General features: G+C 63.2%; 49 protein-coding genes (1 of these 49 running past the window's edge). 32 read left to right on the top strand and 17 right to left on the bottom strand.

Annotation, left to right across the window (positions count from 1 at the left end; all coding sequences use genetic code 11):
- Together gcvA and ACF8R4_RS24380 are read left to right on the top strand one after the other, a co-directional pair.
- Nucleotides 1–395, top strand: the 3' portion of a protein-coding gene (gcvA, locus tag ACF8R4_RS24385; protein ID WP_164524836.1) for a transcriptional regulator GcvA. The gene continues 502 nt to the left of window position 1, outside the view; 395 of the gene's 897 nt are visible here — the last part of the coding sequence; its start codon lies beyond the left edge, outside the window; its stop codon occupies nucleotides 393–395.
- Between the two features lie 151 nt (nucleotides 396–546).
- On the top strand, nucleotides 547–1797 hold the full coding sequence (locus ACF8R4_RS24380) for an aspartate aminotransferase family protein (RefSeq protein ID WP_060497806.1): 1251 nt from the start codon (nucleotides 547–549) through the stop codon (nucleotides 1795–1797).
- Nucleotides 1798–1800: 3 nt separating this feature from the next.
- Here the strand turns inward: ACF8R4_RS24380 and ACF8R4_RS24375 are convergent, their stop codons facing one another.
- Nucleotides 1801–2103: a hypothetical protein gene (locus ACF8R4_RS24375; protein WP_060497807.1), complete on the bottom strand. Its 303-nt coding sequence runs from the start codon at nucleotides 2101–2103 to the stop codon at nucleotides 1801–1803.
- Nucleotides 2104–2243: 140 nt separating this feature from the next.
- Here ACF8R4_RS24375 and ACF8R4_RS24370 point away from each other — a divergent pair, with 140 nt between their 5' ends.
- Together ACF8R4_RS24370 and fusA are read left to right on the top strand one after the other, a co-directional pair.
- A complete protein-coding gene (locus tag ACF8R4_RS24370; RefSeq protein WP_060497808.1) occupies nucleotides 2244–2669 on the top strand; it encodes a hypothetical protein in 426 nt (141 codons plus the stop codon).
- Nucleotides 2670–2742: 73 nt separating this feature from the next.
- Complete coding sequence (gene fusA / locus ACF8R4_RS24365) at nucleotides 2743–4854, top strand: elongation factor G (RefSeq protein WP_060497809.1); 2112 nt, start codon at nucleotides 2743–2745, stop codon at nucleotides 4852–4854.
- Nucleotides 4855–4903: 49 nt separating this feature from the next.
- Here the strand turns inward: fusA and ACF8R4_RS24360 are convergent, their stop codons facing one another.
- Entirely contained in the window at nucleotides 4904–6346 is a 1443-nt protein-coding gene (locus ACF8R4_RS24360; protein WP_060497810.1) for a SulP family inorganic anion transporter, read from the bottom strand.
- A 318-nt stretch (nucleotides 6347–6664) separates the two neighbouring features.
- Here ACF8R4_RS24360 and ACF8R4_RS24355 point away from each other — a divergent pair, with 318 nt between their 5' ends.
- The 16 genes from ACF8R4_RS24355 to nuoN all read left to right on the top strand — a co-directional run bounded on the left by ACF8R4_RS24355 (nucleotide 6665) and on the right by nuoN (nucleotide 25089).
- Nucleotides 6665–7399, top strand: coding sequence for a secretin N-terminal domain-containing protein (locus ACF8R4_RS24355; protein ID WP_060497832.1), 735 nt, complete (start codon nucleotides 6665–6667; stop codon nucleotides 7397–7399).
- 493 nt (nucleotides 7400–7892) lie between these two features.
- On the top strand, nucleotides 7893–9218 hold the full coding sequence (aceA, locus tag ACF8R4_RS24350) for an isocitrate lyase (protein ID WP_016711593.1): 1326 nt from the start codon (nucleotides 7893–7895) through the stop codon (nucleotides 9216–9218).
- Between the two features lie 224 nt (nucleotides 9219–9442).
- Nucleotides 9443–9748 (top strand): hypothetical protein, encoded by a 306-nt coding sequence (locus ACF8R4_RS24345; protein ID WP_200928648.1) that lies wholly within the window; start codon nucleotides 9443–9445, stop codon nucleotides 9746–9748.
- Between the two features lie 381 nt (nucleotides 9749–10129).
- Nucleotides 10130–10543: an NADH-quinone oxidoreductase subunit A gene (locus tag ACF8R4_RS24340; protein WP_003251427.1), complete on the top strand. Its 414-nt coding sequence runs from the start codon at nucleotides 10130–10132 to the stop codon at nucleotides 10541–10543.
- A 10-nt stretch (nucleotides 10544–10553) separates the two neighbouring features.
- A complete protein-coding gene (locus ACF8R4_RS24335; RefSeq protein WP_003251429.1) occupies nucleotides 10554–11231 on the top strand; it encodes an NADH-quinone oxidoreductase subunit B family protein in 678 nt (225 codons plus the stop codon).
- A gap of 79 nt (nucleotides 11232–11310) precedes the next feature.
- Entirely contained in the window at nucleotides 11311–13092 is a 1782-nt protein-coding gene (nuoC, locus tag ACF8R4_RS24330; protein ID WP_019098402.1) for an NADH-quinone oxidoreductase subunit C/D, read from the top strand.
- A gap of 2 nt (nucleotides 13093–13094) precedes the next feature.
- Nucleotides 13095–13592: an NADH-quinone oxidoreductase subunit NuoE gene (nuoE, locus tag ACF8R4_RS24325; RefSeq protein ID WP_012273294.1), complete on the top strand. Its 498-nt coding sequence runs from the start codon at nucleotides 13095–13097 to the stop codon at nucleotides 13590–13592.
- Nucleotides 13589–14953, top strand: coding sequence for an NADH-quinone oxidoreductase subunit NuoF (gene nuoF / locus ACF8R4_RS24320; protein WP_060497812.1), 1365 nt, complete (start codon nucleotides 13589–13591; stop codon nucleotides 14951–14953). The genes nuoE and nuoF overlap by 4 nt, the downstream gene beginning before the upstream one ends.
- Nucleotides 14954–15087: 134 nt before the next feature.
- On the top strand, nucleotides 15088–17802 hold the full coding sequence (gene nuoG / locus ACF8R4_RS24315) for an NADH-quinone oxidoreductase subunit NuoG (protein WP_060497813.1): 2715 nt from the start codon (nucleotides 15088–15090) through the stop codon (nucleotides 17800–17802).
- Entirely contained in the window at nucleotides 17799–18806 is a 1008-nt protein-coding gene (nuoH, locus tag ACF8R4_RS24310) for an NADH-quinone oxidoreductase subunit NuoH (RefSeq protein WP_003251440.1), read from the top strand. The genes nuoG and nuoH overlap by 4 nt, the downstream gene beginning before the upstream one ends.
- A gap of 11 nt (nucleotides 18807–18817) precedes the next feature.
- Entirely contained in the window at nucleotides 18818–19366 is a 549-nt protein-coding gene (gene nuoI, locus ACF8R4_RS24305) for an NADH-quinone oxidoreductase subunit NuoI (protein ID WP_016488223.1), read from the top strand.
- Between the two features lie 10 nt (nucleotides 19367–19376).
- Nucleotides 19377–19877 (top strand): NADH-quinone oxidoreductase subunit J, encoded by a 501-nt coding sequence (gene nuoJ / locus ACF8R4_RS24300; RefSeq protein WP_060497814.1) that lies wholly within the window; start codon nucleotides 19377–19379, stop codon nucleotides 19875–19877.
- Between the two features lie 3 nt (nucleotides 19878–19880).
- The gene (gene nuoK, locus ACF8R4_RS24295) at nucleotides 19881–20189 is read left to right on the top strand and encodes an NADH-quinone oxidoreductase subunit NuoK (protein ID WP_003251446.1); all 309 of its coding nucleotides are present in this window, start codon (nucleotides 19881–19883) and stop codon (nucleotides 20187–20189) included.
- Nucleotides 20186–22039 carry an NADH-quinone oxidoreductase subunit L gene (gene nuoL, locus ACF8R4_RS24290; protein WP_060497815.1) on the top strand — a complete coding sequence of 618 codons (1854 nt, stop codon included), beginning with the start codon at nucleotides 20186–20188 and terminating at the stop codon, nucleotides 22037–22039. The genes nuoK and nuoL overlap by 4 nt, the downstream gene beginning before the upstream one ends.
- Nucleotides 22040–22079: 40 nt before the next feature.
- Nucleotides 22080–23612: an NADH-quinone oxidoreductase subunit M gene (gene nuoM, locus ACF8R4_RS24285; RefSeq protein WP_286110702.1), complete on the top strand. Its 1533-nt coding sequence runs from the start codon at nucleotides 22080–22082 to the stop codon at nucleotides 23610–23612.
- A gap of 7 nt (nucleotides 23613–23619) precedes the next feature.
- Nucleotides 23620–25089 carry an NADH-quinone oxidoreductase subunit NuoN gene (gene nuoN / locus ACF8R4_RS24280; RefSeq protein WP_012273301.1) on the top strand — a complete coding sequence of 490 codons (1470 nt, stop codon included), beginning with the start codon at nucleotides 23620–23622 and terminating at the stop codon, nucleotides 25087–25089.
- 90 nt (nucleotides 25090–25179) lie between these two features.
- On the opposite strand, the gene ACF8R4_RS24275 is transcribed toward nuoN, so the two are convergent.
- Entirely contained in the window at nucleotides 25180–25443 is a 264-nt protein-coding gene (locus ACF8R4_RS24275) for an ogr/Delta-like zinc finger family protein (RefSeq protein WP_082426343.1), read from the bottom strand.
- Between the two features lie 179 nt (nucleotides 25444–25622).
- Here ACF8R4_RS24275 and ACF8R4_RS24270 point away from each other — a divergent pair, with 179 nt between their 5' ends.
- Nucleotides 25623–26015, top strand: coding sequence for a helix-turn-helix domain-containing protein (locus tag ACF8R4_RS24270; RefSeq protein ID WP_060497817.1), 393 nt, complete (start codon nucleotides 25623–25625; stop codon nucleotides 26013–26015).
- Here the strand turns inward: ACF8R4_RS24270 and ACF8R4_RS24265 are convergent.
- The 3 genes from ACF8R4_RS24265 to ACF8R4_RS24255 are packed head-to-tail and all read right to left on the bottom strand — an operon-like array spanning nucleotide 26012 to nucleotide 26975.
- Complete coding sequence (locus tag ACF8R4_RS24265; protein ID WP_392493627.1) at nucleotides 26012–26374, bottom strand: hypothetical protein; 363 nt, start codon at nucleotides 26372–26374, stop codon at nucleotides 26012–26014. The genes ACF8R4_RS24270 and ACF8R4_RS24265 overlap by 4 nt on opposite strands.
- The gene (locus tag ACF8R4_RS24260; protein WP_392493625.1) at nucleotides 26367–26714 is read right to left on the bottom strand and encodes a head completion/stabilization protein; all 348 of its coding nucleotides are present in this window, start codon (nucleotides 26712–26714) and stop codon (nucleotides 26367–26369) included. The genes ACF8R4_RS24265 and ACF8R4_RS24260 overlap by 8 nt, the downstream gene beginning before the upstream one ends.
- A 12-nt stretch (nucleotides 26715–26726) precedes the next feature.
- Nucleotides 26727–26975, bottom strand: a complete 249-nt coding sequence (locus tag ACF8R4_RS24255) for a helix-turn-helix domain-containing protein (protein WP_060497820.1) — start codon at nucleotides 26973–26975, stop codon at nucleotides 26727–26729.
- Between the two features lie 220 nt (nucleotides 26976–27195).
- Here ACF8R4_RS24255 and ACF8R4_RS24250 point away from each other — a divergent pair, with 220 nt between their 5' ends.
- The gene (locus ACF8R4_RS24250; protein ID WP_392493624.1) at nucleotides 27196–29262 is read left to right on the top strand and encodes a TonB-dependent receptor family protein; all 2067 of its coding nucleotides are present in this window, start codon (nucleotides 27196–27198) and stop codon (nucleotides 29260–29262) included.
- 53 nt (nucleotides 29263–29315) lie between these two features.
- Here the strand turns inward: ACF8R4_RS24250 and chrR are convergent, their stop codons facing one another.
- The gene (chrR, locus tag ACF8R4_RS24245) at nucleotides 29316–29876 is read right to left on the bottom strand and encodes a class I chromate reductase ChrR (RefSeq protein ID WP_104834297.1); all 561 of its coding nucleotides are present in this window, start codon (nucleotides 29874–29876) and stop codon (nucleotides 29316–29318) included.
- Nucleotides 29877–30033: 157 nt separating this feature from the next.
- Between chrR and ACF8R4_RS24240 the strand changes: the two genes are divergently transcribed.
- A complete protein-coding gene (locus ACF8R4_RS24240) occupies nucleotides 30034–30252 on the top strand; it encodes a hypothetical protein (protein ID WP_016488235.1) in 219 nt (72 codons plus the stop codon).
- Here ACF8R4_RS24240 and ACF8R4_RS24235 read toward each other — a convergent pair.
- The 4 genes from ACF8R4_RS24235 to ACF8R4_RS24220 all read right to left on the bottom strand — a co-directional run bounded on the left by ACF8R4_RS24235 (nucleotide 30236) and on the right by ACF8R4_RS24220 (nucleotide 34702).
- The gene (locus ACF8R4_RS24235; RefSeq protein ID WP_104835430.1) at nucleotides 30236–32485 is read right to left on the bottom strand and encodes an Orn/Lys/Arg decarboxylase N-terminal domain-containing protein; all 2250 of its coding nucleotides are present in this window, start codon (nucleotides 32483–32485) and stop codon (nucleotides 30236–30238) included. The two genes, ACF8R4_RS24240 and ACF8R4_RS24235, sit on opposite strands and share 17 nt — an antisense overlap.
- Nucleotides 32486–32658: 173 nt before the next feature.
- The gene (gene dnaQ, locus ACF8R4_RS24230; protein WP_060497823.1) at nucleotides 32659–33417 is read right to left on the bottom strand and encodes a DNA polymerase III subunit epsilon; all 759 of its coding nucleotides are present in this window, start codon (nucleotides 33415–33417) and stop codon (nucleotides 32659–32661) included.
- Nucleotides 33418–33468: 51 nt separating this feature from the next.
- Nucleotides 33469–33915 (bottom strand): ribonuclease HI, encoded by a 447-nt coding sequence (gene rnhA / locus ACF8R4_RS24225; RefSeq protein WP_060497824.1) that lies wholly within the window; start codon nucleotides 33913–33915, stop codon nucleotides 33469–33471.
- A gap of 13 nt (nucleotides 33916–33928) precedes the next feature.
- A complete protein-coding gene (locus tag ACF8R4_RS24220; protein WP_016711610.1) occupies nucleotides 33929–34702 on the bottom strand; it encodes a class I SAM-dependent methyltransferase in 774 nt (257 codons plus the stop codon).
- An 85-nt stretch (nucleotides 34703–34787) separates the two neighbouring features.
- Here ACF8R4_RS24220 and gloB point away from each other — a divergent pair, with 85 nt between their 5' ends.
- The 9 genes from gloB (at nucleotide 34788) to ACF8R4_RS24175 (ending at nucleotide 49223) form a co-directional block, all read left to right on the top strand.
- Nucleotides 34788–35567: a hydroxyacylglutathione hydrolase gene (gene gloB, locus ACF8R4_RS24215; protein ID WP_060497825.1), complete on the top strand. Its 780-nt coding sequence runs from the start codon at nucleotides 34788–34790 to the stop codon at nucleotides 35565–35567.
- A 100-nt stretch (nucleotides 35568–35667) separates the two neighbouring features.
- Nucleotides 35668–37098: a lytic transglycosylase domain-containing protein gene (locus tag ACF8R4_RS24210; protein ID WP_060497826.1), complete on the top strand. Its 1431-nt coding sequence runs from the start codon at nucleotides 35668–35670 to the stop codon at nucleotides 37096–37098.
- 165 nt (nucleotides 37099–37263) lie between these two features.
- Nucleotides 37264–39093 carry an extracellular solute-binding protein gene (locus ACF8R4_RS24205; protein ID WP_200928651.1) on the top strand — a complete coding sequence of 610 codons (1830 nt, stop codon included), beginning with the start codon at nucleotides 37264–37266 and terminating at the stop codon, nucleotides 39091–39093.
- A complete protein-coding gene (locus tag ACF8R4_RS24200) occupies nucleotides 39090–40925 on the top strand; it encodes an extracellular solute-binding protein (protein WP_392493622.1) in 1836 nt (611 codons plus the stop codon). The genes ACF8R4_RS24205 and ACF8R4_RS24200 overlap by 4 nt, the downstream gene beginning before the upstream one ends.
- A gap of 1 nt (nucleotide 40926) precedes the next feature.
- On the top strand, nucleotides 40927–42000 hold the full coding sequence (locus ACF8R4_RS24195) for a microcin C ABC transporter permease YejB (protein ID WP_027608722.1): 1074 nt from the start codon (nucleotides 40927–40929) through the stop codon (nucleotides 41998–42000).
- 1 nt (nucleotide 42001) lies between these two features.
- Nucleotides 42002–43021 (top strand): ABC transporter permease, encoded by a 1020-nt coding sequence (locus ACF8R4_RS24190; RefSeq protein WP_016711616.1) that lies wholly within the window; start codon nucleotides 42002–42004, stop codon nucleotides 43019–43021.
- A gap of 1 nt (nucleotide 43022) precedes the next feature.
- Nucleotides 43023–44636: an ABC transporter ATP-binding protein gene (locus tag ACF8R4_RS24185; RefSeq protein ID WP_060497829.1), complete on the top strand. Its 1614-nt coding sequence runs from the start codon at nucleotides 43023–43025 to the stop codon at nucleotides 44634–44636.
- A 375-nt stretch (nucleotides 44637–45011) separates the two neighbouring features.
- Nucleotides 45012–47942, top strand: coding sequence for an aminotransferase (locus ACF8R4_RS24180; protein WP_104834294.1), 2931 nt, complete (start codon nucleotides 45012–45014; stop codon nucleotides 47940–47942).
- A 375-nt stretch (nucleotides 47943–48317) separates the two neighbouring features.
- Complete coding sequence (locus ACF8R4_RS24175; protein WP_104834293.1) at nucleotides 48318–49223, top strand: LysR family transcriptional regulator; 906 nt, start codon at nucleotides 48318–48320, stop codon at nucleotides 49221–49223.
- Nucleotides 49224–49314: 91 nt separating this feature from the next.
- Here the strand turns inward: ACF8R4_RS24175 and ACF8R4_RS24170 are convergent, their stop codons facing one another.
- The 6 genes from ACF8R4_RS24170 to kdpF form a co-directional block, all read right to left on the bottom strand.
- Nucleotides 49315–50010: a response regulator gene (locus ACF8R4_RS24170; RefSeq protein ID WP_104834292.1), complete on the bottom strand. Its 696-nt coding sequence runs from the start codon at nucleotides 50008–50010 to the stop codon at nucleotides 49315–49317.
- Entirely contained in the window at nucleotides 50007–52661 is a 2655-nt protein-coding gene (locus tag ACF8R4_RS24165) for a DUF4118 domain-containing protein (RefSeq protein WP_392493619.1), read from the bottom strand. The genes ACF8R4_RS24170 and ACF8R4_RS24165 overlap by 4 nt, the downstream gene beginning before the upstream one ends.
- Nucleotides 52662–52818: 157 nt before the next feature.
- Complete coding sequence (gene kdpC, locus ACF8R4_RS24160) at nucleotides 52819–53370, bottom strand: potassium-transporting ATPase subunit KdpC (protein WP_060500882.1); 552 nt, start codon at nucleotides 53368–53370, stop codon at nucleotides 52819–52821.
- A gap of 10 nt (nucleotides 53371–53380) precedes the next feature.
- Nucleotides 53381–55435, bottom strand: coding sequence for a potassium-transporting ATPase subunit KdpB (gene kdpB, locus ACF8R4_RS24155; RefSeq protein ID WP_016711623.1), 2055 nt, complete (start codon nucleotides 55433–55435; stop codon nucleotides 53381–53383).
- Between the two features lie 9 nt (nucleotides 55436–55444).
- Nucleotides 55445–57139, bottom strand: a complete 1695-nt coding sequence (gene kdpA / locus ACF8R4_RS24150; protein WP_104834289.1) for a potassium-transporting ATPase subunit KdpA — start codon at nucleotides 57137–57139, stop codon at nucleotides 55445–55447.
- A gap of 9 nt (nucleotides 57140–57148) precedes the next feature.
- The gene (gene kdpF, locus ACF8R4_RS24145; RefSeq protein WP_003251485.1) at nucleotides 57149–57238 is read right to left on the bottom strand and encodes a K(+)-transporting ATPase subunit F; all 90 of its coding nucleotides are present in this window, start codon (nucleotides 57236–57238) and stop codon (nucleotides 57149–57151) included.
- Between the last annotated feature and the right edge of the window lie 433 nt (nucleotides 57239–57671).

Genomic DNA, 57671 nt, shown 5'->3' with positions numbered 1-57671 from the left:
TGCCGGTGTGCAGCCCGCAGCTGCTGGCCAATCACCGCTTCGACAGTGCCCAGGCGTTGACCGAGCACCGGCTGCTGCAATGCGTGTCGCGACCGGAGGCCTGGCACGAATGGTTTCTGGGGCTGGGGCTGCATAGCCAGAACAGCTACCACGGGCCGCGTTTCGACACGTTCTACCTGTGCATTCGCGCAGCAATTTCAGGCTGCGGTATCGCCCTGATTCCGCGCTACCTGGTGGCAGAGGAACTGAGCGAGGGCAAGCTGGTTGTGGCCTGGGACCACCCGGTGGCGAGCAATGGCCGGCACTTCATCGCCCATGCCGAGCACGCGGCCGAAGTGCCCAAGATCCGGGCCTTTGTGCAGTGGATTCGGGAGCGGGTGGCTGAGGGGGATTGATGACTCTTGCCGGCGATAGGGCCGGAATGGCAGATGCAAAAACCAGCCAGATCACGAATCCACGGAATGACCGCAATCGAATAATTCGTTTGCGGTATAACCCGCCAACACGCTTGGATAATAAGAAACTCGAACAAGGTCCCGCGTGCCCATGAACCAGGAAAGTATCAGCCAATCCATTGCCATCGTTCACCCGATCACACTTTCCCATGGCCGTAATGCCGAAGTCTGGGACACCGACGGCAAACGTTACATCGACTTCGTCGGTGGTATCGGTGTGCTCAACCTGGGCCACTGCAACCCCGCCGTGGTCGAGGCGATCCAGACCCAGGCCACCCGCCTGACCCACTACGCCTTCAACGCCGCCCCACACGGCCCATACCTGGCACTGATGGACCAACTGAGCGAGTTCGTGCCCGTCAGCTACCCATTGGCCGGCATGCTCACCAACAGCGGTGCGGAAGCGGCCGAAAACGCCCTGAAAGTTGCCCGCGGCGCCACCGGCAAGCGGGCCATCATCGCCTTCGACGGCGGCTTCCACGGCCGCACCCTGGCCACCCTGAACCTCAACGGCAAGGTCGCCCCGTACAAACAGCGGGTCGGTGAACTGCCTGGGCCGGTGTACCACCTGCCCTACCCCAGCGCCGACACCGGCGTAACCTGCGAGCAGGCGCTCAAGGCCATGGACCGCCTGTTCAGCGTCGAACTGGCTGTGGAAGACGTGGCAGCGTTCATTTTCGAGCCGGTGCAGGGTGAAGGCGGCTTCCTCGCCCTTGACCCCGCCTTCGCCCAGGCCCTGCGCCGCTTCTGCGACGAGCGCGGCATCCTGATCATCATCGACGAAATCCAGTCGGGCTTCGGCCGCACCGGCCAACGCTTCGCCTTCCCACGCCTTGGCATCGAGCCCGACCTGTTGCTGCTGGCCAAGAGCATTGCCGGCGGCATGCCACTGGGTGCGGTGGTCGGGCGCAAGGAATTGATGGCAGCCCTGCCCAAGGGCGGCCTGGGCGGCACCTATTCGGGCAACCCGGTTGCCTGTGCGGCGGCGCTGGCCAGCCTGGCGCAGATGACCGACGAGAACATCGCCACCTGGGGTGAGCGCCAGGAGCAGGCCATCGTCAGCCGCCACCAGCGCTGGCAGGCCTCGGGCCTGTGCCCGTTCATCGGCCGCCTGACCGGCGTGGGCGCCATGCGTGGCATCGAGTTCGTCAATGCCGATGGCAGCCCGGCGCCGGCACAACTGGCCAAGGTGATGGACGCCGCGCGGGCCAAGGGCTTGTTACTGATGCCCAGCGGCAAGGCACGGCACATCATCCGCCTGTTGGCACCACTGACCATCGAGGCCGAGGTGCTCGAAGAAGGCCTGGATATCCTCGAGCAGTGCCTGGCCGAGCTGAACTGAGGCTTACAGCCCCAGTTCTTGCGGGGTGAGCATGTCGGACTCGAAGGCAATCCAGCCGCCTTCGAGTTCGGCATGGCCGTTGACGATCGGGCCGTAGTAGGTCAGGCCGTTCTCCAGGGTCACGCAAATGTGCGTGGCCGATTTCTCGGGGGCTGCGAGCGTACCGACGAAATGCACTTTCTTCAGGGTTTCGGTCACCGCTTCCAGGCCAACGCGCATGTTGGGGTTTTCCGAGGCCTCGGCATCGCCGCCACGGTCTTCGGCGCTGATGGTCACGGTGGCGATGTACGGGTACTTGGTGCTCAAGCGGGGTTACCTCAGTGGGTGTTTAGGCGTATGGGCGCGTAGAGTACGGCAGGCGGTCCCGGTTGTCTCTACAGGTGATCTGAATGCCCCGATCTGTTAGGGTGCCCGCCGATGCACGCCACACCACACGAGGATCCCGAGTGAGCGCCGAAGAACCCCTGATCGCCGACCTGTTCGATGTCGACAAACGCCTGTCCCTCAAGCCCGTCGTGGACTTCAACAGCTACCTGCGCAATGCCTTCGGCGAAGGCCCGTGCCGCTGCCACCGTTGCGCCGAAGGTGGCGACGAGAGCACCTACAGTCACACCCACAGCTTCACCTTCGACGGCCGCCAATGGCACCGCCGCTTCGCCAGCACCTCGGGTAGCGATGTTGCCCAAGCGCTGAAAAAGGCCTGGCTGTCGTACACAAAAGCCGACCTCAACCTGGTCGGCGCGCTGGACCTGACCACCCTCAAAACCTTCACCGAGGCCGCCCTGCACCCGCGCCTGCTGGCCCTGCTGCCAGCCAGCGGCCTGGCCCGTGAAGTGGATGGCCAGTGGATGCTGCAAGCCCAAGCCGACTGACGGCCCGGCGGCAGGGCAGGATTCCACCGGTCTGCTAACGTGGTGGAATCCGCCCATCCGCAGGTAGTCCGCCATGGCCCGCACAACGCCCATCGAGCTGTACCGCAATATTGGCATCGTCGCACACGTCGACGCCGGCAAAACCACCACTACCGAGCGGATCCTGTTCTACACCGGGGTCAACCACAAGATGGGCGAGGTGCACGATGGCGCCGCAACCATGGACTGGATGGCCCAGGAGCAGGAGCGCGGCATCACCATCACCTCGGCGGCGACCACGGCGTTCTGGCAAGGCTCGACCAAACAGTTCGCGCACAAGTACCGCTTCAACATCATCGACACCCCCGGCCACGTCGACTTCACCATCGAGGTGGAGCGTTCGTTGCGCGTGCTCGATGGCGCGGTGGTGGTGTTCAGCGGCGCTGACGGGGTGGAGCCACAGTCCGAGACGGTCTGGCGCCAGGCCAACAAATACCATGTGCCACGCCTGGCCTACATCAACAAGATGGACCGCCAGGGCGCCGACTTCCTGCGCGTGGTCAAACAGATCGACCAGCGCCTGGGGCACCATCCGGTACCCATCCAGCTGGCCATCGGCAGCGAAGAAAACTTCGTCGGCCAAATCGACCTCGTGAAAATGAAGGCCATCTACTGGAACGATGCCGACCAGGGCACCAGCTACCGCGAAGAACCCATTCCCGCAGAACTGCAGGCGCTGGCCGACGAATGGCGTGCGCATATGATCGAGGCTGCAGCCGAGGCCAGCGATGAGCTGACCATGAAGTTTCTCGAAGGCGAGGAATTGAGTGTCGACGAGATCAAGGCTGCGCTGCGCCAACGTACCATCGCCAACGAAATTGTACCGACCATCCTCGGCTCCTCGTTCAAGAACAAAGGCGTGCCGCTGATGCTCGACGCGGTGATCGACTACCTGCCGGCCCCGTCGGAAATCCCGGCGATCAGGGGCACCGACCCCGACGACGAAGAGAAGCACCTGGAGCGCCACGCCGACGACAAAGAACCGTTCTCGGCCCTGGCCTTCAAGATCGCCACCGACCCCTTCGTCGGCACCCTCACCTTTGCCCGGGTGTATTCCGGCGTGCTCAGCTCGGGCAACGCGGTACTCAACTCGGTCAAGGGCAAGAAGGAACGCATCGGCCGCATGGTGCAGATGCACGCCAACCAGCGCGCAGAGATCAAAGACGTGTGCGCCGGCGACATCGCCGCGCTGATCGGCATGAAGGACGTGACCACCGGCGACACCCTGTGCGACATGGACAAGCCAATCATCCTTGAGCGCATGGACTTCCCCGACCCGGTGATTTCCGTGGCCGTCGAGCCGAAGACCAAGGCCGACCAGGAAAAAATGGGCATCGCCCTGGGCAAGTTGGCCCAGGAAGACCCGTCATTCCGCGTACGCACCGACGAAGAAACCGGCCAGACCATCATCTCTGGCATGGGCGAGTTGCACCTGGACATCATCGTCGACCGCATGCGCCGCGAGTTCAATGTCGAGGCCAACATCGGCAAGCCGCAGGTGGCCTACCGCGAAAAAATCCGCAATACCTGCGAGATCGAGGGTCGTTTCGTCCGCCAGTCCGGCGGCCGTGGCCAGTATGGTCACTGCTGGATCCGCTTCGCCCCCGGCGACGAAGGCAAGGAAGGCCTGGAGTTCATCAACGAGATCGTCGGTGGCGTGGTACCACGCGAGTACATTCCGGCGATCCAGAAAGGCATCGAGGAACAAATGAAGAACGGCGTGCTTGCCGGTTACCCGCTGATCAACCTCAAAGCCGCGGTGTTCGACGGCTCTTACCACGACGTCGACTCCAACGAAATGGCCTACAAGATCGCTGCGTCGATGGCCACCAAACAGCTCTCGCAGAAAGGTGGCGCGGTGCTGCTGGAGCCGGTGATGAAGGTGGAGGTGGTGACGCCGGAGGAGTACCAGGGCGACATTCTGGGTGACCTGAGCCGGCGCCGCGGGATGATTCAGGACGGTGACGAAACGCCGGCAGGCAAGGTGATCCGTGCCGAGGTGCCGCTGGGCGAAATGTTCGGCTATGCCACCTCGATGCGCTCGATGACCCAGGGCCGGGCGAGCTTTTCGATGGAGTTCACCCGGTATGCCGAGGCACCGGCAAGCATTGCCGATGCCATTGTGAAGAAGAACCGCGGGGAGTGATTGGTTTGCCTGTGCCCGCGAAGAGGCCAGCACAGGCACCCACTCACCTTCAGTGCTGCTCCCCCGCCCGCCTCAACAGCTTCTTGCAGCGCTCCGACAAGTGCACCACGCGCAACTGCTTGCCCGCCTTGGCATACCGCTCACGCAGGGTCTTCAATGCCGCAATCGCCGAGTAATCGACAAAGCTCAGATGCTGGCAATCCAGCGTAACCTGAGCAGGGTCGCTGGCCGTATCGAACTGATTGAGGAACGAGGTGGTAGAGGCAAAGAACAGCGTGCCATGTACCTGATAATGCTTGCCGCCCTGCGCATCCTCATGGCAGTCCGCATACAACTCCCGCGCATGCTGCCAGGCAAAATTAAGGGCCGCAATGATGATGCCGAACAGCACCGCCATGGCCAGGTCGGTAAACACTGTCACGACAGTGACCGCAATGATCGCCAGCACATCGTTCACCGGTACTTTGTTAAGCACCCGCAGCGACGCCCAGGCAAAGGTCTGCTGGGCCACCACGAACATCACCCCCACCAGTGCCGCCAGCGGAATGCGCTCGATCAGCGGTGACAGGAACAACACGAACAGCAAGATCATTACCCCGGCCACCACCCCCGACAGCCGGCCGCGGCCATTGGAGCTGAGGTTGATCACCGTCTGCCCGATCATCGCGCAGCCACCCATGCCGCCGCACAGGCCCGAGATCATGTTAGCCGCGCCCAACGCCACGCACTCGCGGTCCGGGAAACCTCGGCTCTCGGTGATTTCATCGGTCAGGTTGAGGGTTAGCAGGGTTTCCAGCAGGCCGACCATGGCCATCAGCACCGCGTAGGGGGCGATGATCTTCAGGGTTTCCAGGTTCCAGAGCACATCCGGCAGCGCCAGCCCTGGCAGGCCACCCGCGATGTGCGCCATGTCACCCAGGGTGCGGGTGGGCAGCCCTAGCAGGTACACCAGCAGGCCAACACCCAGGATCGCCACCAGCGCTGGCGGAACTGCGCGGGTCAGCTTCGGCAGCACATAAACCACCGCCATGGTCAGCGCTACCAGGCCGATCATCAGGTACAGCGGCGCACCACTGAGCCAGTGCTCACCGTCCTTGAAATGCTCAAGCTGAGCCATGGCGATGACGATGGCCAAACCGTTCACAAAGCCAAGCATCACCGGGTACGGCACCAGGCGCACCAGTTTGCCCAAGCGCAGCAGACCAAACAGGATCATCACCACACCGCCCAGCAACACCGTTGCCAGCAGGTACTGCACGCCGTGCTGCACCACCAGCGCGACGATCACCACGGCCATTGAGCCAGCGGCGCCGGAGATCATCCCGGGCCGACCGCCGAACAGCGCAGTCAGGGTACAGATGATGAATGCGCCATACAGGCCCATCAAGGGGTTGAGGTGAGCCACCAGGGCAAAGGCGATGCACTCGGGCACCAGGGCGAACGAGGTGGTGAGGCCGGCGAGCAGGTCGGCGCGTAGTCGGGCGGGTTTCATGAGATTCCTGTGGATGGCGAGCACTTGTCTGGAGCACTCCCACAGAGCCACAGGAGCGCCCGAGGCAGCTGGACGGCCTTTAGAACGGGCAAAAAATTGTAGCGGGAATGTTACGTAATTTGTCCGACAGCAGCCACAGCGTGATGTGCGCGGGCTGACCAACCAAGCCTGCATCGTGGAATTATCTGCAATTATCTGGCTGACTATAATTTATAGTTGCCTGGATAAAGCCAGTATAAAAGGCAGGTTTTAATGGGCACCCGGCACAAGCAGGATGCCTTGGCCATTCTGGCGATTCCCCCTGCGGAGATCATGGACATGCCGCTACGCCCCCTTTTCACCACCCTGCTGCTGGTTACCAGCCTCGTCGCCCAGGCCGCCACCGAGGTGGTGCCGCTGCAGCACCGCGCCAGCGCCGAACTGCTGCCTGCGGCGCAGGCATTCATCGGCAAGGACGGCACAGTCAGCGCCTTCGAGAACAAGCTGATCGTCAACGCCAGCCCCAAGCGCATCGACGACCTGCGTGCCCTGCTGCAACAACTCGACACCGCCCCCAAACGCCTGCTGATTAGCGTCGACAACAACGACAGCAACTTCCAGGACAACCGGGGCAATGCCCGTGTTATCCACTACGGCACCAGCAACCGTGACGGCGGCATGCAACAGATCCAGGCCAGCGAAGGCCAGCCGGCGCTGATCCAGGTTGGCCAGAGCATCCCGATCACCAGCACCAGTACCGACGGCTACGGGCGCCTGCAGAGCAACACCGAATACCGCAACGTGACCCAGGGTTTCTACGTTACGCCAAGCCTGAGCGGCGATACGGTTCGTCTGCAAATAAGCACCAATAATGACCGCATCAGCCATGAACGTGCAGATGTAGTGAAAGTGCAAAGTACCGACACGACCGTCACTGGCAAGCTCGGCGAATGGATCACCCTGGCAGGCTACAACCAGCAGAGCCAAGCCGACCGCAGCACGTCAAGCCGCAGTTACAGCACCCAGCGGGGTGAAAACATGACTTTGCGTGTCAAAGTCGACCTTCTCGACTGATCCCAGGCAATTCAAGGCCTCGACCAAAGGCCTTGAAACTGACTGCCAAGTCGCATTAGACCAAAGATGTAGTAAGTGAAATATTCCACTACAAAACATTTGACATGCCCTTTTTCCCAAGGGCATGATGGCCTCGCTCCCGCTAATCAGGGGCCCTGGCAAGGGCCTTCGAGGCGTACTCCTCCCACCCCTGGAGGCGCCTCGTGTCTATACGGCCCACAAGGCGGTTCGACGGGATTGCGACTGCAACGAAGAAGTTGTCCCGAGGGACGGAAGCGCATCACCGCAGTACTGGCAATCGCGTAGCACCGCAGCAAGGCAACCACGAGCCGACCTGCCGGAGCACACCTTCGCCTGGCCTGCCCACCCTTCCCCCTTCGAGCCTTCGCGTTCGCCGCCGCACTCTCTAGAACAGGACAGCCGCCAGGCACCCTGATCTGCACCCGGGCATCAGCACAATTAACCCAAGATCGATGCGACGAGGTTTATTTCCATGGCACTGACACGCGAACAGCAAATTGCAGCCCTCGAGAAAGACTGGGCCGAAAACCCGCGCTGGAAAGGCGTGACCCGTACCTACTCCGCCGCCGATGTCGTTCGCCTGCGTGGCTCCATCCAGCCGGAGCACACCTTTGCTCGCCAAGGCGCGGAAAAACTTTGGAAGCTGGTCACCGAAGGTGCCCACCCGTCCTTCCGCCCAGAAAAAGATTTCGTGAACTGCATGGGCGCCCTCACCGGCGGCCAGGCAGTGCAACAGGTAAAAGCCGGCATCCAGGCCATCTACCTGTCCGGCTGGCAAGTAGCCGCCGACAACAACTCGGCCGAGTCCATGTATCCTGACCAGTCGCTGTACCCGGTCGATTCGGTACCGACCGTGGTCAAGCGCATCAACAACGCCTTCCGCCGCGCCGATCAGATCCAGTGGAAAGCCGGCAAGAACCCGGGCGACGATGGCTACATCGACTACTTCGCGCCCATCGTGGCTGACGCCGAAGCCGGTTTCGGTGGCGTACTGAACGCCTACGAACTGATGAAGAACATGATCGAAGCAGGCGCCGCTGGCGTGCACTTCGAAGACCAGCTGGCCTCGGTCAAAAAATGTGGCCACATGGGTGGCAAGGTACTGGTACCGACCCAGGAAGCCGTACAGAAGCTGGTGGCCGCGCGCCTGGCAGCCGACGTGTCGGGCGTTCCGACCATCATCCTGGCCCGCACCGACGCCAACGCCGCCGACCTGCTGACCAGTGACTGCGACCCGTACGACCAGCCGTTCGTGATCGGCGAGCGTACCCGTGAAGGCTTCTACAAGGTACGCGCCGGCCTCGACCAGGCCATCGCCCGCGGCCTGGCCTATGCGCCGTACGCCGACCTGATCTGGTGCGAAACCGCCAAGCCAGACCTGGACGAAGCCCGCCGCTTCGCCGAAGCGATCAAGAAGGAGTACCCGGACCAGATCCTGTCGTACAACTGCTCGCCGTCCTTCAACTGGAAGAAAAACCTCGACGACGCCACCATTGCCAAGTTCCAGCGCGAGCTGTCGGCCATGGGCTACAAGCACCAGTTCATCACCCTGGCCGGCATTCACAACATGTGGCACGGCATGTTCAACCTGGCGCACGACTACGCCCGCAACGACATGACCGCGTACGTGAAGCTGCAGGAGCAGGAATTCGCGGACGCCAGCAAAGGCTACACCTTCGTGGCGCACCAGCAGGAAGTGGGCACTGGCTACTTCGACGACATGACCACCGTTATTCAGGGTGGCGCATCGTCGGTGACTGCACTGACCGGTTCGACCGAGGAAGAGCAGTTCCACTGATAGTGGGTGGCTGACAGAGGCCCGGGGCTTGCGAAAGCCCCGGGCCTTTCTTTTTCCTGTCCCGCCCCTTTCGCGGGCAAGCCCGCTCCCGCAGGATTACTGCAGCCCTCAAACTGTGCACAGGACCTGTGGGAGCGGGCTTGCCCGCGAAGGGGCCGGAACAGGCTGAAGCAGAACCCAGAATCAGGGCTATGCTTGTGGCAGCACAGCAGCAAGGACCGCCCATGCCTCATCCAAGCCACCTGATGATTCTCGCCCTGGCCGCCGCTGCTCTCTGTATATATGCATTGGCCAGCGGCAACACCGTACTTGCCCTGCTGGCCAAGCCCATCCCGGTGCTGACCCTGATCGCCTGGTTGTGCAGCGCCCCCGCTTCAGCCTATCGCACGTGGATCTCGATCGCTGCCGCGCCCTACCTGATCATCCTTACCTACTGGCTCGGCCAGTGGGCGGGCGCGTCATCTGTCGGTCATCGCTCAATCGATAAAGTATTGACCCAGAGCGGTGCGCGCAGCGCCGGAAGCTGCTAGAACAAGAGCCTTTCGCATTTGCAAGTAGGGGGAATCGCCAGATGAACTTTACAAGGCGCAGAACAGCCAAATTAGAAGGCATCAAGATAAATGATATTAATTATCATTCCGAAAATTGCAATTCGTTACCAGTCGCAAGAAACATAATTAACAAAACAGCACGCAATGCCCGAATCTCAAGGCTTTCAGCCAGTTACGAGCGTGTTTTGTTCTTAATCCTACGAATAAATTTGCGACAGAAATTTTACTTGCACCGGGTTTACCCATAAAATCAGCGCGATTGATTCAGCTGCGACATTTGGTCACTGCACCTGCGACACCACGTCGCCGCTTTACTTATTTCAGACTGCAGAGCTGGGTCTCTGTATAAGGATCTCTAGCATGTCCGATTCGGCAGGACTCATCGCCCACAACTGGGGCTTTGCCATCTTCCTCCTGGGTGTCGTCGGCCTGTGTGCCTTCATGCTCGGCCTGTCCAGCCTGCTCGGTAGCAAGGCCTGGGGCCGCGCCAAGAACGAACCCTTCGAATCCGGCATGCTGCCCGTCGGCAGCGCCCGCCTGCGCCTGTCCGCCAAATTCTATCTGGTCGCGATGCTGTTCGTGATCTTCGATATCGAAGCCCTTTTTCTCTTTGCATGGTCTGTGTCCGTCCGCGAAAGCGGCTGGACCGGGTTCGTCGAAGCTCTCGTTTTCATAGCAATTCTGTTGGCAGGTCTTGTCTACCTATGGCGCGTCGGTGCTCTTGATTGGGCTCCCGAAGGTCGCCGCAAGCGGCAAGCGAAGCTGAAACAATGAGGCTTTGGCAATGCAATACAATCTCACCAGAATCGATCCGGATGCGCCTAACGAGCAGTACCCGGTAGGTGAACGGGAAACCGTCACCGACCAGCTGCTAGAGGACCAGGTCCACAAGAACATCTTCATGGGCAAGCTTGAAGATGTGCTGCGTGGCGCGGTCAACTGGGGTCGCAAGAACTCCCTCTGGCCGTACAACTTCGGCCTGTCCTGCTGCTACGTGGAAATGACCACGGCCTTCACGGCACCCCACGACATCGCCCGCTTCGGCGCCGAAGTCATCCGGGCCTCGCCGCGTCAGGCCGACTTCATGGTCATCGCCGGTACCTGCTTCGTCAAAATGGCGCCGATCATCCAGCGCCTGTACGAGCAGATGCTCGAGCCCAAGTGGGTCATCTCCATGGGGTCGTGCGCCAACTCCGGTGGCATGTACGACATTTACTCGGTCGTTCAGGGGGTCGACAAGTTCCTCCCCGTGGACGTCTATGTGCCTGGCTGCCCGCCACGCCCTGAGGCTTTCCTGCAAGGCTTGATGCTGTTGCAGGAGTCGATCGGCCAAGAACGACGCCCGCTTTCCTGGGTTGTTGGTGATCAAGGTATTTACCGTGCCGAGATGCCAGCCCAGAAAGACCTTCGTCGTGAGCAGCGCATTGCAGTAACCAACCTGCGCAGCCCCGACGAAGTCTGATCCAGCGACCTGCCGCCCGCTCCCGAAGGAGCCGGCGGCCTGGCTTCATTCTTAACGTTGACCCAAAGCGACCGAGACCATGACAGCGGACAACGCTATTTTCATTCCGCCTTACAAGGCTGACGACCAGGATGTGGTCGTCGAACTGAACAACCGTTTTGGCGCCGAAGCATTTGTCGCCCAGGAAACCCGCACCGGCATGCCCGTGCTGTGGGTCAAGCGCGCCCAGCTCAAAGAGGTGCTCAGCTTCCTGCGTGGCGTGGCCAAGCCGTACAGCATGCTGTACGACCTGCACGGCGTCGACGAACGCCTGCGCACCCAGCGCCGTGGCCTGCCAGCCGCCGACTTCAGCGTGTTCTACCACCTGCTATCGGTCGAGCGTAACAGCGACGTGATGATCAAGGTATCGCTGAGCGAAGGCGACCTGAACCTGCCGACCGTGACCGGTATCTGGCCAAACGCCAACTGGTACGAGCGTGAAGTCTGGGACATGTTCGGCATCGACTTTGCCGGCCACCCGCACCTGAGCCGCATCATGATGCCGCCCACCTGGGAAGGCCACCCGCTGCGCAAGGACTACCCGGCCCGTGCCACCGAGTTCGACCCCTACAGCCTGACCCTCGCCAAGCAGCAGCTTGAAGAGGAATCGGCGCGCTTCAACCCGGAAGCCTGGGGCATGAAGCGTCAGGGCGCCAACGAGGACTACATGTTCCTCAACCTCGGCCCCAACCACCCTTCGGCGCACGGTGCCTTCCGTATCGTCCTGCAGCTGGACGGTGAAGAGATCGTCGACTGCGTTCCGGACATCGGCTACCACCACCGTGGTGCCGAAAAAATGGCCGAGCGCCAGTCCTGGCACAGCTTCATCCCCTACACCGACCGTATCGACTACCTCGGCGGGGTGATGAACAACCTGCCGTACGTGCTCGCCGTAGAGAAGCTGGCCGGTATCAAGGTGCCGCAGAAAGTCGACGTGATTCGCATCATGCTCGCCGAGTTCTTCCGCATCACCAGCCACCTGCTGTTCCTGGGCACCTACATCCAGGACGTGGGCGCCATGACCCCGGTGTTCTTCACCTTCACCGACCGCCAGCGCGCCTACACCGTGATCGAAGCGATCACCGGTTTCCGCCTGCACCCGGCCTGGTACCGCATCGGTGGCGTCGCCCACGACCTGCCGCGCGGCTGGGACAAGCTGGTCAAGGACTTCGTCGAATGGCTGCCCAAGCGCCTCGACGAGTACGAAAAGGCTGCCCTGCAGAACAGCATCCTCAAGGGCCGTACCATTGGCGTTGCCGCGTACAACACCAAGGAAGCCCTGGCCTGGGGTACTACTGGTGCCGGCCTGCGTGCCACCGGTTGCGACTTCGACCTGCGTAAAGCCCGCCCTTACTCCGGCTACGAGAACTTCGAGTTCGAAGTACCGCTGGCCCACAACGGCGATGCCTACGATCGCTGCATGGTCCGTGTCGAGGAGATGCGCCAGAGTATCCGCATCATCGACCAGTGCCTGCGCAACATGCCGGAAGGCCCGTACAAGGCGGATCACCCGCTGACCACGCCGCCGCCGAAAGAGCGCACCCTGCAGCACATCGAAACCCTCATCACGCACTTCCTGCAAGTCTCGTGGGGCCCGGTCATGCCGGCCAACGAGTCGTTCCAGATGATCGAGGCGACCAAGGGCATCAACAGTTACTACCTGACGAGCGATGGCGGCACCATGAGCTACCGCACCCGGATCCGTACCCCGAGCTACCCGCACCTGCAGCAGATCCCTTCGGTGATCAAGGGCAGCATGGTCGCCGACCTCATTGCGTACCTGGGCAGTATCGACTTCGTTATGGCTGACGTGGACCGCTAAGCATGAACAGCACGCTTATCCAGACAGACCGTTTCGCCCTGAGCGAAACCGAGCGCTCGGCCATCGAGCACGAAATGCATCACTACGAGGACCCGCGCGCGGCGTCCATCGAAGCCCTGAAAATCGTCCAGAAGGAACGTGGCTGGGTGCCGGACGGCGCCATTCACGCCATCGGCGAAGTGCTGGGCATCCCGGCCAGCGATGTCGAGGGTGTCGCCACCTTCTACAGCCAGATCTTCCGTCAGCCGGTCGGCCGCCACATCATCCGCGTGTGCGACAGCATGGTCTGCTACATCGGCGGCCATGAGTCCGTGGTCAGCCAGATCCAGAGCGAGCTGGGCATCGGCCTTGGCCAGACCACCGCCGACGGCCGCTTCACCCTGCTACCGGTGTGCTGCCTGGGCAACTGCGACAAGGCCCCGGCGCTGATGATCGACGACGACACCTTCGGCGACGTACAGCCGGCTGGCGTTACCAAACTGCTGGAGGGTTACGTATGACCATTACTTCCTTCGGCCCGGCCAACCGCATTGCGCGTACCGCCGAAACCCACCCGCTGACCTGGCGCCTGCGTGACGACGGCGAGCCGGTCTGGCTGGCCGAGTACGAGTCCAAGAACGGCTATGCCGCCGCGCGCAAGGCGCTGGCGCAAATGTCGGCCGACGACATCGTGCAAAGCGTCAAGGACTCCGGCCTCAAGGGCCGTGGTGGTGCAGGCTTTCCCACTGGCGTGAAGTGGGGCCTGATGCCCAAAGACGAATCCATGAACATCCGCTACCTGCTGTGCAACGCGGACGAAATGGAGCCGAACACCTGGAAGGACCGCATGCTGATGGAGCAACAGCCCCATCTGCTGGTCGAGGGCATGCTGATCAGCGCCCGCGCCCTGAAGGCCTACCGTGGCTACATCTTCCTGCGTGGCGAATACACCACCGCAGCGAAAAACCTCAACCGCGCCATTGATGAAGCCAAGGCCGCAGGCCTGCTGGGCAAGAACATCCTGGGTTCCGGTTTTGACTTCGAGCTGTTCGTGCACACCGGTGCCGGCCGCTACATCTGCGGTGAAGAAACAGCACTGATCAACTCGCTGGAAGGCCGCCGCGCCAACCCGCGCTCCAAGCCGCCCTTCCCTGCCGCCGTGGGCGTGTGGGGCAAGCCGACGTGCGTGAACAACGTCGAAACCCTGTGCAACGTGCCGGCCATCGTCGCCAACGGCAACGACTGGTACAAGTCGCTGGCCCGTGAAGGCAGCGAAGACCACGGCACCAAGCTGATGGGCTTCTCCGGCAAGGTGAAAAACCCGGGCCTGTGGGAACTGCCGTTCGGCGTCACCGCCCGCGAGCTGTTCGAAGACTACGCCGGTGGCATGCGCGACGGCTTCAAGCTCAAGTGCTGGCAGCCAGGCGGCGCCGGTACCGGCTTCCTGCTGCCCGAGCACCTCGACGCCCAGATGTACGCCGGTGGCATCGCCAAGGTCGGCACCCGTATGGGTACCGGTCTGGCCATGGCGGTGGACGACAGCATCAACATGGTGTCGCTGCTGCGCAACATGGAAGAGTTCTTCGCCCGCGAGTCGTGCGGCTGGTGCACCCCCTGCCGTGACGGCCTGCCGTGGAGCGTGAAGATGCTGCGCGCGCTGGAGAAAGGCCAGGGCCGTGCCGAAGACATCGAGACGCTGCTGGGGCTGGTCAACTTCCTCGGCCCAGGCCGCACCTTCTGTGCTCACGCACCCGGTGCCGTCGAGCCGCTGGGCAGTGCCATCAAATACTTCAGGTCCGAGTTCGAGGCCGGTGTCGCCCCAGCGTCCGCTGGTGACACCCTGCGCCCTAACCTGGCCAAGCCGATCGTGGTCGGCGCATAACAAGACGATTAAGGCGGGTGGTCCGTGCCACTCGCCAGCTTGCCGACAGGCCCGAGTCCATCGAGGCGTGCCGCAAGCTCACCGATTTCCATTAGCCACGCCCGCTCACGCGGGCCAACGAAGAACTTTGAACAATGGCCACTATCCACGTAGACGGCAAAGCGCTCGAAGTCAACGGTGCAGACAACCTGTTACAGGCGTGTCTGTCACTCGGCCTCGACATCCCTTATTTCTGCTGGCACCCGGCGCTTGGTAGCGTTGGCGCCTGCCGGCAGTGCGCGGTCAAGCAGTACACCGACGAGAACGACACCCGTGGTCGTATCGTCATGTCCTGCATGACCCCTGCCTCCGACGGCACCTGGATCTCCATCGACGATGACGAGTCCAAGGCGTTTCGCGCCAGCGTCGTCGAATGGCTGATGACCAACCACCCGCACGACTGCCCGGTGTGCGAGGAAGGCGGTCACTGCCACCTGCAGGACATGACGGTAATGACCGGCCACAACGAGCGCCGCTACCGTTTCACCAAGCGTACCCACCAGAACCAGGACCTCGGCCCGTTCATCGCCCATGAGATGAACCGCTGCATCGCCTGCTACCGCTGCGTGCGCTACTACAAGGACTACGCCGGTGGTACCGACCTGGGCGTCTACGGCGCCCACGACAACGTGTACTTCGGCCGCGTCGAAGACGGCGTGCTGGAAAGCGAGTTCTCCGGCAACCTGACCGAGGTCTGCCCGACCGGCGTGTTCACCGACAAGACCCACTCCGAGCGCTACAACCGCAAGTGGGACATGCAGTTCGCCCCGAGCATCTGCCACGGCTGCTCCAGCGGCTGCAACATCAGCCCGGGTGAGCGTTACGGCGAACTGCGCCGTATCGAGAACCGCTTCAACGGTTCGGTCAACCAGTACTTCCTGTGCGACCGTGGCCGCTTCGGCTATGGCTACGTCAACCGCAAGGACCGCCCACGCCAGCCACACCTGGCCGATGGCACCAAGCTGGGCCTGGACGCCGCCCTGGACAAGGCCGCCGACCTGCTGCGCGGCCGCACCATCGTCGGTATCGGCTCGCCACGCGCCAGCCTGGAAAGCAACTACGGTCTGCGTGAACTGGTCGGCGCCGACTACTTCTACGCCGGTATGGAAGCAGGCGAACTGGCCCGTGTGCGCCTGGCCCTGAACGTGCTGAACAACAGCCCGCTGCCAGTGCCGACCCTGCGTGACATCGAAGACCACGACGCCGTGTTCGTGCTCGGCGAAGACCTGACCCAAACCGCTGCCCGCGTTGCCCTGGCCGTGCGCCAGGCCACCAAAGGCAAGGCCGAGGCCATGGCCGAAGCCATGAAAGTGCAGCCGTGGCTCGACGCCGCCGTGAAGAACATCGGCCAGCACGCGCTGTACCCGCTGTTCATCGCCTCCCTGGCTGAAACCAAGCTGGACGACGTTGCCGAAGAGTGCGTACACGCCGCCCCGGCCGACCTGGCCCGCATCGGTTTCGCCGTGGCCCACGCCATCGAGCCGAGCGCACCTGCCGTTGCTGGCCTGGACGACGAAGCCAAGGCCCTGGCCCAACGCATCGCCGACGCCCTGGTCGCGGCCAAGCGCCCACTGGTGGTCGCTGGTACGTCCCTGGCCGACCCGGCGCTGATCGAAGCGGCCGCCAACATCGCCAAGGCCCTGAAGCTGCGCGAGAAGAACGGCTCGCTCAGCCTGGTGGTGCCTGAAGCCAACAGCATCGGCCTGGCCATGCTCGGTGGCGAGTCCGTCGATGCTGCGCTCGACGCCGTCATCAGCGGCAAGGCCGACGCCATTGTCGTGCTGGAAAACGACCTGTACGCCCGCGTACCGGCCGCCAAGGTCGACGCAGCCCTGGCTGCGGCCAAGGTGGTGATCGTTGCCGACCACTCGAAAACCCCGACGGTCGACCGCGCCCACCTGGTGCTGCCGGCTGCCTCGTTCGCCGAAGGCGACGGCACCCTGGTCAGCCAGGAAGGCCGTGCCCAGCGCTTCTTCCAGGTGTTCGACCCGCAATACCTGGACAGCAGCATCCAGATCCACGAAGGCTGGCGCTGGATGCACGCCCTGCGTGCCACCCTGCTGAACAAGCCGGTCGACTGGACCCAGCTGGACCACGTCACCAGCGCCTGCGCCGAAGCCGCCCCGCAACTGGCCGGCATCGTCAACGCCGCCCCAAGCGCCGCGTTCCGCATCAAGGGCATGAAGCTGGCCCGTGAGCCGCTGCGCTACTCCGGCCGCACCGCCATGCGCGCCAACATCAGCGTGCACGAACCGCGCACCCCGCAAGACAAGGACACCGCGTTCGCCTTCTCCATGGAAGGCTACTCGGGCTCCGCCGAACCGCGCCAGCAGGTGCCGTTCGCCTGGTCGCCGGGCTGGAACTCGCCACAAGCCTGGAACAAGTTTCAGGATGAGGTCGGTGGCCACCTGCGTGCCGGTGACCCGGGCGTGCGCCTGATCGAGTCGCAAGGCGACCGCCTGAACTGGTTCAACGCCATTCCGGGTGCCTTCAACCCGGCCCGTGGCACTTGGACCGCCGTGCCGTTCTTCCACCTGTTCGGCAGCGAAGAAAGCTCCTCGCGCGCCGCCCCGGTACAAGAACGCATCCCGGCTGCCTACGTGGCCCTGGCCAAGTCCGAAGCCGACCGCCTGGGCGTCAACGACGGTGCCCTGCTGAGCCTGAACGTGGCCGGTGTGGCCCTGCGCCTGCCGCTGCGCATCAATGAAGAGCTGGGCGCAGGCCTGGTCGCGTTGCCGAAAGGCCTGGCCGGCATTCCGCCTGCCATCTTCGGTGCATCCGTCGAAGGTCTGCAGGAGGCAGCACAATGAGCTGGTTCACCCCCGAAGTAATCGACGTGATCCTCACCGTGCTGCGGGCCATCGTGGTCCTGCTGGCGGTGGTGGTCTGCGGCGCGCTGCTCAGCTTCGTCGAGCGCCGCCTGCTGGGCTGGTGGCAGGACCGTTACGGCCCGAACCGCGTAGGCCCGTTCGGTATGTTCCAGATTGCAGCCGACATGCTGAAGATGTTCTTCAAGGAAGACTGGAACCCACCTTTCGTCGACCGCGTCATTTTCACCTTGGCACCGGTCGTGGCCATGAGCGCCCTGCTCATTGCCTTCGTGGTCATCCCGATCACCCCGACCTGGGGCGTTGCCGACCTGAACATCGGCCTGCTGTTCTTCTTCGCCATGGCCGGCCTGTCGGTCTACGCGGTGCTGTTCGCTGGCTGGTCGTCGAACAACAAGTACGCCCTGCTGGGCAGCTTGCGTGCTTCGGCACAGACCGTGTCGTACGAAGTGTTCCTGGGCCTGGCGCTGATGGGCGTGGTGGTGCAGGTGGGCTCGTTCAACATGCGCGACATCGTTGAATACCAGGCCCAGAACCTGTGGTTCATCATTCCGCAGTTCTTCGGCTTCTGCACCTTCTTCATCGCTGGCGTCGCCGTGACCCACCGTCACCCGTTCGACCAGCCAGAAGCAGAACAGGAACTGGCCGACGGCTACCACATCGAGTATGCCGGCATGAAATGGGGCATGTTCTTCGTCGGTGAGTACATCGGCATCATCCTCATCTCGGCGCTGCTGGTAACCCTGTTCTTCGGCGGCTGGCACGGCCCGTTCGGCATCCTGCCGCAACTGTCGTTCCTGTGGTTCGCGCTGAAGACCGCGTTCTTCATCATGCTGTTCATCCTGCTGCGCGCCTCGATCCCGCGCCCACGCTATGACCAGGTGATGGACTTCAGCTGGAAGTTCTGCCTGCCGCTGACCCTGATCAATTTGCTGGTGACCGCTGCGATCGTGCTCTACAACACGCCAGCCGTCGCGGCCCAGTGAGGATTTGACCCATGTTCAAGTATATCGGCGACATCGTTAAGGGCACCGGCACACAGCTGCGCAGCCTGGCCATGGTGTTCTCCCACGGGTTCCGCAAGCGCGACACCCTGCAATACCCCGAAGAACCCGTGTACCTGCCGCCGCGCTACCGCGGCCGTATCGTCCTCACCCGCGACCCCGATGGCGAGGAGCGCTGCGTAGCGTGCAACCTCTGCGCGGTGGCCTGCCCGGTTGGCTGCATCTCGCTGCAGAAAGCCGAGACCGAGGACGGTCGTTGGTACCCGGAATTCTTCCGCATCAACTTCTCGCGTTGCATTTTCTGCGGCCTGTGTGAAGAAGCGTGCCCGACCACCGCGATCCAGCTGACGCCGGATTTCGAAATGGCCGAGTTCAAGCGTCAGGACCTGGTGTACGAGAAAGAAGATCTGCTGATCTCCGGCCCCGGCAAGAACCCTGACTACAACTTCTACCGTGTTGCGGGTATGGCCATCGCTGGCAAGCCGAAAGGCGCTGCGCAGAACGAAGCCGAGCCGATCAACGTGAAGAGCTTGCTCCCATAAGGACAGAAAGATGGAATTCGCTTTCTACTTCGCATCCGGGATCGCCGTGGTCTCCACCCTTCGGGTGGTGACCGGTACCAACCCCGTGCACGCCTTGCTTTACCTGATCATTTCGCTGATTTCCGTGGCCATGATCTTCTTCTCCCTGGGTGCGCCGTTCGCCGGCGCCCTGGAAGTGATCGCCTACGCCGGCGCCATCATGGTGCTGTTCGTGTTCGTGGTGATGATGCTCAACCTGGGGCCGGCTTCGGTCGCCCAGGAACGGGGCTGGCTCAAGCCCGGCATCTGGGTCGGGCCAGTGATCCTCGGCGCCCTGCTACTGGCAGAGCTGCTGTACGTGCTGTTCGCCACCCCGAGCGGCGCTGGCATCAGCGGTACCACCGTGGGCCCGAAAGCAGTGGGTATCAGCCTGTTCGGCCCTTACCTGCTGGTGGTCGAACTGGCGTCGATGCTGCTGCTGGCTGCAGCCGTCACCGCCTTCCACCTGGGCCGCAACGAGGCGAAGGAGTAAATCATGGGTGCTATCCCTCTCGAGCACGGTCTGGCAGTCGCCGGCATCCTGTTCTGCTTAGGTCTGGTTGGCCTGATGGTCCGCCGCAACATCCTCTTCGTGCTCATGAGCCTGGAAGTCATGATGAACGCCTCTGCCCTGGCGTTCGTCGTCGCCGGTGCCCGTTGGGTCCAGCCCGACGGCCAGGTGATGTTCATTCTGGTGATCAGCCTGGCAGCCGCCGAGGCCAGTATTGGCCTGGCCATCCTGCTGCAACTGTATCGCCGCTTCCACACTCTCGACATCGATGCTGCCAGTGAGATGCGCGGATGAACCTTCTCTTCCTGACTTTCGTCTTCCCCCTCGTCGGCTTCCTGCTGCTGTCGTTCTCGCGCGGGCGGTTCTCGGAGAACCTGTCCGCCCTGATCGGCGTCGGCTCGGTGGGCCTTTCGGCGGCCACCGCCGCCTACGTCATCTGGCAATTCAACGTCGCCCCGCCTGAAGGCGGCGCGTACAGCCAGCTGCTGTGGCAGTGGATGTCGGTGGACGGCTTTGCGCCGAACTTCACCCTGTACCTGGATGGCCTGTCGGTCACCATGCTGGGCGTGGTCACTGGCGTGGGCTTCCTGATCCACCTGTTCGCCTCCTGGTACATGCGTGGCGAAGCCGGCTACTCGCGCTTCTTCTCGTACACCAACCTGTTCATCGCCAGCATGCTGTTCCTGATCCTGGGCGATAACCTGCTGTTCATCTACTTCGGCTGGGAAGGCGTGGGCCTGTGCTCGTACCTGTTGATCGGTTTCTACTACAGCAACCGCAACAACGGTAACGCGGCACTCAAGGCCTTCATCGTCACCCGTATCGGCGACGTGTTCATGGCCATTGGCCTGTTCATCCTGTTCGCCCAGCTGGGTACCTTGAACGTGCAGGAACTGCTGGTGCTGGCACCGCAGAAGTTCCAGGCGGGCGACACCTGGATGGTGTTGGCAACCCTGATGCTGCTGGGCGGTGCGGTCGGTAAATCGGCCCAGCTGCCACTGCAGACCTGGCTGGCCGACGCGATGGCAGGCCCGACCCCGGTTTCGGCGCTGATCCACGCCGCGACCATGGTGACCGCAGGCGTGTACCTGATCGCCCGCACCAACGGCCTGTTCCTGCTGGCGCCGGACATCCTGCACCTGGTAGGCGTTGTCGGTGGTGTGACCCTGGTGCTGGCCGGCTTCGCCGCGCTGGTACAGACCGACATCAAGCGTATCCTCGCCTACTCGACCATGAGCCAGATCGGCTACATGTTCCTGGCCCTGGGCGTCGGTGCCTGGGACGCGGCGATCTTCCACCTGATGACCCACGCCTTCTTCAAGGCCCTGCTGTTCCTTGCCTCCGGTGCGGTGATCGTTGCCTGCCACCACGAGCAGAACATCTTCAAGATGGGCGGCCTGTGGAAGAAACTGCCGCTGGCCTACGCCAGCTTCGTGGTAGGTGGCGCTGCCCTGGCTGCACTGCCGATCGTGACCGTGGGCTTCTACTCCAAGGACGAGATCCTCTGGGAAGCCTTCGCCAGCGGCAACACCGGCCTGCTGTACGCCGGCCTGGTGGGTGCGTTCATGACCTCGCTGTACACCTTCCGCTTGATCTTCATCGCCTTCCACGGCGAAGCCAAGACCGAAGCCCACGCCGGCCATGGCATCAGCCACTGGCTGCCACTGGGCGTGCTGATCGTGCTGTCGACCGCCGTCGGTGCCTTGATTCACCCGCCGCTGGCAGGCGTGCTGCCTGAAAGCGCCGGCCATGCCGGTGGCGAAGCCAAGCACGCGCTGGAGATCACGTCGGGTGCCATCGCCATCGCCGGTATCCTGCTGTCGGCCCTGCTGTTCCTGGGCAAGCGCACCTTCGTCAGCGCAGTTGCCAACAGCGGCATCGGCCGCGTCCTGTCGGCCTGGTGGTTCGCCGCCTGGGGCTTCGACTGGATCTACGACAAGCTCTTCGTCAAACCGTACCTGCTGATCAGCCACATCCTGCGCAAGGACCCGGTTGACCGCAGCATCGGCCTGATCCCTCGCATGGCGCGTGGCGGCCACGTCGCCATGAGCAAGACCGAGACAGGCCAACTGCGCTGGTACACCGCCTCTATCGCCGTGGGTGCCGTGCTGGTGCTCGGCGCTGTGGTAGTGGCTGCGGTATGACTATGAATCTTGCGACTTTGCCAAAGGAAACCAACCCGTCATGATTTTGCCTTGGCTGATCCTGATCCCCTTCATCGGCGGCTTCCTGTGCTGGCTGGGTGAGCGCTTCGGCGCCACCCTGCCGCGCTGGATCGCGCTGCTGACCATGTCCCTGCTGCTCGGCATCGGCCTGTGGCTGTGGGGCACCGGCGACTACACCCTCGCCCCCGCTCCGGGCGCCGAACCTGCCTGGGCCGTGGAATACAAAATCCAGTGGATCCAGCGCTTCGGCATCAGCATCCACCTGGCCCTCGACGGCCTGTCGCTGCTGATGATCCTGCTCACCGGCCTGCTCGGTGTGCTGTCGGTACTGTGTTCCTGGAAAGAAATCCAGCGCCACGTCGGCTTCTTCCACCTCAACCTGATGTGGATTCTCGGCGGCGTGGTCGGTGTGTTCCTGGCCCTGGACCTGTTCCTGTTCTTCTTCTTCTGGGAAATGATGCTGGTGCCGATGTACTTCCTCATCGCGCTCTGGGGTCACAGCTCGGCGGACGGCAAGAAAACCCGGATCTACGCGGCGACCAAGTTCTTCATCTTCACTCAGGCCAGCGGCCTGATCATGCTGGTGGCGATCCTGGGCCTGGTGCTGGTCAACTACAACACCACCGGCGTGCTCACCTTCAACTACAGCGACCTGCTCAAGACCGAGCTGCCAGCCGGTGTCGAGTACGTGCTGATGCTGGGCTTCTTCATCGCCTTCGCGGTGAAGCTGCCAGTGGTGCCGTTCCACTCCTGGCTGCCTGACGCTCACGCCCAGGCACCGACCGCAGGCTCCGTGGACCTGGCGGGTATCTTGCTGAAGACTGCGGCCTACGGCCTGCTGCGCTTTGCACTGCCGCTGTTCCCGAACGCCTCGGCAGAGTTCGCGCCCATCGCCATGACCCTGGGCCTGATCGGTATCTTCTACGGTGCCTTCCTGGCCTTCGCACAAACCGACATCAAGCGCCTGATCGCCTTCTCCAGCGTCTCGCACATGGGCTTCGTGCTGATCGGCATCTACTCCGGCAGCCAGCAGGCCCTGCAAGGCGCGGTGATCCAGATGCTGGCCCACGGCCTGTCGGCTGCCGCGCTGTTCATCCTGTCCGGCCAGCTGTATGAGCGCCTGCACACCCGCGACATGCGCCAGATGGGCGGCCTGTGGCACCGCATCGCCTATCTGCCGGCCATCAGCCTGTTCTTCGCGGCGGCATCGCTGGGCCTGCCAGGTACCGGCAACTTCGTCGGCGAGTTCCTGATCCTGATCGGCAGCTTCGTGCATGTCCCGTGGATCACCGTGATCGCCACCACCGGCCTGGTCTTCGGTTCGGTGTACTCGCTGATCATGATCCACCGCGCCTACTTCGGCCCGGCTAAGTCCGACACCGTGCTGGCCGGCATGGACGGTCGCGAGCTGGTCATGGTGCTGGGCCTGGCGGTGTTGCTGATCCTGCTGGGCGTGTATCCGCAGCCGTTCCTCGACACCTCTGCCGCCACCATGAGTGGTGTGCAGCAGTGGCTCGGTTCCGCTTTCACTCAACTCGCTTCGGCCCGGTAAGAGCGCTATGGAATTCACCACTCAACACTTTATCGCATTGGCGCCGATGCTGATCACCACCATCACCACGGTGGTGGTGATGCTGGCGATCGCCTGGAAGCGCAACCACTCGCAGACCTTCCTGCTGTCCACCGTGGGCCTGAACCTGGCCCTGCTGTCGATCCTGCCGGCGCTGAAGGTTGCGCCACTGGCGGTCACCCCGCTGATCACCATCGACAAGTTCGCCTGTCTCTACATGGCGATCATTCTGGTGGCGACGCTGGCTTGCGTCACCCTGGCCCACGCCTACCTGGGCGAAGGGTCCAAGGGCTTCCCGGGGAACCGTGAAGAACTGTACCTGCTGCTGCTGATGTCGGCCTTGGGTGGCCTGGTGCTGGTCAGCGCCAACCACCTGGCCGGCCTGTTCATCGGCCTGGAGCTGCTGTCGGTACCGGTCTACGGCCTGGTGGCGTATGCCTTCTTCAACAAGCGGTCACTGGAAGCCGGCATCAAGTACATGGTGCTGTCGGCTGCCGGTTCCGCCTTCCTGCTGTTCGGCATGGCCCTGCTGTACGCCGATGCCGGTAGCCTGAGCTTCGACCAGATCGGCAAGGCCCTGGCTACCACCAGCATGCCAAGCCTGGTGGCCCAACTGGGCCTGGGCATGATGCTGGTCGGCCTGGCCTTCAAGCTGTCGCTGGTGCCGTTCCACCTGTGGACCCCGGACGTGTACGAAGGCGCCCCGGCGCCGGTCGCCGCGTTCCTGGCCACCGCCAGCAAGGTGGCGGTATTCGCCGTGGTGGTGCGCCTGTTCATGCTCTCCCCTGCTGCCAGCAGTGGCGTGCTTAGCACCGTACTGGCAGTGATCGCCGTCGCTTCGATCCTGATCGGTAACCTGCTGGCGCTGACCCAGAGCAACCTCAAACGCCTGCTCGGTTACTCGTCCATCGCCCACTTCGGTTACCTGGTCATTGCCCTGGTCGCCAGCAAGGGCCTGGCCCTGGAAGCCATGGGCGTGTACCTGGTCACCTACGTGATCACCAGCCTGGGCGCCTTCGGTGTCATCACCCTGATGTCCTCGCCATACGGCGGCCGTGACGCCGATGCGCTGTACGAGTACCGCGGCCTGTTCTGGCGCCGTCCGTACCTGACCGCAGTACTGACCGTGATGATGCTGTCGCTGGCGGGTATCCCGCTGACCGCTGGCTTCATCGGCAAGTTCTACATCATTGCCACCGGCGTCGAGTCGCACCTGTGGTGGCTGGTCGGTGCGCTGGTGATCGGTAGCGCCATCGGCGTGTACTATTACCTGCGCGTCATGGTCACCCTGTACCTGGTCGAGCCAAACCTGCGTCGCCACGACGCCCCGCTGAAGTGGGAACAGCGCACCGGTGGCGTCATGCTGCTGGCCATCGCCATTCTCGCCTTCGTGCTGGGTGTGTACCCGCAGCCACTGCTGGAACTGGTTCAGCAAGCCGGCCTGCAACTGATCGGCTGATTACCCCGGCAGTTTTGGCAAGACAAAACACCCCGCCTAGGCGGGGTGTTTTTTTATCTGCACGTTTTATTGCCTGTACCCAACGGCCCCTCACCCAAGCGGGCTACCCTGGCCTGCACCCGGCAAGGCGGCCTTGCGCAAATCACCATTGGCTGAAGGCAGGTAGACTTCCGGGTTGGGCATACCACTCGGGGAGAGTTCGTGGGTCATTTCGAATTCGGCCCGCACTGACCAGCCACACGCCTCGGTGGTGCATTGCAAATAAGCGATCCGCAGGAAAATATGGCGCCCTTCGCTAGTGCGTATACGCATACGGCTGTGGCAATGCGGACAAACCAGCTTGTAAGTACTCACGGCAAATACCTACTAGCATTGACCAGGCAGGCCTGTGTGTAAGTATTGGCTGCAACTATGGGTGTATTCTTCAATTTGGTGGTTCTCATTGCAGAAATGCTCCTTAAAACGCAGGGCTGTATTCATAACGAGTAGTTTAAGCCCATGGAATATCATTAAACCAGTCATGGATATTTGTTATGAGTACTCACGTACTTACCGAGGTGCTCGCACGCCTCAAGCTTCTTACCCGCTCCCAGTCCGACGCCGACCTGTCCCGTGCACTTTCCATCAGCCCGCAAACACTCAGTAGCTGGAAGGTGCGCGACAGCATCCCGTACGCACTTTGCATGGAGATCGCCAGGCAGCATGCATGCTCCCTGGACTGGCTACTGCTCGGTGAAACGGCACAGCGCCCCGGGCACGAATGTGAAGCCGGCTGGGAGGGCGACGTGCTCGAACGCCTGCGCGCACTCTCACCCGACGACCGCCACACCATCCTGTTGCTCATCAAGGACAAGCAACGTATCCAGCAGCTGGAACAACAATTGAGCGAACTGCGCAGCCAGCTACCTCAGGCCACCGGCAGCTAACCCCGGCGGCGCCAGCGCTGTATGAGCTCGCGTGGGTCGAGCGTATCCAGCCAGACCATGACCTTGAGGCTGATGGGGATGACCACCACGGCGGCCACGAATGCCGCCATGCCTCGGGTCAGCAAGGGTGCCAGCGATGAAACCAGCGGCTCGAACAGGTGCCCCACCCCCACGGTCACGAACACCAGCAGCAATTTCTTGCCCAGCGTCAGGCGTCTGGCTGCATCGGTGATCAACCGGTCACGTGCAGCACTCACCAACAAAGCCCCTAGCAAAGCAGCGAACAACACACTGCCATCAACGCCCAACAGTTCGATCAGCGACAAGACCAAGCGGTCGATAAGGGACTCCTCAGGCATGGGTAGCACTCCGACGGGAGGTCGGCAAGTACGCGGTCGAGCCAAGGCTGTACAGGACCGCAGCTTCGACAAAACGGATGTAACACACCCGCAAAGCGCGCCCCTGGTCGTGCCCGGCCACATCCTCAAGGCGCTTGTAACCGCGCTCTCGCAGCACTGCGCGCCAACCCGCGAACTCGCGTGCAGCATCAATGGCGGCGCAACGTGCAGCCACCTCCAGCGCGGTCTCACTGACGGGCCGCAGCACGCTCAGGCGTTCGCGTAGCCTGCCCAGGTCTACCCGGGGCCAGAACGGGTCATGGCTATCGGCATAGCGTGGCATTAAACGTTCGTTGCTCATGCCCCTACCCCCTCACTGCTCAGCCAGCATGCCGTAACGAATGGCCTTGATTACCGCAGCCACCCGGGTAGGCACGTCGAACTTGCGCAGGATGTTGGACACATGGAAGTTCACCGTCGACTCCTTGCAGTCAAGGATCCGGCCTATTTCCCACGAACTTTTGCCGTAGGCGCACCACAACAGCACTTGCCGTTCACGAGGCGTCAGGCGAACCGGGGCGTCCGCCGGGGGTTGCTGCGGGTGTCGTGCGTTGTCAGTCATGCTTGTACTCCACGGGTGATTGAGCGAGGCATCGCTGCCGATCTGCAGTCACCTTACGAAGCGCATACCGCATCGCTCCACTGCTGCGGCTTGTAATGAACTTTCGTACAAAACCGTCTGACGAAGGCTGCACAAGATTTGCTGACTTTCTTCGTGCTCCGGGCGGCATTTCGCTCGTCTCAACGCCGTTGTCCATTCGCCTTTCACCTGGAGTCGTACAATGCGTTCCGATTTACCCCTCTCGTCCTGCCTCGGTTTGCTGGCTGCCTTGACTGCCGCCCAGCCCACCCTGGGGGCATCCTCGGTCGAACTGGGCCAGGTGCTGATCACCGATGAGGAGCAGAACGACTTGACGGCAGCCGGCGAACGCCTGCGTGAAATACCAGGCGCTAGCAACCTGGTGGATATGCAGCGCGTGGGGCAAGGCCGGGTGGCCAGCAACCAGGACGTGCTCGCCTACCAGCCAGGGGTGTTCGCCCAATCTGCGGGCAACGACGGCATCAAGCTGTCGATCCGCGGCTCGGGCATCAACCGCGCGCCAGGTGCCCACGGCTCCGGGGTGTATACAATGTTCGACGGCCTGCCCTTGACCGGCCCGGGCGGCACGCCCTATGAGCTGTTCGAACCGCTGTGGCTAAGCCACGCCGAAGTGCTGCGCGGCGCCAATGGCTTCGACCAAGGCGCCCTGGCGCTCGGCGGCGCCATCAACTACGTCACCCACACCGGCTACGACGCCGCGCCGTTGCAAGTGCGCTATGAGGTCGGCAGCCGTGGCTACCAGCACCGGCATATCAGCTCCGGCCAGGTACTGGGCAACCTCGACTACTACGTGGCCCTGACCGATTCCGAATATGACGGCTACCAGGCACACAGCAGCGGCAGCGCCAAAGGCATCGCCGCCAACATCGGCTACCGCTTCAACCCCAACTTGGAAACCCGCTTTTACCTGCGCTACCGAGAAACCGAAAACGAACTGGCCGGGCGCCTGACCAAGGACCAGATCAAGCACCACCCACGCGTGGCCAACCCGGCCTACCTGGCCCGCGACGACAGCCGCCCGCAACCGAGCAGCACCTGGGTCGCCAACAAGACCACCTTCTACCTCGACGACGATGCGCGCCTGGAAGCCGGGCTGGTCTACCACGACTACCCGATGGACCTGCGTGAAGGCCCGATGCGCCTGAAGGTGGCCTACACCGATGTCAGCGGTACGCTGAACTACTCGCGCCGCGACACCCTGTTCGGCCACGAGAGCAAAACCACCGTCGGCTGGCGTACTACCAAGCACCTGCCCAACAGTGGCGCGTCACAGTTCGCGCGCAGTGGTGACGTGTTCGGTCCACGCACCCGCGACTTCACCTATCAGGGCTCGGACACCGTGCTGCATGCCGGCAACGACCTGGAACTGGCCCCCAACCTGTGGCTGACCACCGGCCTGGCGATGATCTACACCCGCCGCGAGAGTGACGTGACCTACCCTGCCGAAGGCGGCAAGGTAAGCATGCATGACTGGGATTATGCCCCTCGCCTGGGGTTGCGCTACGACGTCCGCCCAGACCTGCAGGTGTACGGCAACCTCAGCCGCTCGGTAGAGCCGCCGCATCCCTGGGCCCTGATCTGGAGTGCGCCCACAGCCAACCAACCGATCGAAATGCAAAACCAGACGGCCACCACACTGGAATTGGGCACACGCGGCGAATCGGCATTCGGGCATTGGGATTTGGCGTGGTACTACTCACAGGTTCGCCATGAATTGTTGGCGGTGGAAATCGTGCAAGGCGCCCCTGCCAAGGAGTTCAACGCCAGCGCCACCGTGCACCAAGGCGTGGAAGCGGGCCTGGACAGTACCCTGTGGGAACGCAGCGGCACCGGCAGGCTCAGCCTGCGCCAGGCCTACACCTTCAGTGACTGCCACTACCGCGATGACGACACGTTCGGTGACAACCGCCTGCCGGGCATCCCCATGCACTACTACCAGGCCGAATTGCGCTATGACTGGCCGAGCGGGTTCTATGCAGGGGTGAATACTCAGATGGCGTCCAAAGTGCAGGTGGACTACGCCAACAGCTACCACGCCGATGAATATGCCTTGCTCGGCGCGCGCCTTGGCTGGGATTCACCGAAGCAGGACTGGCAGACCTGGCTGGATCTACGCAACCTGACCAACAAGCGCTATGCGGCGACGGTATCACCTATCGCCACCGTTACCACTGAAAATGATAAAGCCCGCCTGACACCAGGCGAAGGGTTTGGCGTGTATGCAGGCGTTTCCTACAGCTTCCGCTAAACAGCAGGGGCCGCTACGCGGCCCCAATGAAATCAGCCCCGGATGAGCAGGTATCAAACCGCCCTGTTCAACTTCACCCACGAAGCAAACTTGTCGACAAACGCCTGCAAGAACGGTCGGGTCTTGTCGTTGAGCTTGCCCGAGTCCTCGAACAGGCTTGCTGCGCCGCCGATATAGGCCTCAGGCATCTGCATGCAAGGCATGTCCAGGAACACCAACGACTGACGCACGGCATGGTTGGCACCAAAGCCGCCAATGGCCCCCGGCGACACACTCACCACCGCCGTCGGCTTGCCGCTCCATGCACTTTGCCCGTAGGGTCGCGAGCCCACATCAATGGCATTTTTCAGGCAACCCGGCACCGAGCGGTTGTATTCCGGCGTGACGAACAGCACGGCATCACTGTCGCGGATCTCTTTGCGAAAACGCTCCCACGCCTTGGGCACCGCTTCGGCCTCGACGTCCTCGTTGTACAACGGCAAATCGCCAATCTCGACAATCTTCAGGGCTAGGCTGGACGGCGCCAGCTCCGAAAGTGCGCGGGCGACCTTACGGTTGTAGGACTCCTTGCGCAAGCTGCCGACGACAACCGCTACCGAATACACCTGGCTCATGGCAATTTCCATCCTGTGCTGGGTAAAGGGACGTTGTAGTTATAGATGACCGTTCCTCGGCGCTTCGTTTTTTTTTGTGCAAGGCGAAAACTTCCGCGGTTGTTCCACGGTCTATTCCTGCATACATTTCCTACGCAATTCAGAGGTTTCCACCCAAATGGCAGCAGTAATGGTCGGCCAATTCCACGCCCGTGATGCCGAAGGCCGTATCTACCCCGTGCACGAGTTCCAGGAGTCCACCCTGCAACTGGACGGCAGCACGCTGGGCGCCCCCATCACCACTTACCGTCTGGCCATCGGCGACAAGGTCAACCACCTGGGTGAAAACCGTTTCGAACTGGCACGCTCCGGTGTCGAGATCATTCGCATTCCTTGATGCAGTCCACGGTGTAGCCACCACTCTCGTTCTGCAGGCCATGCACGTCGGCGACAAAACCGGGAAACCCTTGGTTGAACGCCCGGGCAAAGGCCAGGTAGTCGAGTATCGAGCGGGTCGCCTCGGTGAACCGCTCCCCCGGCATGATCAACGGAATGCCAGGCGGGTACGGCACCAGCATGACTGCCGCCACACGCCCCAGCAGTACCTCGATCGGCACCGCCTCCACCTCTCCACGCACCATCTGGTCATAGGCCTGGGCCGGGCTCACGGCCACCTCTGGCAAGCGCGTGAACAGGCGCTTGAGTTGCTTGGCCGTGGCGTTGCTGCGGTAGCAGCCATGCAACTGGTCGCACAGGTCGCGCAGGCCCATCCCCCGGTAGCGTGATGCATCGGCGGCCACCACACTCGGCAAGCAGCTGCTCAGGGCAGTATTGCCATCGTAGTGGCGCTTGAACTCCAGCAACTCGGTCAGCAACGTGCTCCACTTGCCCTTGGTGATGCCCATGGAGAACAACACCAGAAAGCTGTACAGGCCGGTTTTTTCCACCACCAGCCCCCGCTCCCAGAGAAACTTGCTGACCACCACTGCCGGGATACCGTGCTCGTCCAGCACACCACCCGCACTAAGGCCCGGCATCACCAGGGTTACCTTCAGCGGGTCGAGCAGCACGTAGTCGTCCACCACCTCGCCAAAGCCATGCCACTCTGCGCCGGGTTGCAACAACCAGTCCTGCGCTTGCAGATGGTGAATACCTTCAGCGCTCGGCGGCTGCCAGATACTGAACCACCAATCATCTGCGGCAATGTGTTCGCGCAGATTGGCCAGGGCACGGCGAAAGCTCAGTGCCTCGTCGAACATTTCTTGCAGCAGCGAGCGCCCGGACGGCCCTTCCATCATGGTCGAGGCCACGTCCAGCGAAGCAAGGATGCTGTACTGCGGCGAGGTCGATATGTGCATCATGAACGCTTCGTTGAAGCGGTCGCGGTCCAGTTGGCGCCTGGCCCCGTCTTGCACATGAATCATGGAAGCCTGGCTGAACGCCGCCAGCAGCTTGTGGGTGGAATGGGTACTGAACACCAGCGGGCTATCGTCCGCGCAGGCAGTGCCCATGGCATAACGCCCGGTGAAGAAGTCATGAAACGCCGCATAGGCAAACCAGGCCTCGTCGAAGTGCAGCACCTCGACACTGCTGCCCAAGGTCTGCTTGATCAGCCCTGCGTGGTAACACAGGCCGTCATAGGTGGAGTTGGTCACCACCGCCAGCTTGATACGCGGCGCCCGGCCACGGGCGAGCGGGTTGGCCTGGATCTTCGCCTGGATCGCCTCAGGGCTGAACTCGCTGAGCGGGATCGGGCCGATGATGCCCAGTTCGTTACGCTCTGGGCACAAGTACAACGGAATGGCGCCGGTCATGATGATCGCGTGGACCACCGACTTGTGGCAGTTGCGGTCCACCAGCACCAGATCGTCACGGCCGACCATGGCGTGCCAGACGATCTTGTTGGCCGTAGAGGTGCCATTGATGACGAAGAAGGTATGGTCGGCGCCAAAGTTGCGGGCAGCCCTGGCCTCGGCTTCAGCCAAGGGGCCGGTGTGGTCAAGCAGCGACCCCAGCTCCGGCACCGAAACCGACAGATCGGAGCGCAGCGTGTTTTCCCCGAAAAACTGGTGAAAGGCTTGGCCTACCGGGCTTTTATGGTAGGCCACGCCACCACCATGGCCCGGGGTGTGCCAGGAATAGTTGGATTGCGCGGTGTGCTGCACCAGCGCCTTGAAGAAAGGCGGCAACAGGCCATCGAGGTAGGTGTGTGCGGCACGCGCCACCTGGCGGGCAAGAAACGGTACGGTGTCTTCGAACAGGTACAGGATGCCGCGCAGCTGGTTGAGCTCGCTCATGGCCTCGGCAGGGGCGTTTTCCAGGGTGACCTGCTCACCCAGGGCGAAGATCGGCAGGTTGGGTGCACGCAGGCGAGCCAGGCGGATCAGCTCGGCCATGTTCTGCAACAGGTGGGTATTTTCGCCGGCGCCTTCGGCGGCGATCAGCATGCAGGCCAGGCCGTGGTGGGTGGCGGCGACCAGCCGCGCTTCGGCGTGGTCGGCGGCAGCGAGGATGGCAAAGCCGTCCTGGCGCAGTTCCTCGGCAATGCCCCTCACGCGCTCGCCGGCGACGCTGTCAGCCTTGATGGCGCGGTGGACGATGAGGATGGGGAACTTGAGGTCCTTGTACATCAGGTGGCTACCTCCGAAGGACAGGGCGTCCATTTCAGGGTAGTTGAACCTGTGTTTTCAGGGCCGGCCTCTTCGCGGGCACGCCCGCCCCCACAAGAACCCCACTTGCTCAGGCTTTGTGAGATCCCTGTGCGAGCGGGCGTGCCCGCGAAGAGGCCGGTACAGGCTAAGAATCAACCAGCAGGTGTCTCGGTCAAGGCTTGCCACATGGAAGGCCCACCCGACGACTTGGCAATGGCCGCCAGGCGCTCGGCATGCGCCTCCAGCTCTTCGGCACTGGCCATGATCACCCGCCCCGGCGCACGCCCGGTAATCCGGCGGATCTCGCTACCTACAGCCCCCTGCCCGTCACCTTCGGCGTCTGCCCCATGACCAGCCAGCGACAGGCTGGTCTGGCCACCGGTCATCGCCAGGTAGACGTCTGCCAGCAGTTCCGAGTCGAGCAGTGCGCCGTGCAGTTCACGGCCCGAGTTGTCGATATCGTAGCGTTTGCACAACGCATCGAGGCTGTTGCGCTGCCCCGGGTGACGCGAACGTGCCAACAGCAGGGTATCGAGGATGGTGCAATACTGCGAAGCGTCCGCACGGTCGTGCTGGCCGAGCAAGGCGAATTCGTTGTTGATGAAGCCAACGTCGAACGCCGCGTTGTGGATGACCAGGGTAGCGCCCTGGATGAACTCGAAGAACTCCTCAGCTACATCGCCAAAGCGCGGTTTGCCGACCAGGAAGGCATCGGTGATGCCGTGGACGTTGATCGCGCCCTCGTCACTCTCGCGGTCCGGCTGCAGGTAAACGTGGAAGTGCCGCCCGGTCAGGCGCCGGCCGATGACTTCGACACAGCCGATCTCGATGATCCGGTGGCCTTCGCTGACCGGCATACCCGTGGTTTCGGTATCGAGAATGACGAACCGCTTATCTTGCTGCTGCTCCACGCGGGGCGCTCCAACTTGCATCAGTTACAAAGGCGGCAATTGTACCCCAGCTCAACGCTGGGCGCGCACTTCGTCCACGCCACGGTTGGCCAGCTGGTCGGCGCGTTCGTTGCCGGGGTGACCGATATGGCCGCGCACCCACTTCCAGGTCACTTTGTGGCGGTTGACCTGCTCATCCAGTTGCTGCCACAGGTCGGCATTCTTCACCGGCTCCTTGGCCGCCGTCTTCCAGCCGCGCTTCTTCCAGTTGACCATCCACTCGTTGATGCCCTTCATCACGTACTGCGAGTCGGTGGTCAACACCACTTCGCATTCACGCTTCAACGCCATCAACCCCTGGATCGCGGCCATCAGCTCCATGCGATTGTTGGTGGTGTCACGTTCGCCGCCCCACAGTTCCTTCTCGACGCCCTTGTAGATCATCAGGACGCCCCAACCACCCGGGCCGGGGTTGCCCTTGCAGGCACCATCGGTAAACATCTCGACGCTTTCGCTCATGTACCACTCATGTTCAGTGCTTTTCAGTATCAGGGTTCACCGCCGTGCGGTTGACCTTGGCCAGCGGCAGCGGCAGCAACTTGCCCATCGGTTCGCGGCGCTCCGGGCGCAGCGGCCGCAGGCCGACCACCATCTTGCGCGCCACCAGCAGGTACACGCCGCCACCCGAGCTTTGCCAGCCACCTGCCAGCCGTTCCCAGCCCTCCAGGCGTTGCTGCCAGGCCGGTGAGGCAAGCGGCGGACGATAGCACCCGAAGCGGCGTTTCTCCAGCGCGAAGCCCAGCAGGTTGAGCCAGTCCCCCACCCGCGACGGCGAGATGCAGCGGGCCTTGCGCAACGCCCCGTGGCTGAAGAAATGGCGCATGCCCCAGCTGCTCCACGGGTTGATCCCGACAATCAGCAGATGCCCGCCCGGGCGCACGGCGCTGGCGGCCTCGCGCAGCAGGCCATGGGGCGAGAGGCAGAAATCCAGGCCATGTTGCAGCACCACCACGTCGGCAGCATGCTCGCTCAGCGGCCAGGCCTGTTCCTCGCACACAATCTCCACCCCAGGCAGCGGCGCGCCGAGGCGCACGTTGCGCTGCACCTGGGGCGCGCTCGGTGGCGGCTCGGCACAAGGCCCGTAATGCACAAGGTACCCGCCGAAGAAGCGGCCCAGCTCTTCTTCCAGCAGTTTTTCCTCCTCCTTGAGCATCAGCTGGCCGAGTGGGCCGTTGAACCACTCACGGGCCAGGCTGATAAGCTTGACCCAGTCCGGGTCGGCCTGGGCAAAGGCTTGGTCGGTCATTGCGCTCTCCCTCGAAGGTTCTCGCACCGCGCCATCGCGGCTAAGATGCCCTCATGTCCCACGCTAGGCGAATCGGATCCGCACCATGATACAGATCGATGCTCTCCCCGCTTTCTCCGACAACTACATCTGGTTGTTACAGGATACTGCCAAACGCCGCTGCGCGGTGGTCGACCCAGGTGACGCCGGCCCGGTGGAACGCTGGCTGGCGGCCAATCCCGAGTGGGTGCTCAGCGATATCCTGATTACCCACCACCACAACGACCATGTCGGCGGCGTGGAACGGCTCAAGCAACTGACCGATGCGCGTGTCTGCGGCCCGGCCCACGAACGTATCCCCTGCCGCGACCTGGCGCTGGACGAAGGCGATCAGGTTACCGTGCTGGGCGTAACCTTCCAGGTGCTGGCAGTACCCGGCCACACCCTGGGGCATATCGCGTTTTTCAGCGACCAGCCGGCAACGCCCGTGCTGTTCAGCGGCGACACCCTGTTCGCCGCCGGATGCGGTCGCATGTTCGAGGGTACACCCGAACAGATGCAACCCGCCCTCGCCCGGCTAGCGGCGCTGCCGGCGCAAACAGAAGTGTACTGCGCCCACGAATACACCCTCAGCAACCTGCGTTTTGCCAAGGCGGTGGAACCCACCAACCCGCACGTTATAAAGCGGTTCGAGGACGTTACCCGTTTGCGCGCCGACAATCGCATCACCTTGCCATCAACCATTGGCCTGGAACGGCTGACCAACCCCTTCCTGCGCACCTCTGAAACATTAGTTAAACAAAAAGCAGACGAATGGAAGGGACATCCAAACGACTCGCAGGTCACTGTTTTTGCTGCCTTGAGGTCTTGGAAGGACACCTTCTGATAACCGCAAGATATATCGCAAGTGATGGTCAAAGGTTGACCAGGTCCGGAGCGGTTTCTAGAATCGCCGAAATTTTTCGCCCGGATACCTGTGTCAGCCGATGTCTTCCCGTAGCCGCAGAACCTCTCATTCCGTCGCCCTGACGCGCCTGGCCCAAATCAGTGCGCTGGCCCTGGCCGCCACCTTGGTGGGCTGCCAGAGCACCCGTCAGCTCGACGAATCCGAAAGCGTTCGCGCGCACAACTACCAGGCGCGGATCAAGCACAAACCTTCACCGCTGCTGGTCAAGCCGGCCGAGCAGGCACCGCAGGATGTCTGGGAGCGCATGCGCCAGGGCTTCGCGCTGCAGGATGGCATCGACGTCAACCCGCGTATCGAGCAGCAACGCCTGTGGTTCGCCAGCAACCCGAGCTTCATCGAAAGCGCCGGCGAGCGTGGCAGCCTCTACCTGCATTACATTGTCGAGCGCCTTGAAGAGCGCGACATGCCGCTGGAACTGGCGCTGCTGCCAGCCATCGAAAGCGCCTACAACCCGATGGCCTACTCGCGCGCCCACGCGGCGGGCATGTGGCAGTTCATCCCGTCCACCGGCCGCCACTTCAACCTGCGCCAGACCAACTTCTACGACGGTCGTCGCGACGTCACCGCCTCGACCAACGCGGCACTGGACTACCTGTCCCGCCTGCACGACATGTTCAACGGCGACTGGCTGCTGGCTCTGGCCGCCTACAATGCCGGTGAAGGCACGGTCAGCCGCGCCATGGAGCGCAACGAAAAACTCGGCCTGCCAACCGACTACTGGAACCTGCCGCTGCCACAGGAAACCCGCGACTACGTGCCCAAGCTGCTGGCCCTGTCGCAGGTGGTGCTCACCCCTGAAGCCTACGGCGTGAACCTGAACCCGATCGCCAACGAACCCTACTTCGAGGCGGTAGCGATCAACGACCGCCTCGACCTGTCACGGGTGGCAGCCTTTGCCAACATCGACGAAGACGAGCTGATCCAGCTCAACCCTGCCTTCAAGAAGCGCATGACCGTGGACGGCCCGCAACAGTTGCTGGTACCGACCGCCAAGGCGCAACTGCTGAGTGACAGCCTGTCCAACCTCAAGCCCGAGCAACTGGTGAGCCTGCAGCCGAACAAGGCGGTGTTCGCCCGCGCTGTGGCCGAGGCCCAGGCGCCGGTTGCAGCGCGTAGCTACCGGGTGAAGCGTGGCGACAACCTGGGTGCCATCGCCAAGGCCAACCGCGTGTCGGTCAAGGACATCAAACGCTGGAACCGCCTGTCCGGCAACAGCGTGCGCGCCGGCCAGGTACTGGCCCTGCGCGGTGGCAGTGCACCGAGCGCCGCTGGCAACCGGGTGGCGGCATCCGGTAAGCGTTCCACGCAATACAAGGTACGCAAGGGCGACTCGCTGTACCTGGTGGCCAAGCGCTTCAACGTGGAAATGCAGCACCTCAAGCGCTGGAACCCGCGCAGCGGCCACGCCCTCAAGCCAGGCCAGACCCTGACCGTCTACCTCTCGCATTGAAAGCGACAAGCTGAAAAGCTACAAGCGGCAAGAACAAAGCAAATCGCATGCGCCCCGCTTTTTCTTGCAGCTTGAAGCTTGAAGCTTGCAGCTCTCTTTTTCCAACCCCACCAAGCTGTTACTGTACCCCGATCAAAGCCCAACGCCTCTGGATCGGATGCCGACTTGATACGTCCCCTCCTGCTGTCACTCAGCCTGGCCTTGAGCTTTCCCGCAGCCGCGATGGTGAGCGAAAGCCACGGATACGCGCAGTTCGGCACGCTCAAGTACCCAGCCACCTTCACCCATTTCGACTGGGTCAACCCGCAAGCGCCCAAAGGCGGCACCTTGCGGGCCATGGCTTTTGGTACGTTCGATACCCTCAACCCCTACACTTTCAAGGGGTCGAGCCCGATTACCACGCCCAATTTCCAGCAATACGGCATTAGCGAGCTGAACGAGCCACTGATGGTCGGCACCGGCCAGTACGACCCGTCCGGCGACGAGCCGACCTCCAGCTACGGCCTGATCGCCCGCTCGGTGGAGTACAGCGAAGATCGCAGCTGGGTCGTGTTCAACCTGCGCCCGGAAGCCCGCTGGCATGACGGCCAGCCGATCACCTCGGCAGACGTGGCCTTTTCCTACCGCACCCTGCTCAAGGACGGCCACCCGATCTACCGCACCAACCTGCAGGAAGTGCAACGGGTGGACATCCTCGGACCGCTGCGTATCCGCTTCGTGTTCAAGCGCGCCGGCAACCCGCTGCTGATCCTGCGCCTGGGCGAGATGCCGGTGCTGCCCAAGCACTACTGGCAAAAGCGCGATTTCAAGGCGACCACCTTCGAGCCACCGCTGGGCAGCGGCCCCTACCGCATCACCGAAGTTCAGCCCGGCCGCCGGCTGGTGTTCGAGCGGGTGAAGAACTACTGGGGCAAGGACCTGGCAGTCAACCGTGGCAAGTACAACTTCAAGCGCGTGGAGTACGAGTTCTACCGCGACGCCACCGTTGCCTTCGAAGCCTTCAAGGCCGGCGAATTCGACATCTATATCGAGCACCAGGCCAAGAACTGGGCCAACGGCTACAACTTCCCGGCCGTGCGCCGTGGCGAGGTCATCAAGGCCCAGATCCCGCACCAGATCCCGACGCAAACCCAGGGCCTTTTCATGAACAGCCGCCGCGCCACCTTCAGCGACCCACGGGTGCGCCAGGCGCTGGGGCTGATGCTCGACTTCGAGTGGACCAACCGCGCCCTGTTCAGCAGCGCCTACCGTCGCTCGACCAGCTTTTACCCCAACAGCGAGTTCGCCGCCAGCGGCCTGCCCACCGGCAAGGAATGGTTGTTGCTGGCTCCGTTCCGCGACCAGCTGCCGGCCAAGCTGTTCAGCGAACCCTACAAGGTCAGCCAGACCGATGGCCGCGGCATCAGCCGCCAGACCCTGCGCCAGGCCCTGGGCCTGCTTGCCGAGGCCGGCTGGAAGCTCAATGGCCAGCGCCTGGTCGACAGCAAGGGCCAGCAGCTGCGCATGGAACTGCTGCTGGTAAACCCCAACCTTGAACGCATCCTGCAACCTTATGTCGAAAATCTGTCCAGCATCGGCATCGATGCGCGCTTGCGCACCGTGGACCGCGCCCAGTACAAACAACGACTGGACCAGTTCGATTTCGACATGATTCTGATGACCCTGAACCAGACCCTTAGCCCCGGCCTCGAACAGTGGCTGTACTTCCATTCCAGCCAGGCCGCCACCAAGGGCAGCAAGAACTATGCGGGGGTCAGGGACCCGGTGGTCGACCACCTGCTCGACACCCTGCTGGCTGCGCGTACCCGCGACGACCAGATCGCCGCCGCCCGCGCCCTGGACCGTGTGCTTTCATGGCAGTACTACATGATCCCCAACTGGTACCTCGACAATCATCGCCTGGCCTACCGCAACCGGTTCGCCTTCGTCACCACGCCGCCCTACACCCTGGGGCTGAACAGCTGGTGGATCAAGACTTCGGAGAAAGCCCAATGACGCCAACGCACCCACTGCGCCGGCTGGCAGGCAGCCTGTTGCTCGCCTGCCTGAGCCTTCCCGCCCTGGCCGCACCGCAACACGCGCTCACCCTGTATGACGAGCCCCCCAAGTATCCCGCCAACTTCAAGCACTTCGACTACGTCAACCCGGATGCGCCCAAGGGCGGTACCTTCCGCCAGTCCAGCTTCGGCGGCTTCGACAGCCTCAACCCGTTCATCAACAAAGGCGTGTCGGCCGAGAACATCAGCATCATCTACGACACCCTGATGCGCCAGAGCCAGGACGAGCCGTTCACCGAATACGGCCTGGTGGCCGGCAAGATCGAAAAGGCCCCCGACAACAGCTGGGTGCGCTTCTACCTGCGCCCCGAAGCGCGCTTCCACGACGGCCACCCGATGCGTGCCGAAGACGTGGTATTCACCTTCAACGCGTTGATCAAGGACGGTGCGCCGCTGTACCGCCAGTACTATGCCGACGTCGCCGAGGTGGTCGCCGAAGACCCGCTCAAGGTGCTGTTCACGTTCAAGCACAAGGGTAACCGCGAGCTGCCGCTGATTCTCGGCCAACTGCCAGTGCTGCCCAAGCACTGGTACGCAAACCGCGACTTCAACCGCGGCAACCTGGAAATCCCGCTGGGCAGCGGGCCGTACAAGGTCGCCGATGTAAAAGCCGGGCGCTCGGTGCGCTACGAGCGGGTCAAGGATTACTGGGCCAAGGACCTGCCGATCAACCGCGGGTTCTATAACTTCGATGCCATGACGTTCGACGCCTACCGCGACACCACTGTCGCGCTGGAAGCACTCAAGGCCGGGGCGTTCGACTACGCGCTGGAGGTCAGTGCAAAAAACTGGGCCACCGCTTACAACGTGCCCGCCGTGCGCGACGGCCGCCTGATCAAGGAAGAGCTGCCCAACGGCAACCCCACCGGCATGCAAGGTTTCATTTTCAATATCCGCCGCCCGGTGTTCCAGGACATACGCGTGCGCCAGGCCCTGAGCCTGCTGCTGGACTACGAGTGGACCAACAAACAGCTGTTCAACGGCGCCTACACCCGCACCGGCAGCTACTTCGACAACTCGGAAATGGCCGCCCAGGGCCTGCCCAGCGCCAGCGAGTTGAAGATCCTCGAACCGCTGCGTGGCAAAGTCCCCGAACAGGTCTTCACCGAGGCCTTCAAGAACCCGGTCAGCGATGGCAGCGGCATGATCCGCGAGCAACAGCGCCAGGCCTACAAGCTGCTTCAGGAAGCCGGTTGGAAAATCGTCGACGACAAGATGGTCGACGCGCAGGGTAAACCGGTCAGCATCGAGTTCCTGCTGGCACAAACCGAGTTCGAACGCATCCTGCTGCCGTTCAAGCGTAACCTTGCCGACCTCGGCATCGACCTGAACATCCGTCGGGTCGACGTTTCCCAGTACATCACCCGCCTGCGTTCGCGTGACTACGACATGATCGTTGGCGGCTACCCGCAGTCCAACTCGCCGGGCAACGAGCAGCGCGAGTTCTGGTCCAGCGCCGCCGCCGACAACCCCGGCAGCCGCAACTTCATCGGCCTGCGCGACCCGGCTATCGACCAACTGGTGGAAGAGCTGATCAACGCCGATTCGCGCCAGAGCCTGGTCGACCACTGCCGCGCCCTCGACCGGGTGCTGCTGTGGGGCTACTACGTGATCCCCAACTGGCACATCAAGACCTGGCGCGTGGCCTACTGGAACCACATCGGCCACCCGGATGTTTCGCCCAAGTACGACATCGGGATCGATACCTGGTGGATCAAGCCCGGGGTAACCCCGACGGTCAGCGAAGCCCCTGCGGACGAGGCCAACTAAGATGCTGGCCTACATCCTGCGCCGCCTGCTGCTGATCATCCCGACCCTGTTCGGCATCCTGATCATCAACTTCATCATCGTCCAGGCCGCCCCCGGCGGCCCGGTCGAGCAGATGATCGCCAAGCTCGAAGGTTTCGAAGGCGCCACCAGCCGCATTGCCGGTGGCGGTGCCGAAGTCTCCGTGGCCGGCTCCAACTACCGCGGCGCCCAGGGCCTGGACCCGGCGCTGATCGCCGAAATCGAGCGCATGTACGGCTTCGACAAGTCGCCGCCCGAACGCTTGTGGATCATGATCAAGAACTACGCCCGGCTGGACTTCGGCGACAGCTTCTTCCGCGATGCCAAGGTCGTCGACCTGATTATCGAGAAAATGCCCGTGTCGATCTCGCTGGGGCTGTGGAGCACGCTGATCATGTACCTGATCTCGATCCCGCTGGGCATCGCCAAGGCGGTCCGCCACGGCAGCCACTTCGACGTGTGGACCAGCTCGGCAATCATCGTCGGCTACGCCATCCCGGCGTTCCTGTTCGCCATCCTGCTGATCGTGCTGTTCGCCGGCGGCAGCTATTTCGACTGGTTCCCGCTGCGCGGCCTCACCTCCAACAATTTCGACGAGCTGAGCACCACCGGCAAGGTGCTGGACTACTTCTGGCACCTGGTGCTGCCGATCACCGCACTGGTCATCGGCAACTTCGCCACCATGACCCTGCTGACCAAAAACAGCTTCCTCGACGAGATCAACAAACAATACGTGGTCACCGCCAAGGCCAAAGGCCTGAGCCGGCCACGGGTGCTGTATGGCCACGTGTTCCGCAATGCCATGCTGTTGGTGATCGCCGGCTTCCCTTCGGCGTTCATCGGCATCTTCTTCACCGGCTCCTTGCTGATCGAGGTGATCTTCAGCCTCGACGGCCTGGGGCTTATGAGTTTCGAAGCGGCCATCAACCGCGACTACCCGGTGGTCTTCGGCACCCTGTTCATCTTCACCCTGCTGGGGCTGGTGGTGAAACTGATCGGCGACCTGACCTACACCCTGGTCGATCCACGCATCGACTTCGCCAGCCGGGAGCACTGACATGGCCTTGTCCCCCCTCAACCGCCGGCGCTTCGAGCGCTTCAAGGCCAACCGCCGTGGCTGGTGGTCGCTGTGGCTGTTCCTGATCCTGTTCGGCCTGAGCCTGGGCGCCGAGCTGATCGCCAACGACAAGCCAATTGCCGTGCGCTACGACGGCGAGTGGTACTTCCCGGCGTTCAAGCGCTACCCGGAAACCACCTTCGGCGGCGAGTTCCCGCTGGAAGCCAACTACAAGAGCCCCTACATCCGCGAGCTGCTGGAAAAGAAAGACAGCTTCGTGCTGTGGGCGCCCATCCCGTTCAGCTACCAGAGCATCAACTACGACCTGCGCGTGCCCGCGCCGGCACCGCCCTCGGCGGACAACTGGCTGGGCACCGACGACCAGGGCCGCGACGTACTGGCGCGGGTGATCTACGGCTTCCGCATTTCGGTGCTGTTTGCCCTCACCCTGACCGTGGCCAGCTCCATCGTCGGCGTCATTGCCGGCGCTTTGCAGGGCTTTTATGGCGGCTGGGTCGACCTGGCCGGGCAACGTTTTCTGGAGATCTGGTCCGGCCTGCCAGTGCTGTACCTGTTGATCATCCTGGCGAGCTTCGTGCAGCCCAATTTCTGGTGGTTGTTGGGCATCATGCTGCTGTTCTCGTGGATGAGCCTGGTGGACGTGGTACGCGCCGAGTTCCTGCGCGGGCGCAACCTGGAATACGTGCGCGCCGCCCGCGCCTTAGGCATGCGCAACGGCGCGATCATGTACCGGCACATCCTGCCCAACGCCATGATCTCGACCATGACCTTCATGCCGTTCATCCTCACCGGGGCCATCGGCACCCTCACCGCCCTGGACTTCCTCGGCTTCGGCCTGCCCGCCGGTTCGCCATCGCTGGGCGAACTGGTGGCCCAGGGCAAGTCCAACCTGCAGGCGCCGTGGCTGGGCATCAGCGCCTTTGCCGTGCTGGCGCTGATGCTGAGCCTGCTGGTGTTCATCGGCGAATCCGCCCGCGATGCCTTCGACCCGAGGAAGTGACATGAGTGAACAGAACCTGATCGAAGTGCGCGACCTGGCCGTTGAGTTTGTGACCGGGGACCAGGTCAACCGCGTGGTCGACGGCATCAGCTTCGACATCCGCAAGGGCGAGACCTTGGCCCTGGTGGGCGAAAGTGGCTCGGGCAAGTCCGTCACCGCGCACTCGATCCTGCGCCTGCTGCCCTACCCCTTGGCCCGCCACCCCAGCGGCAGCATCCGCTACGAAGGCAAAGACCTGCTCCAGCAGAACGAGAAGACCCTGCAACGCATTCGCGGCAACCGCATTGCGATGATCTTCCAGGAGCCGATGACCTCGCTCAACCCGCTGCACTGTATCGAAAAACAGATCAACGAGATCCTTTTGCTACACAAGGGCCTGACCGGCAAGGAAGCGACGGCACGCACGTTGGAGTTGCTGGAACTGGTCGGTATTCCCGAACCACAAAAGCGTTTGAAGGCCCTGCCCCACGAGCTGTCGGGCGGGCAACGCCAGCGGGTGATGATTGCCATGGCGCTGGCCAACGAGCCGGAGTTGCTGATTGCGGATGAGCCGACCACAGCGCTGGACGTGACCGTGCAGTTGAAGATCCTCGACCTGCTCAAGGACCTGCAGGCGCGCCTGGGCATGGCGCTGTTGCTGATCAGCCATGACCTGAACCTGGTACGCCGCATCGCCCACCGCGTCTGCGTGATGCAGCGCGGGCAGATTGTCGAGCAGGCCGAATGCGCCACGCTGTTCAGTGCTCCGCAGCACCATTACACGCAGATGCTGATCAATGCCGAGCCCAGCGGGCTGCCTGCGCACAACCCGGTGGGCGCGCCGTTGCTTGAAGTGGATGACCTAAAGGTGTGGTTCCCGATCAAGAAGGGGCTGCTGCGGCGCACCGTTGACCATGTGAAGGCGGTGGACGGGGTCAACTTCAGCCTGCCGCAAGGGCAGACGCTAGGGATTGTTGGCGAGTCCGGGTCGGGCAAGTCGACGCTCGGCTTGGCGATCCTGCGGTTGATTTCCAGCCAGGGTGGCATTCACTTCCATGGGCAGAATTTGCAAGGGCTGAACCAGAAGGCCGTGCGGCCGCTACGCCGGGAAATGCAGGTGGTGTTTCAGGACCCGTTCGGCAGCCTGAGCCCGCGCATGTGCGTGGCGGACATCGTGGGTGAAGGGTTGCGCATTCACGGCATTGGTACGGCGCAAGAGCAGGAAGCGGCGATAATCGCAGCGCTGGAGGAAGTGGGGCTGGACCCGCGTACACGGCATCGCTATCCCCATGAGTTTTCCGGTGGGCAGCGCCAGCGCATAGCCATTGCCCGGGCGTTGGTGTTGAAGCCCGCGCTGATACTGCTGGATGAGCCCACCTCCGCGCTGGACCGCACAGTACAACGGCAGGTGGTGGAATTGCTGCGTAATTTGCAGCAGAAGTACAACCTGACCTACCTGTTCATCAGCCATGACCTGGCGGTGGTGAAGGCGTTGAGTCACCAGTTGATGGTGATCAAGCATGGGCATGTGGTGGAGCAAGGGGATGCACAGGCGATTTTTCATGCGCCACAGCATCCGTATACGCGGCAGTTGCTGGAGGCGGCGTTTTTGGAGGTTGAGGTGGGTTCGCCTTAAGTCTTGTAGCGCCCTCAAGATCGAGCGCCGCTCCTGCCGTGTGTTTTCCGTTGCGGGTGCTCTGGCTGGGCTCTAGTCCCGGCTGCTCGCTGAAGATCAGCGATACAGCTTTGACAGGCTGTAACGGTTAATTCACGCAGGCAGTCTCCGCTTCCACAGAAGACACTCATTTCGCCGTCGGCAAAACCACCTTCCGCCAAGGCGAACACGGCACCCACCCACTGGCATCCCGTGCAGCGATGCCCGCGAGCAAAAGTTCAAATTTCCATAATTTGGCGCCATTATCAGAATTACTGACAACAATCGTCTTTCATCATCAGCCAGCTCGGGCATAAATTCTTTTCCGCCAACTCCCAGCAGAAACGGTAGAGCCTCATGTCCAGCCCACAGCCCCCGTCCGCCTCCCCTGCCCTGACCACGCTGATCAGCCGTTCCGGCCTGCCCAGCCCTTCACTCAGCGAAACGCAGGCACGCGCCGTATTGCAGACGCACTATGGCCTGGAGGGTGACCTGACGCCGCTGGGTAGCCAGCAGGACCTCAACTTCCGTGTGGAGGCACCACAAGGCCGCTATGTGCTGAAGGCCTGCCACGGCAGCTATGCCCAGCTTGAACTGGAAGCACAGCACGCCGCACTGGCCTTCCTGCACGAACAGGGCTTGCCGGTACCGGCAGTGCGCCCAGCGCGCAATGGCGAAGGCTTGGTGGCACTGGACATCGACGGGCAACCCCTGCGCCTGCGCCTGCTCGACTACATCGAAGGCCAACCGTTGACTCGCCTCAAGCACATGCCGCCACGCCTGGTGGCTGAACTGGGCGGGCTTTGTGCGAAGCTGAACAAGGCCCTGGCCGACTTCGATCACCCAGGGCTTGTACGCACCCTGCAATGGGACCCGCAACATGCCGAAGCGCTGATCGATCACCTGCTGCCGGTGCTGCAAGACAGTGCCCAGCGCGCCCGCATCGAGCAGGCTACCCGCCAGGCCAGCGAGCGCCTGCTGCCGCTGGTTGATCGACTGCCGAGCCAGGCCGTGCACCTGGACCTCACCGACGACAACACCGTGTGGGCCCGCGACAGCGAGCGCCAGTGGCAACTGCAAGGGGTGATCGACTTCGGTGACCTGATACGCACCTGGCGTATCGCCGACTTGTCAGTGACCTGCGCAGCATTGCTGCACCACGCCGAGGGCGACCCGCTGCGCATCCTGCCGGCGATCAGCGCCTATCAGGTGCTCAACCCACTGACCGAGGCCGAACTGCGAGCCCTGTGGCCACTGGTGATCAACCGGGCAGCTGTACTGGTATTGAGCAGCGCGCAGCAACTGGCCGTGGACCCCGGCAACCAGTACACCCGCGACAACGTGGCCCATGAATGGGAAATCTTCGACACCGCCACTGCCGTGCCTTTCGCGCTGATGGAGGCCGCCATCCTGCAGGCGGCGGGCGTGCAGATCGACGTTCCAGACTTGGACCGTTGTGCCCCCCTGCTCCCCGACCTGGCCGGGCAGGAGGTAACGCGGGTCGACCTGGGTGTGCTCAGCCGCCATTGTGAAGCGGGTAACTGGGAGCAACCCGGTTTCGACCAGCACCTGCTGAGCGCGCAAACGGCCCCAGCCTGCACCCTGCATGGGGAGTATCGCCTGTCGCAAACCCATATCGACCGGCCCGAAGAGCCCGCCACCTGCGCCCTTGGCGTTGAGCTGCATGTGCCCAACGGCAGCCAGGTGAAGGCACCCGAAGCTGGCACCTGGCAGCGCCATGGCGACGGGCGCGGTTGCCTGCAAACCGCGCACTGGGCCTTGTGGCTACAGGGCCTGGAAGATGCACCCGCCGATGGGCAGGCGCTGGAAAAAGGCCAGTCGCTGGGCCATAGCTGTGGTTTCCTCAGCGTACAGCTGTGCCTGGACCTTGCCCTACAGCCACCCTTCTTCGCCACCCCGTCCCACGCCGACGCCTGGCTGGCCCTGTGCCCGTCGCCGGCCGCGCTGCTGGACCTGGACTGCGATGCCGAGCCGCTGCCCGACCCACAGGCCCTGCTGGCTCGCCGCGACGCCAGCTTTGCCCGCTCGCAGAAGCACTACTACGCGCAACCGCCACACATCGAGCGCGGCTGGCGCAACTACCTGATCGACATGCAGGGCCGTTCGTACCTGGACATGCTCAACAACGTCGCGGTACTGGGCCACGGCCACCCGCGCATGGTCGCCGAGTCGGCGCGGCAGTGGTCGCTGCTGAACACCAACTCGCGCTTCCACTACGCGGCCATCACCGAGTTCTCCGAACGCCTGCTGGACCTGGCGCCCGAGGGCTTCGACCGGGTGTTCATGGTCAACAGCGGCACCGAGGCCAATGACCTGGCCATTCGCCTGGCCTGGGCCTACAGCGGCGGGCGCGACCTGTTGAGCGTGCTGGAGGCCTACCACGGCTGGTCGGTGGCCACCGACGCCATCTCCACGTCCATTGCCGACAACCCGCAAGCCCTGGAAACCCGCCCGGACTGGGTACACCCGGTCGAAGCGCCGAACACCTTCCGCGGCCGTTTCCGCGGTGGCGACAGCGCGGCTGACTACCTGCGCGACGTCGACGCCAAGCTGGCCGACCTCGATGCCCGTGGCCGCCAGCTGGCGGGCATCATCTGCGAGCCCGTGTACGGCAACGCTGGCGGCATTTCGTTGCCGGCCGGTTATCTGCGCGACGCTTACGCCAAGGTCCGCGCCCGCGGCGGCGTGTGCATCGCCGACGAAGTGCAGGTGGGTTATGGCCGCTTGGGCGAATACTTCTGGGGCTTCGAGGAGCAAGGCGTGGTGCCCGACATCATCACCATGGCCAAGGGCATGGGCAACGGCCAGCCGTTGGGCGTGGTCATCACCCGCCGCGAAATCGCTGAAGCGCTGGAGGCCGAGGGTTACTTCTTCTCCTCGGCCGGTGGCAGCCCGGTCAGCTGCCGCATCGGCATGGCGGTGCTGGACGTGATGCAGGAAGAAGGCCTGTGGGACAACGCCCGCGACACCGGGCGCTACTTCAAGGCCCGCCTGCAGGCGCTGGTCGACAAGCATCCGCTGGCGGGTGCGGCGCATGGCTCGGGCTTTTACCTGGGGCTGGAGCTGGTGCGTAACCGCGAAACGCTGGAGCCGGCCACCGAAGAAACCATGGCCCTGTGCGACCGCCTGCGTGAGCTGGGTATCTTCATGCAACCCACCGGCGACTACCTGAACATTCTCAAGATCAAGCCGCCAATGTGCACCACCCGGGCGAGCGTGGACTACTTTGTCGACAGCATTGACCGGGTGCTGGGCGAGGGGCTGTAAGATTGGGATGAAGGCCTAGAGGTGCCTGCCTTGGGTTTTGCGGTGGCGCACAAATCGAGCGCCGCCCGCGCGGCGCATCGCGAGCTGCGCTCGCTCCTACGTTTGTTTCGGGCCAATTATTCCTGTGGGATTTGCGCGCGAGCGCCTTGGCGCATGGCGCGATTTCGCGTCGTATAAACAAGGCGGTCGCGCGCGCCTGTCATAGGCGTTACTGGCCCGAAACAAACGTAGGAGCGAGCGCAGCTCGCGATGCGCCGCGCGGGCGGCGCTCGATCTCACAGGCGCTGCAAACACCCCGCCAAACACCCCAAAGCCCACAATGCATGTTCAAATACACACCCCATGCTTGCACCACCATGATCAGGTTTACTGACAATGGCCTTTTCCAGCGATTCCCTGGCAATATTCCTCGCCGTGCTCGATGCCGGCTCGTTCTCGGCCGCCGCCCGCAAGCTGGGCCGTGTCCCTTCAGCCGTCAGCATGGCAGTCGCCCAGCTGGAAGCAGAACTGGACCTGGTGCTCTTCGACCGGGCCACTCGCAAGGCCTTGCCCACCAGCGCCGCCCTGGCGCTGGAGCCGCAAGCCAGGCAGGTGATCTGCCAGCTCAACCTGCTCGACGCCCAAGCCCTGCAACTGCACAAGGGCCTGGAAAAGCGCCTGACCATCGCCATGGCCCCCGAACTGCAAACCGGCCGCTGGAGCCAGCCACTGGAAATTTTGGCCCAGGAGTTCCCCAGCCTGGAAATCGAGGTGCGCTCGGCGACGCAGACCGAAGCCGTTCGCTTACTGCATGAAGGCAGCGTGCAACTGGCGCTGGTGTTCGAGCGGCCCGGTATCGACGAGCGTGAGTCATTCCTGGAAGCCGGCAGCCAGTTACTGGTAGCCGTTGCATCCCCCCGCCACCCCGCCGGGCAGAACAGCGGCACACCGTTGCCCGAAGAGGCCGTTGCCGAACAACGGCAGATCATCGTGGCCTCGGGCAAGGCCACCGGGTCAGACCCGCGCATGGTGCTGTCGCGGCGCATCTGGCTGACCGACAGCTACCTGGCCACGCTGGACCTGGTGCAGTCCGGCCTGGGCTGGGCCTACCTGCCGCAGCCGCTGGTCGAACCGCTGATTGCTTCAGGTGCGCTGGCCGAGGTGCGCTTCGACAACATGGCCAGTCGCTTGCGCCTGTGGGTAGACATCATCTGGATCAAGTCGCGACCGCTGGGTCTGGGGGCAAGGCGCTATCTGGATGTGATGCGCCAATGCTTTGAAACAGAATCACCGAGGTCGTGACGCAGACGCAGCTACGCTTCGAGCACCACCCTGCACCGTGTTGGATTTTTCGCCGGTAAGCCCACTCCCACAGAGTCGGCGTGAATCCGGATCAAACGGCCGGCGCCACCAACCTGTACCCCACTCCCGCCTCGGTAATGATAAAGCGAGGTGCTGTGGGGTCGTCCCCCAGCTTCTGGCGCAGATGCCCGACCACGATCCGCAAGTAATGGGTGTCTTCCACATGGGTAGGCCCCCAGATGTCCTTGAGCAACTGCTGCTGGGTAATCACCCGCCCCGGATGCCCGGCCAACAGCGCCAGCAAGGCGTACTCCTTGCGCGTCAGCGCCACCTCGACGCCCTCCAGCGTCACCCGGCGGAAGGCAAAATCCACGGTCAACGGCCCGAAGCTGGCCGCCACCTCCGAACCACCGGTCTGCGGCACCTGGCGCAGCAGGGCACGCACCCGCGCCAAGAACTCCTGGATGCCGAACGGCTTGGTCACATAGTCGTTCGCCCCGCCATCCAGCGCATCCACCTTCTGGACCTCACTGGCGCGTACCGACAACACCATCACCGGCACCGCACTCCACTCGCGCAGCTCACGCAGCACCTGCTGGCCGTCCATGTCCGGCAAGCCCAGGTCGAGCACCACCAGGTCCGGCTTGCCCAATGCTGCCTGAGTGAGCCCCTCCTCACCGGTTGCCGCTTCGATCACCTTGTAGCCCTGGGAGGCCAGGCTGATGCGCAGGAACTTGCGGATCTGCGGTTCATCGTCGATGACCAACAGGGTGGCGGACTGGCTCATGGGGTTTCGCTTTCGGCTTCAGGTTGAGGGGGCAGTGGCAAGCATAGAGTGATGCCGGTGCCCTGGCCATCGATGCCTTCGCCTACCAGAATCTGCCCGCCATGGGCGCCGATCATGCCCTGGCAGATGGCCAGGCCCAAGCCGGTACCCTGCCCGCCACGGTCACCACGGGCAGCGGTGTAGAACATGTCGAAGATCTTCTCGCGGTCGGCCACCGGAATGCCGGGGCCTTGGTCAAGGACGGCAAAACGCAACTGCATGTCCTGCACCGATACGTGGAGTTCAAGCCGACCATTGGCCGGCGAGAACCGTGCCGCGTTTTCCAGCACGTTGACCAGCGCCTGCTCGATCAGCGCTGCATGCACGAACAGCAGCGGCAGCTCGGCCGGCACATCAGTGTGCACACGCAACGGGGCGAGCACTACGCGCAGGCGGTTGAGCGCACTGCCAGCGATGTCGCCCGGAGCCACCCAGTCGCGTGCCAGCTTGAGTCCGCCGTGGCCCAGGCGGGTCATGTCCAACAGGTTCTGAATGTAGCGGTCGAGGCGCTCGGCCTCGTTGCGGGTGCCGTCCAACAGCTCACGGCGGTCTTCAGGCGGGATGGCCTCGCCCAACGCCAGCAGGCTGTCGATGCTGCCACGCATGGCGGTCAACGGCGTGCGCAAGTCGTGGGAAACGGACGCCAGCAAGGCACTGCGCAACTGCTCGGTTTCGCCATGCAGGCGTGCGGCCTCCAGCTGCTCGGCCAGACGGGCGCGGGCCAACGCCTGTGCCAGCGGCTGGCCAAGGGCGGTGAGCAGGCGCCGGCGCGGGTCGCTGAGCGGCTGGCCGGAACGCGGGCGTACACCGAGCAGGGCCAGGGGTTGTTCGTCTACCGCCAGCGGCCACCACCACCAGCGGCCATTGGGCAGGGTGTCACTGCCATGGCCGGCGGCCTGGCCATGCTGCCAGGCCCATTGCGCGGCGGCGCGTTCGTTGTCGCTAAAGGCGTGGGCTTCACCACTGGCCACTTGCAGCTGGCCTTCGGCGTTGCGCTCCAGCAGGCACACCTGCATATCCTGCCAGCCATCCAGATGCTGGCCGGCGGCATTGAAGACGGCCTGGCGGTCGGTGGCCACCGTCAACCGGCGCGACAGGTCGAGCAACTGGCTGGTTTGTGCCTGGGTCTCGCGCAGCGCCTGCAGCTGGCGACGCTGGCGGGCGGCCAGGTTGCCGGTTAGCGCGGCCATCAGTAGGAAAAACACCAGCGTCAGCACATCTTCTTCACGCTGGATGCTGAACGAGAAATTGGGCGGAATGAACAGGAAATCGTAAGTCAGGAACGACAACGCAGCACAGGCCAGCGCAGGCCCCAGGCTGCTGCGTACCGCCACCAGCAACACCGCCGCCAGGAACACCAGCGATATGTTTGGCAACGCCAGCACACTCGACACCGCCCAGGACAGGCCTGCTGCCATGACGGTGGCCAGTAGCGCCAGCAGGTAATGCCGCCACACCCACACCCGCCGCACCGCCGAACGCGGCGCTTGCGGCTGCACATCGCGGTCCAGCACGTTGATTTCCAGGCCATGGCTCTCACGCAACAGCCGCGCAGCCACCCCGGCACCGAACAGGCGCCGGCGCAGTCGGTCGCGGGACTGCCCGACCAGCACCAGGCTGGCCCGTCGTTCGGCAGCATGCTGGATCAACGTGCGCGCCACTTCGCCGGCACGCAGCACCACCACCTCCCCGCCCATGCGCTCGGCCAGTTGCTGCGCAGCCTGCAGGCGATGGCGGGCGGTTTCGTCACGCAGGCGGCCGTTGTCCACATGCACCATGCTCCAGGGCAGGTGGCGGCGCAGGGCCACGCGGCTGGCATGACGCACCAGGCGCTCGGCCTGGTCGTCGCCATCCACGCCCACCAGCAGCCGGCCACGCAAGGCGGGGGCCTCCTGGCCGCGCTGGCGATAGCCATGGGCCAGGTCGGCATCGACCTGCGCGGCGGCAGTCTGCATGGCCAGTTCGCGCAGGGCGGTCAGGTTGGTTTGCGAGAAATACGCGTCGATCGCGGCCCGCGCCTGCTCCGGTACGTACACCTTGCCTTCGCGCAAGCGTTCGAGCAGGTCACGCGGCGGCAGGTCGATCAGCACCAGCTCGAAGGCTTCCTGCAACACCCAGTCCGGCAAGGTTTCGCGTACGAGCACGCCGGTAATGTCGCGCACCTTGTCGTTTAGGCTTTCCAGGTGCTGGACGTTGACCGTGGTGTACACGTCGATGCCGGCGGCCAGCAATTCCTGCACGTCCTGCCAGCGCTTGGCGTGCCGGCTGCCAGGGGCATTGGTGTGGGCCAGTTCGTCGACCAGGGCCAGTGTTGGCGCGACCTTGAGCAGGCCGTCGAGGTCCATTTCTTCAAGCGTGACGCCTCGGTACTGGCTGCGCAGCAGGGGCTGCTGCTGAAGGCCGGCGAGCAACGCCTCGGTTTCGGCGCGGCCGTGGGTTTCGACAACCCCCGCCAGCACCTGAACGCCCTGACGTTGCTGGGCGTGGGCGGCCTGGAGCATGGCAAAGGTTTTGCCGACGCCGGGGGCGGCGCCGAGGAACACCTTCAGCCGGCCCCGGCCTGTGCGTGGGAGGGTGGCCAACAGCGCATCGGCGCGGGCGGAATCACTCATGTTTCATCCTTCAGAATCTGCGACGGTCGACCAAAGGGCCTGCTTTGCAGGCCTTCGCGGGCACGCCCGCTCCCACAGGTACAGCGCCCCGTTCGAATATGGCGATATACCTGTGGGAGCGGGCGTGCCCGCGAAGGGCCGCAAAGCGGCCCCAACATCAGCGGCTCAAATGCTCAAGTGCCTGGTTCAGCGCCAGCACATTGACCACCGGCGGGCCGATCAATGGGTGGAGGGTGGCCTCTTCCACCAAGGCTTGCAAGCGCTCCACCGGCATTTGCCGCGCTGCTGCCACGCGCGGAACCTGATAAGCCACGGCCTCTGGCGGCAGGTGCGGGTCGAGGCCGCTGCCCGAGGTGGTCAGCAACGCCTGCGGCACCGGCCCCTGCTGCGCCCGGTAGAGCGTTGCGGCGTCCCCCTTGACCCGCTCGGCCAGCGCCGGGTTACTCGGCGACAGGTTGCTGGCACCGCTGGCCACCGTGGCGTAAGCACCCGCCGAAGGCCGCGCATGGAACCAGCCATCACCCTCGAATGCCTGGGCGATCAGCGCCGAACCACGCACCTGGCCCTGGTCGTCGCGCACCAGGCTGCCATTGGCCTGTTCCGGGAAAGCGACCTGGGCAATGCCCGTCACCGCCAGCGGATACAGCGCACCCGTCACCAGCGTCATCAACAAAGCCAGGCTCAACGCCGGGCGTACATAAGCATTCATAGCGGCCTCCTCAGACCAGGTTCAGGGCATTGAGCAGCAGGTCGATCAGCTTGATCCCGGCAAACGGCACCACAATGCCGCCCAGCCCGTAGATCAGCAGGTTGCGCCGCAACAGGTGTGCCGCACTGGCCGCCTGCACCCGCACGCCACGCAGCGCCAGCGGGATCAGCGCGATGATGATCAGCGCGTTGAACACGATGGCCGACAGGATCGCGCTCTGCGGGCTGGCCAGGTGCATTAGGTTGAGCACGCCCAGCTGTGGGTAGATGGCGGCGAACAGCGCCGGCAGGATGGCGAAGTACTTGGCCACGTCGTTGGCGATGGAGAAGGTGGTCAGTGCGCCACGGGTGACCAGCAGCTCTTTGCCTACCTGCACCACGTCCAGCAGCTTGGTCGGGTCGCTGTCCAGATCGACCATGTTGGCCGCCTCGCGCGCGGCCTGGGTGCCGTCGTTCATGGCCATGCCCACATCGGCCTGCGCCAGTGCCGGGGCGTCGTTGGCACCGTCGCCGCACATGGCCACCAGGCGGCCGTCGTTCTGCTCCTGGCGAATACGCGCCAGTTTCTTCTCAGGGGTGGCCTCGGCCAGTACGTCATCCACCCCCGCTTCGGCTGCGATGGCGGCGGCGGTAAGTGGGTTGTCGCCGGTCACCATCACCGTGCGAATGCCCAGTTTGCGCAACTCGGCGAAGCGCTCGCGGATACCCGGCTTGACCACGTCCTTGAGGTGGATTACGCCAAGCAGGCGCTTGTCGATGCATACCAGCAGCGGTGTGCCGCCGCTCTGGGCGATGCGCTCCACTTCGCGGGCCAGCGCCGGGGGCATTTCCAGCCGTTGCATGCCGACGAACGCCAGTACCGCATCGACGGCGCCCTTGCGGTAGCGGTGCTGCTGGAAGTCGATACCCGACAGACGTGTTTCGGCACTGAAGGCCACTGCCTCGAACTGCCCGGCAGCCGGTTCGATAAAGTCGTGCAGTTGGCGCAGGTACTCGACAATCGACTTGCCTTCGGCGGTGTCATCGGCCAACGAGGCCAGCAGTGCGCCCTCCCCCAATTCCTTGGCGGTGATGCCTGGTGCAGCATGTAGCGCGCTGCAGCGGCGGTTGCCAAAGGTGATGGTGCCGGTCTTGTCGAGCATCAGCGTATGCACGTCACCGGCTGCTTCCACCGCCCGGCCGGAGCGGGCGATGACGTTCAAGCGCACCAGGCGGTCCATGCCGGCGATGCCGATGGCCGACAGCAAGCCGCCGATGGTGGTAGGGATCAGCGTCACCAGCAGCGCGGCCAGGAAGATCAGCGGCAGGCTGCCACCCGCGAAGTGGGCAAACGGCTGCAAGGTCACCACCACGATCAGGAAGATCAGCGTCAGGCCGATCAGCAGGATGTCGAGGGCAATCTCGTTCGGCGTTTTCTGGCGCTTGGCGCCTTCGACCAAGGCAATCATGCGGTCGAGGGTCGATTCGCCCGGGTTGCTGGTGATACGGATCAGCAACCAGTCGGAGACCAGCCGGGTATTGCCGGTCACCGCCGAGCGGTCGCCGCCGGACTCGCGGATCACGGGGGCAGACTCACCGGTAATGGCGGCCTCGTTGACCGCTGCGATGCCTTCCAGCACCTCGCCGTCGCCAGGGATCATTTCGCCAGCGACTACGCGCACTACGTCATCTTTGCGCAACGCGCTGGCTGCAATGGTTTCGTAGCTGCCATCACGCTTGCGACGCTGGGCGGTCAAGCCTTGGCTACCCGCCTTGAGGCTGTCGGCGCGGGCCTTGCCACGGCCTTCGGCCAGCGCCTCGGCAAAGTTGGCGAACAGCACGGTAAACCACAGCCACAGGGCGATTTGCACGGCAACGCCGGTACTCACGCCACTGCCGGGGGCAAAGCACAGCACAGTGGTCAACACAGCGGTCAGGGCCACCACCAGCATCACCGGCGAACGTTTGAGCTGGCGCGGGTCGAGCTTGACGAACGCCTGCACCAGCGCCGGGCGCCACAGCGCGGCGAAGCGAGTCTGGTCCTTGGCGGTGTGCCGCGCTTTAACTTCAGGAATGGGCATGTTCATGGTCAGTCCTCAGAAACCCAGGCTCAGGTGTTCGGCGATTGGCCCCAGGGCCAGGGTCGGCAGGAAGGTAAGGCCACCCACCAGCAGGATGGTCACCAGCAGCAGGCCGGTGAACAGCGGGCCATGGGTGGGGAAGCTGTTCTGCCCCTGCGGTGCGCTTTTCTTCGCTGCCAGGCTGCCAGCCAAGGCCAGGATCGGCAGGATGTAGCCGAAGCGGCCGATGAGCATGGCCAGGCCGATCATCAGGTTGTGGTACACCGTGTTGGCACCGAAGCCGGCGAAGGCCGAGCCATTGTTGGCCGTGCCCGAGGTGTAGGCGTACAGCAGCTGGCTGAAACCATGCGCCCCCGGGTTGCTGACTGCACCCGCCGGGCCAGGCAGGCTGGCGGCGATAGCGCCCAGCACCAGCACGCCGACCGGCATCACCAGCAGGGTTGCCACCAGCAACTGCACCTCACGGGCTTGCAGCTTCTTGCCCAGGTATTCCGGGGTGCGGCCAATCATCAGCCCGGCCAGGAACACCGCGATCAGCACGAACAGCAGCATCCCGTACAGCCCGGCGCCGACGCCGCCGAAAATCACCTCGCCCACCATCATGTTGACCATCGCCACCATGCTGGTCAGCGGGTTGAGGCTATCGTGCATGGCATTGACCGAGCCGTTGGAGGCAGCAGTGGTGGTGACCGTCCACAACACCGAGCCGGTGGTGCCAAAACGGCTTTCCTTGCCTTCCATGGGGGCCGCCTGTTGCACCTGAGTGCTTTCCAGCGCGGGGTTGGGCTGGTACTCGGACCACAGCGCGGTGCTGCCGCCAATCAGGAACAGGGCAAGCATGCAGGCGAGGATCGCGCGGCTCTGACGCAGGTCCTTCACGTAGTGGCCGAACGTGAACACCAGCGCCACCGGAATGAGGATGATCGACGCCACCTCGAACAGGTTGCTCCAGGCCGTGGGGTTTTCGAACGGGTGCGCCGAGTTGACGCCGAAGAAGCCACCGCCGTTGGTACCCAGTTGCTTGATGGCGATCTGGCTGGCGGCCGGCCCCAGCGGAATGGTCTGGTCAGCCCCTTGCAGGGTCAGCGCATGGGCGTAGTCGGCAAAGGTCTGCGGCACGCCCTGCCACACCAGCAGCAGCGCCAGCAGCAGGCACAGCGGCAGCAAGCCATAGAGGGTGGCGCGGGTCATGTCGACCCAGAAATTGCCCACCGTCGTTGCACTGCGCCGGGCAATGCCGCGACACAACGCAACCAGCACGGCCAGGCCGGTGGCGGCACTGACAAAGTTCTGTACGGTCAGGCCAAGCATCTGGCTGAGGTAGCTGACCGATGCCTCACCACTGTAGGCCTGCCAGTTGGTGTTGGTGACGAAGCTGACGGCGGTATTGAACGCCAGCGACCACTCCTGGCCGGGCAGGTGCTGCGGGTTGAGCGGCAGGTAGCCCTGCAGCAGCAACACAGCGAACAGCAGCAGGAATCCGGCCAGGTTGAAGGCCAGTAGCGCCAGGGTGTATTGCCGCCAGTTCTGCTCCTGGCTGGCGTTCACGCCCGCTAGCCGGTAGCAGGCCTGCTCGACCGGGCTCAGCAGCGGCGACAGCCAAGTGCGCTGGCCTTCCATGACCCTGTAGTAGAACCGCCCGAGCCAGGGTGCCGGTAACAGCACGATGGCGAAGAACGCCAGCAGCAAGGCGAAATCGTAACTGTGCATGGCCGCTCCTTAGCTGCGATCGGCGCGCAGCAGCGCCACCAGCAGATAAAACGCCAAGGCCACTGCCAGCAGCAGTGACAGCCCGTCGAGCATATTCATGAGTGGTTCTCCCCGTGGTGCGGCGTGTGCCGCTATGGGGAAATTGTCTGAGGGAGGGGCGTAAAGGGGCGAGATCGGAGGGTGGGGGTGGGTATAAAGAATGCGTAAAGATCAAGGTTGTGGGCATCGGTGTAAACTGATCGGCGCAGATCACGTTTCTGTATTGCAAGTTTCTGATCTGCGTAATGCCCACAACATTCGCCGCCGTGCCCCCACGCATCCCAACGGACCCGACTCAACGTGAGTAAGCACTTTAGTGGCTCTGAATGCCTTCCTTGGTCTAAACCATCTCCACTCATTTTTAATCAAGGGACATTCGTTGCAGGCGTGCTTGCATTTGCCGGCGCACTCGGTTTCAGAGAAGATCATCGCGGGAAAGAGGGAGGGACAAGCATTTTGCCCAAAACTTGAAATATTTTCGCCGTTTCCCTAA

This window comes from Pseudomonas sp. FYR_2, from assembly GCF_043106425.1.
GTDB lineage: Bacteria > Pseudomonadota > Gammaproteobacteria > Pseudomonadales > Pseudomonadaceae > Aquipseudomonas > Aquipseudomonas monteilii.
This window is presented reverse-complemented; position numbering and strand designations above follow the sequence as displayed.

Bases quoted from the DNA above. Each gene is read 5' to 3' on its own strand.
- kdpC (WP_060500882.1), bottom strand. From the start codon at position 53,370: ATGAATGCTTATGTACGCCCGGCGTTGAGCCTGGCTTTGTTGATGACG.
- ACF8R4_RS24210 (WP_060497826.1), top strand. From the start codon at position 35,668: ATGTCTTCCCGTAGCCGCAGAACCTCTCATTCCGTCGCCCTGACGCGC.
- ACF8R4_RS24170 (WP_104834292.1), bottom strand. From the start codon at position 50,010: ATGAGCCAGTCCGCCACCCTGTTGGTCATCGACGATGAACCGCAGATC.
- ACF8R4_RS24340 (WP_003251427.1), top strand. From the start codon at position 10,130: ATGTCCGATTCGGCAGGACTCATCGCCCACAACTGGGGCTTTGCCATC.
- ACF8R4_RS24380 (WP_060497806.1), top strand. From the start codon at position 547: ATGAACCAGGAAAGTATCAGCCAATCCATTGCCATCGTTCACCCGATC.
- kdpA (WP_104834289.1), bottom strand. From the start codon at position 57,139: ATGCACAGTTACGATTTCGCCTTGCTGCTGGCGTTCTTCGCCATCGTG.
- ACF8R4_RS24175 (WP_104834293.1), top strand. From the start codon at position 48,318: ATGGCCTTTTCCAGCGATTCCCTGGCAATATTCCTCGCCGTGCTCGAT.
- ACF8R4_RS24255 (WP_060497820.1), bottom strand. From the start codon at position 26,975: ATGACTGACAACGCACGACACCCGCAGCAACCCCCGGCGGACGCCCCG.
- ACF8R4_RS24165 (WP_392493619.1), bottom strand. From the start codon at position 52,661: ATGAGTGATTCCGCCCGCGCCGATGCGCTGTTGGCCACCCTCCCACGC.
- rnhA (WP_060497824.1), bottom strand. From the start codon at position 33,915: ATGAGCGAAAGCGTCGAGATGTTTACCGATGGTGCCTGCAAGGGCAAC.
- nuoK (WP_003251446.1), top strand. From the start codon at position 19,881: ATGGGTGCTATCCCTCTCGAGCACGGTCTGGCAGTCGCCGGCATCCTG.
- nuoJ (WP_060497814.1), top strand. From the start codon at position 19,377: ATGGAATTCGCTTTCTACTTCGCATCCGGGATCGCCGTGGTCTCCACC.
- ACF8R4_RS24235 (WP_104835430.1), bottom strand. From the start codon at position 32,485: ATGTACAAGGACCTCAAGTTCCCCATCCTCATCGTCCACCGCGCCATC.
- ACF8R4_RS24200 (WP_392493622.1), top strand. From the start codon at position 39,090: ATGACGCCAACGCACCCACTGCGCCGGCTGGCAGGCAGCCTGTTGCTC.
- nuoH (WP_003251440.1), top strand. From the start codon at position 17,799: ATGAGCTGGTTCACCCCCGAAGTAATCGACGTGATCCTCACCGTGCTG.
- ACF8R4_RS24250 (WP_392493624.1), top strand. From the start codon at position 27,196: ATGCGTTCCGATTTACCCCTCTCGTCCTGCCTCGGTTTGCTGGCTGCC.
- ACF8R4_RS24190 (WP_016711616.1), top strand. From the start codon at position 42,002: ATGGCCTTGTCCCCCCTCAACCGCCGGCGCTTCGAGCGCTTCAAGGCC.
- ACF8R4_RS24360 (WP_060497810.1), bottom strand. From the start codon at position 6,346: ATGAAACCCGCCCGACTACGCGCCGACCTGCTCGCCGGCCTCACCACC.
- ACF8R4_RS24220 (WP_016711610.1), bottom strand. From the start codon at position 34,702: ATGACCGACCAAGCCTTTGCCCAGGCCGACCCGGACTGGGTCAAGCTT.
- ACF8R4_RS24265 (WP_392493627.1), bottom strand. From the start codon at position 26,374: ATGCCTGAGGAGTCCCTTATCGACCGCTTGGTCTTGTCGCTGATCGAA.
- ACF8R4_RS24240 (WP_016488235.1), top strand. From the start codon at position 30,034: ATGGCAGCAGTAATGGTCGGCCAATTCCACGCCCGTGATGCCGAAGGC.
- nuoF (WP_060497812.1), top strand. From the start codon at position 13,589: ATGACCATTACTTCCTTCGGCCCGGCCAACCGCATTGCGCGTACCGCC.
- kdpF (WP_003251485.1), bottom strand. From the start codon at position 57,238: ATGAATATGCTCGACGGGCTGTCACTGCTGCTGGCAGTGGCCTTGGCG.
- ACF8R4_RS24185 (WP_060497829.1), top strand. From the start codon at position 43,023: ATGAGTGAACAGAACCTGATCGAAGTGCGCGACCTGGCCGTTGAGTTT.
- chrR (WP_104834297.1), bottom strand. From the start codon at position 29,876: ATGAGCCAGGTGTATTCGGTAGCGGTTGTCGTCGGCAGCTTGCGCAAG.
- ACF8R4_RS24335 (WP_003251429.1), top strand. From the start codon at position 10,554: ATGCAATACAATCTCACCAGAATCGATCCGGATGCGCCTAACGAGCAG.
- ACF8R4_RS24180 (WP_104834294.1), top strand. From the start codon at position 45,012: ATGTCCAGCCCACAGCCCCCGTCCGCCTCCCCTGCCCTGACCACGCTG.
- gloB (WP_060497825.1), top strand. From the start codon at position 34,788: ATGATACAGATCGATGCTCTCCCCGCTTTCTCCGACAACTACATCTGG.
- ACF8R4_RS24195 (WP_027608722.1), top strand. From the start codon at position 40,927: ATGCTGGCCTACATCCTGCGCCGCCTGCTGCTGATCATCCCGACCCTG.
- nuoN (WP_012273301.1), top strand. From the start codon at position 23,620: ATGGAATTCACCACTCAACACTTTATCGCATTGGCGCCGATGCTGATC.
- fusA (WP_060497809.1), top strand. From the start codon at position 2,743: ATGGCCCGCACAACGCCCATCGAGCTGTACCGCAATATTGGCATCGTC.
- nuoG (WP_060497813.1), top strand. From the start codon at position 15,088: ATGGCCACTATCCACGTAGACGGCAAAGCGCTCGAAGTCAACGGTGCA.
- nuoI (WP_016488223.1), top strand. From the start codon at position 18,818: ATGTTCAAGTATATCGGCGACATCGTTAAGGGCACCGGCACACAGCTG.
- aceA (WP_016711593.1), top strand. From the start codon at position 7,893: ATGGCACTGACACGCGAACAGCAAATTGCAGCCCTCGAGAAAGACTGG.
- nuoE (WP_012273294.1), top strand. From the start codon at position 13,095: ATGAACAGCACGCTTATCCAGACAGACCGTTTCGCCCTGAGCGAAACC.
- ACF8R4_RS24355 (WP_060497832.1), top strand. From the start codon at position 6,665: ATGCCGCTACGCCCCCTTTTCACCACCCTGCTGCTGGTTACCAGCCTC.
- ACF8R4_RS24270 (WP_060497817.1), top strand. From the start codon at position 25,623: ATGAGTACTCACGTACTTACCGAGGTGCTCGCACGCCTCAAGCTTCTT.
- nuoL (WP_060497815.1), top strand. From the start codon at position 20,186: ATGAACCTTCTCTTCCTGACTTTCGTCTTCCCCCTCGTCGGCTTCCTG.
- nuoM (WP_286110702.1), top strand. From the start codon at position 22,080: ATGATTTTGCCTTGGCTGATCCTGATCCCCTTCATCGGCGGCTTCCTG.
- ACF8R4_RS24345 (WP_200928648.1), top strand. From the start codon at position 9,443: ATGCCTCATCCAAGCCACCTGATGATTCTCGCCCTGGCCGCCGCTGCT.
- ACF8R4_RS24260 (WP_392493625.1), bottom strand. From the start codon at position 26,714: ATGAGCAACGAACGTTTAATGCCACGCTATGCCGATAGCCATGACCCG.
- kdpB (WP_016711623.1), bottom strand. From the start codon at position 55,435: ATGAACATGCCCATTCCTGAAGTTAAAGCGCGGCACACCGCCAAGGAC.
- nuoC (WP_019098402.1), top strand. From the start codon at position 11,311: ATGACAGCGGACAACGCTATTTTCATTCCGCCTTACAAGGCTGACGAC.